We start from the raw sequence: 54,720 nt of genomic DNA on the forward strand, positions 1-54,720 counted from the left end.
TCGAGCGTCGTGGACTGCTCGGTCGGCGCGAGGAGCCACTGTACGACCGCACAGACCGCCTCGACGAGCGGGTGCTCGAACAGCGAACGGCTGGTGTCCCGTACCGAGAGCCCGGCGTCGGCGAAGGCCTCGACGTAAGCACCCATGTGGGTCCGCTGGTGGAACAGCACCGTCACGCCCGGATCGTCGCCGAAGCGACCGTCCTCCAGTCCGGCCGCGATGCAGTCGGCCATCGCGGCGGCTTCGCCGATCCCCTCCTCCGGGTCGACCCACGTCGGCGAGCCGGGGTGACCGTGCTCCGGGAACGCGGCGACGTGGAGGCTCGGCCCGGGCGAGGGATCACGAACCGCCGAGAGCCGGTCGTAGCCGTCGATCCCCCGCCCCGCCGTGGCGTCGTCGACGGCACCGCGGGTCGGGTCCGTGAACACCGAGTCGAAGACGGTGTCGATGGCGGCGGCGACCGACGGCCGCGAGCGGTACGTCCGGGTCGCAGTTCGGCGTTCGTGGGTCTCCCAGTCGATCCCGAAGTAGCGACCCTCGGTCGCGGCCGTGTCGAACAGTCGCGGCTGGGCGTTGCGCCACGCGTAGATACACTGTTCGGGGTCACCCACCAGCAGCACCCGCGTCTCGGCATCGACTAGGGGTGCCAGCGCGTCGTGCTGGGCCCGCGAAACGTCCTGGGCCTCGTCGACGACGACCGTCGAGAGCCGGCCGGTCCAGCGCTCCCGGAGTCGGTCGCGGAACGGGCTCTCGTAGGCTGGCTCCGCGAAGAACGTCGCGATCCAGTGGGCCACGTCGACGTGCGCGACGACGCCGGCCCGCCGACAGGCCTCGTCGTAGGCGTCGAGGTAGGCCGGCAGCACCGTACAGAGCGCGTCAACGGCAGCCGCCCAGCCGGCCCGGCAGGCGCCGTCGGCGTCGACGACCGATTCGGGAGCGCCGTCCGGGTCGGCGTCCAAGCCCCGTTCGACCGCCTCGCGCTCCCCGGCGCCGAAGAACCGCTCCGTGTCTCGAAGCACGTCCCCGAAGGAGTCGGGCGCCCCCTCCGGGTAGCTCCCGGCGACGACAGTCTCCAGTCGCTCCCGGAGGTCGGGGACCGAGAGTCGGCGTTCCCGACAGGCTGTTCGGGCGCCGGCGAGCAGCGCGGCCGCGTCGTCGTCGTACCGCCCGCCGGGGTAGGCGTCGTCGAGCGCCGCCAGCGGCTCGGCCAACGACGGTTCGTTCCGCACAGCCGCCAGCGCGTCGCCGTGCACCTGTGCGAGGGCGGCGCCGTCGCCGGCGTCGGGGACGCCGTCGAAGCCCACCTCCTCGGCGACGGCCTCGAACACCGCGCCGAGCACGCTGTCTATCGTTCCCACGCGGTCACTGCCCCTGAGCGACCCACCCAGTTCGTCGGCGGCGTCGGGAGCCAGATCGACCGGCGCCTCCGGGTCGGCCGCGAACCCGCGCAGCGCCGCCTCGACGCCGGGGAGGATACTCGCCGCGTCGTCCCGGGAGAAGGAGGTGAGACAGAGCGTCTCCGTCGGGCTCTCGACGCCGTCGTGGACTTTGCGGGCGAGGTCCTCGGCGGCGACGGTGTCGGCGGTGACCGACTTGCCGGCGCCGGGGCCACAGTCCAGCACGAACAGTCCCGAGTCGGCCTCGAAGAAGGCGTCGCGGATCTCGGCCTGTGCACCCTCCAGTCGGCGGTAGCCGTTCGGGCTGTCGTCGCCGTCCGTCTCTGCCGTTGTGTCCTCGCCGCCCGACAGTTCTTCACTCATCGCGAACCACCCCCGCCGGCGGCGAGGGCGTCCGGGAGCGTCCCCCTCGTCAGGAGCGACTGCGTCGCCGACTCGTCGACGGAGTCGGCCGATACCCGGGAAAGCAACGGCGAACGCTCCATCGCCGTTCCCTCGCGGTCACGGCGGTATCGAGTGACGGCGAGGCTCTCGGTCGCGGCACCGAGCCCCGACGCGAGATGGTCGACCTCGCGGGCGGCGGTCCACCGGCCGGGGACCGCTAGCCGTCGAGCGGCGGCGCTGTCACCCTTGACGACCGCGCTCCGGAACGCCTCGGGGAACACGCTCTCGACCCGGCGCGGCCAGACGCCGTCGACCAGTCCCACGGCGACGACGTGGGGCACCTCGCGCAGCCACGCGTCGGTCGCGTCGATGGCGTCGACGGCGGCGGCGTTGGCGTGTTCGCGGCGGCCGGGGCGGGTGGTGACGACGCGCTCGGCGAGGTCGGCGACGGCCAGCCACGACCGCGGCACGTCGCCCGCAGCGAGCCACTCGTCGTACTTCGCGCGGGTGTCGGTCAGTAGCTCCTCGACCCGGGAGAGGGCCCGCGCGTAGCGCGAGGTCCGGCTGAGGTCGTCGCTGTCGGCCGCGAAGACGGCCGGCAGCGCGGTCTCACGCCCGGATTCGACCAGCGGCTCGAACGTCCGGTGGATATCGGGCGGCTCCGGGGCCGTGGGCTGCTCCCGAACCCAATCGAGGAACGTCCGGAGGGCCGCGGCGTCGGCGCCGGGGACCTGCCCGCTGTCGACGGCGTCGTCCAGTCGGTCTGCCCACCCGTCGACCGAGCGCTCGGTCGGATCGGGCGACTCGTCGGCGAGTCCGGCGCGAAGGGCGCCGACCCGGGCGGCGGAGAGTGGCCACGCTGTCGAGCCCTCTTCAGCGTCGCCCTGCGGTGGAACCCACTCGAAGGAAAGCGGTTCGAGGAGCCCCTCGACGTCGACCCCGTCGTTCCCGAGCAGTTCACAGACCGCCGCGAACTGGCGGTACGGCACCGTTCGCTCGGCGGGAAGCTGTGCCCAGACGGCGAGTGTCGCGCCGTGGCGACCCAGCGCCCGGCGCAGCGACCGCTCGTACTCGCCGGCGTCCCGGGCGACGATCAGCACGTCACTCGGTGAGACCCCGTTCCGGAGGTGGCCGGCGACGACGGCCGCGGCGACACGGGCCTCGCCTTCGGGCGTGTCGGCGACGAACTCCGCGGCGTCGAGGCCGGGCGCGACCGCGGTTTCGGTATCGTTCCGAGCCCCGGGGGTCCCGACTCCCCTTCCGGGTTCCACATCGAGTCGGTCGCTCAGCCGCTCGGCGATATCGGGGCCGGTCCCCGGTCGGAGCGAGACCGTCACCGTGACGCCCGCCGCTGCCGCGGCGTCGAGCAGGCCGAGCAACGGCGCGTCGACGGCACTCACGCCGGCGACCGAGAGCCGTTCGGCCGCGGGGAACGTCTCGCGCCAGCGCCCCGGGTCCTCCCGGAGCGCGTCGGCGGCCGCCGGGAGCAGCGTTTCGCGGGAGTGGATCGGGGCGACACGTTCGACGAGTCGGTCTTCGAGTGCTCGGACGCCGGCGACGACGTCCGCCGTGTCGCGTGCATCGACCCCCGGGAGACCGTCGGCGACCGTCGAGAGGTCGTCGAGTCGGTCGTCGGCCCAGCCGGTCAGTTCGCCGACGCGGCTGTGGGCGGCGGCGATCGTTTCGACGCGAGCCGGGAGGTCCCCGCCGAACGCCGCGCGGAGCCGCCTGTTCGACTCGGTCTTGCGCTGCAGGAGCGTTTCGAAGTGGTTGAGTCGGTCGATCCGGTCGATCGTGTCGACCGGCTCCCCGACGCCGTCGAGCAGGTCGTCGGCGATGGTCGTCGCGTCGGTCAGCCGGAGGCTGCTGCGCGGGGTGGCGTGCTCGGCCAGCCGGCGCTTGAGGTTGCGTCGGTGGAGGCGCTCGGGCGTCACGACCAGCTCCGTCGGCTGTGGGGCACGGCTGGCACGACCGAGGAGCGCGTCGGCGTCGCTCCCGTGAACGCCGCCGACGACCGCCCGGATCGAGCCGCCTTCGGTAGTGTCGGGCATGCGGGGTAGGTGACTCGACGGTGGGCCCGGATCGGTAAGAAGCCGAGGGACGGCGCGGACCCCGCCCTGGGTCGCGGCAACACCGTCCGGGATCGACCGGCGTATCGCCCACCCGTCCGGCGGTCCACCATGCACGTCACGGTTCTGAGCACGGGCGGGACGATAGCGAGCACCGGTGGGGAGAGCAAGACGCCGACGAAGGCCGGCGAGGAACTGATCGATGCGGTGCCGGGCCTCTCGGAGTTGGCGTCGTTCGCCGTCGAGCGCGTCGCCAGCGTCTCCGGCTTCGACGTGACGTGGGAGCGGGCCGCGGCGCTCCGAGAGGCGGCCGAGCGGGCGGCCGAGGACGCCGACGGGATCGTCGTCACCCACGGCACGGACACGATGGCCGAGTCGGCGTACCTCCTCGATCTGACGACGGCCCTCGACGTTCCCGTCGCGTTCACCGGCGCCCAGCGGCCGTTCGATCAGGTGGGAACCGACGGCCCGCCGAACCTCCTCTCGGCGGTCCGAACCGTCACCCACGAGCGCGTCGACGCGGGGACGTACCTCGTCTTCGACGACGAGGTCCACGCGGCCCGGGACGTTGTCAAGCGCCACACCAGCGCCCTCTCGACGTTCGACTCGCCCGAGCGCGGCCCCGTGGGGGAGTTCACCCCGCTCGGGCTTCGGCTGTTCCGCGAGCCGCGGAGCTACTCGGGGTCGGCCCCCGAAGTGGGCTCCGTCGAGGCCGAAATCCCGGTGGTGACCACGGGACTCGGCGCCAGCGGCGACACGCTGCGGCGGGTCGTCGGCGACGTCGCAGACCCCGCCGTCGATGGCGTCGTCGTCGCCGGGACCGGTCTCGGGAACACCACCGGTTCGCTCTGTGCGGCGATCGAGGAACTGCTGGCGGCCGGGGTTCCTGTCGTCGTCGCCTCGCGGTGCCACGAGGGCGCGACCGCGCCGCTGTACGGCGGCGACGGCGGCGGCACCACCCTCGACGAACTGGGCGTCCTCTGGGGCGGCGACCTCCCGGCGTGGAAGGCCCGGATCAAACTCGCGGTGGCGCTCGAACGCGGCGCGGGTGGAACGGGCGGTGACGACGCCGTCGACGCGGAGTTCTTCGAGGCGGGGCTGCGCGAACCGTCGGCGTGAGCGTCGCCGATTTGGCCCTGGAGCGCTAACTCGCCCCCGTGACTGACGACGAAGCGACGCGCGTGGTGCTCTCCTACACGCCCGCCGAGTCGCGGGTCGGCGACGAACTCCGGACGGAACGGTTCCGGGGCTATCTCCGGCGCGCCCACGCCGGCGCAGTCGCCGTCGGCGACCAGTGGGCGGAGTTCGTGAGCCGCGGCTGTGGCTCGACGCGGGACGTGACACTCCGCGTGGAGTCGGTGGAGGGCGGCGACGAAGTGGGCGAGCGGACGGGGTTCGCCTTCGAGATGCGGAGTTAGGCCTCGGGTGGCGCGTCGACGGTCGGTACCTCGACGCTGTCGAGGACGTCCTGAACCACCGTGGCCTTCCCGATCCCGTCGATCTGTGCCTCTGGGGTGAGAACCAGTCGGTGAGCCAGCGCGGGGCCGGCGACGGCTTTCACGTCGTCGGGGGTGAGGAACTCCCGGGAGCGAAGCGTCGCGTGGGCGCGGGCGATCTCGAAGAGCCGTTGGGTCCCCCGCGGGGAGACGCCGACCTCGACTCGCCGGTCCTCGCGAGTCGCCCGGGCCACGTCGGCGATGTAGTCGAGCAGGTCCGGGTTCGCGTGGACGGACTCGGGCACCTGCTGGAGCGCCTCGACCATGCCGTCGTCGAGCACGCGCTCGACGGTGGGGACCTGTTCGGTGCGGCCCGCACGCCGTCGGAGCAGTTCGATCTCCCCGTCGCGCTCGGGATACCCCATCGAGTCCTTCACTGCGAAGCGGTCGATCTGGGCCTCCGGCAGCGGGAACGTCCCCTCGCTCTCGACGGGGTTCTGGGTGGCGATGACGATGAACGGCTCCGGGAGGTCGCGGGTCTCGCCCTCGACGGTCACCTGTCCCTCGGCCATCGCCTCCAGCAGCGCGGCCTGCGTTTTGGGGGGTGCGCGGTTGATCTCGTCGGCCAGCACGACGTTGGCGAACACGGGACCGGGCTGGAACTCGAAGTCGCCCTCGTTCTCGTGGAACACGTTCGTCCCGGTGATGTCGGCGGGCAACAGGTCGGGCGTGAACTGGATACGGGAGAAGGAGAGCCCGAGCGCCGTCGAGACGCTCTGGGCGGTCAGGGTCTTGCCGGTCCCGGGGACGTCCTCGAGCAGGACGTGGCCGCGGGCGAGCACGCCGACGAGGACGGTCTCGAGGAACTCACGGCGGACGATCACGGCGCCTTCGATAGCGTCGAGCACTGCCTCGAGGTGGTCGCCGGCGTCGTGGGCGGAGGGTGTGTCGCTCATTCGTTCGTGGGTTCCCTCGCGGGGGTGAAAGTCCTTGCCTCGCGTTACCGCGCGTCGGCGTCGGCCGGCGGCGGCGACGGATCGTCGGCACCGGCGGCCCGTACGTCCCCGTCGTCGCCGACCAGGTCGAAACGCTCCAGCCCCGCACCGGCGACGGCGCCGAGGAGCGTGACCACGACGACACTCAGGGGCATCGAGAGCGCGACGACCAGGAACGGGGCGCTGACGACCGCGACGACGACGGCGGCGAGCGCTGTCAGGCCGAGGAGTGCGACGCCGACGGCGCCGGCGGCTCGGAGGCCGTCCCGGAGTTCGTCGTCGTCGACGGCCTGTCGGGCGATCCAGTAGCCCAGGGCGACCCCGGCCGCGGTCGGCGCGAGCGCTTCGACGGCCGAAGTGACGTAGAGGAGTGCCGACACCGTCTGCCCGACCGTGCCGAAAATCGGGAGGATGCCTGCCTCGGGGGCACCGGTCACCCACTGATCGACGAGGTAGCCCGGAACGATACGGAGGAGGAACGCGAGGACCAGCGCGGCGAGGGTCGTCGCAGCGACACGCTTTCGGTCCATCGCGTTCGTGTCGGTGCGCTGTCTCCTTAACGGTACGGGAGAAAACGGCCCCCTGCGGGCTTACGCTCCGGGTTCGGCGCCGCACTCGGGGCAGACGGTGCCCATCTCGCCGCCCTCGAAGGTGATCGCGAGCGACTCCTGGCCACATTCGGGACACGGGCCGGGAACGCGCACGTCGGTGCTGTCGGCCGGCGCGCCGAGCGCCAGCGCCTCGACGTCCTCGTCGCCCTCGTTGGAACCGGTCTGGTACTCGCCGGGGGCGAACCGGACGACTTCGCCGGCCCCGACCTCGACGGTCTCGGGTTCGCCGGTCGGCTCCTGGGTGACCTCGAAGGTGGCGGTTCCCGAGATGACGTAGAACGCCTCCTCCTGGTCGAGGTGGGTGTGCCGGCCGCCGGAGAACCCCTCGCCGGGTTCGAGGTGGTAGTGGTTGATGGCGAAGTCGCTCGTCCCGAGCGGCTCCGAGAGCCCGCGACGGTTCAGTTCGCCCTGCGTGTCGACGTCGTCGACGGTTACGTGTTCCATCGTTCCGTCAGTGTGTCGCTCCAGCGAAGAAAGTTGGGCTCCCGGTAGGCCCCACCGTCGGGGACCGGCAAACGGTCCGGACCGCACGGACACGCTACAAATTGTGAACTTTCTCAGCGGTTCGAAGTTCTCGGAAACTCCAGAACGCGGCCGCGGTCCACTCACGTCCCCTCAGTGAAGCGCTGTGTGAGGATGGTCTCGGCCACGTCCGTCAGGTGGACCTGCCCGAACACGGCGACGAGCAGCGCGCCGAGGGCGTTGAACATCGTGTCCCGAACCGTGTCGTCGAGGCCGTGCTGGGCTAGCGGCATCGTCACCCCCGTCGACGCCGACAGCGCGTCGAGGCCGAACTCGAACAGCTCCCAGACGACGCCGAAGGAGAGCACCACCACGAACAGGTAGACGAAGAGGAACTCCCGGGGGATGTTGATCTCGTCGCTGTGGAGGTCGATGGTCCGGGCGGTCGTGTAGCCGACGGCGGCGATCAGGGAGGCGGACATCGCGTGGGTGAGGTGATCCCACCAGCCGACCGTGCTGTAGAGGCCGGCCGAGCCGGCGCTGTGGAGGAACACCGCACTCGTGACCCAGAGCCCGAGCCACGGGTCGAGGGACACCTCGTAGTTGCGCTCGAACGTCGCCGGCAGCAACGTCACCAGCAGGCCGGCGCCGCCGTTCGTGACCGCTTTGGGTTCCCCCGCGAGCAGGCCGTAGGCGACGACCGAGAGCAGCAGGACCTGGAGGGTCCGCGTGATACGCCGTTGGTTCCGTGCCGACGGCCGCGGAAGCCTCATCGGCGAACCACCCGGCGGATCGCCCGCCACAGGATCCGGTCGCGGCGCCGGAAGTAGCCCTCGAACAGGACTCCGGCGACGAGCCCCGCGACGGTCACCGTGAGCCACTCCGCCATCAGCGCCTCGTTAGTCGTGAGGTAGTTCGTCCCGAACAGGCGGTCGGCGTTCCACCGGAACACCGTCCACGCGCCCACCGACGCCAGCGTCGTCAACACGACCAGCACCACCGCGAACCACTGGGTGACCTGCAGCGCGGTGAACGTGTGCAGTTCGACGATGACGATCAGCGCGAGCGCCGCCAGCGCCAGCGCGGTCACGAACGTCCCGACGCCGCGGCCGCCGACGGCCCGAGCGAGGATCGGCAACAGCGCGAGCACCAGCAGCTCCCAGGGGAGCATCACCCGCCACTCGCGGTACGCGGCCGGCGGCAGCAGGACGATGCCCCCGGCGACGGCCACGAGCAGCACCCACTGGTAGTCACGGTCGAGCGCGCTCTCGCCGAGGGTCAGCGCGAGCACGCCCACCAGCGCCCACGACAGCAGGGCGTTGGTCCGTCCGTCCCGGAACAGGCGTTCGAGGGCATCCCCGATTTCGGTCCCGCGGCCCGGGTCACTCATCACCGGCGTATACGTGGGCCAGCGCATTAATCCGGCGACGCGCTTATCCCGTTGTCCCACGTCGTCAGAAACAATGATGCTGCCAACACACGCGATCGCCGGCTTGGCGGTCGCCGCGCCGCTGCTCGTGCTGGCGCCCGAACAGGCGCCGGCGGCGCTCACCGGCGCGCTGATCGGCGGCGTACTCCCGGACCTCGACCTGTACGCGGGGCACCGGCGATCCCTGCACTACCCGACGGGCTACGCGCTGGCAGCGGTGCCGGCGGTCGGCGGGGCGTGGCTGCTCGGGACGCCCATCGCCGTCGGGCTGGCGTTCCTGCTCGTCGCGGCGGCGCTGCACTGTCGGATGGACCGCTACGGTGGCGGCCTCGAACTCCGACCGTGGATGGGGACCTCGGAGCGGGCGGTGTACGACCACGTACGCGGCCGCTGGCGCCGCCCGAAACGGTGGGTCCGCTACGACGGCGCCCCCGAGGACGTGCTGTTGCTGGGGACGCTCGCGGTGCCGCTGGCGGCGGTGCTCCCCAAGCCGTTCCACTGGGTCGCGGCCGCGGCGCTCCTGATCGGCGGGACCTACAGCCTGCTCCGACGCCGGCTGGCGTCGTTGGCGCCGACGGTGTTCGAGAACGTCCCCGAACCGGCAGCGGCGTACGTCCCTGACCGGTATCAACAGTAGTTCTCGGAACTGGGCGTCGCCGACGCCTCGCTCAGGCCCGCGGCCCGAGGTAGCCCCACGCCTGTAGCTTGTCGCCCTCGCCCTCCATCCAGCGCTCGCCGATGTCGTCGCGGTAGTACCGGTTCGGGATGGCGATGTCGCCGATACGCCCGTAACACTGCTCGCGAGCAGCGGCCATCGTTTCGCCCTTCCCGGTGACGACGAGCGGCATGCCGCTCTCGCCGGCGACCCGCCACTGGCCGTCGACACGTTTGGTGTCCTCCAGGTGGATCCCCGACCGGTCGGGTGTCTCGAACACGACCGCGGCGTTGCGGGAGTTCTCGTCGTAGGTCTCCTCGTCGTCGAACGGGAACGGCGGCAGGACGACCCGGACGGCGACTTGGAAGCCCCGGTGGACCTCGGGTTCGGGGTCGTTTCCGTGGGCGAGGTCGTGGAAGAACGCGGCCGTCGAGGACTCGATGGACTCCTCTTGGAGCGCGATCGTCGGGTACCCGAACCGGGGGGTGAACTCCAAGGGGTAGATCCCGGTGTCGTTGACGATGCAGTTGAGGTCGATGCTGCCGACGTACCCCTCCTCGGCGAGCCACCCCTCCAGTTTGCCAAGCGTCTCCTCGAACAGTTCGTTCCGGCCGGCCCAGAACATCGAGGTCCCCATCTCGCCGGTCGAGGGGCCGATGTTGCCCGGGAAGAGCTTCTTGTGCTCGAAGTTGAAGTTCACCCGGTCGACGAACCCGTCGCCGTCGAAGAAGCCACAGACGGCGACCTCGACGCCCTCGACCTTCCGCTGGAGTTGGAACCCCTTCATCCGGTGACCCCACGCCTTCTCGTAGGCTTTGAGCACGTCGGCCACGTCGCTGCCGTCGTCCTCGTCGCCGACGTAGAGCAGGCGCTTGACGTTCTGGACCTCCCCCAACGGCTTGATGACGTAGGGGGCGGGGTTCTCCTCGACGAACCGGATCCCCTCCTCGAAGCTCCGGAACTCCCGGTGGTCGATGGTGCTCACGCCGTTCTCCTCCAGCACTTCCATCGCGTAGCCGCGGTCCTCCTCCAGCCGGTCGGTGTTCCGCGTGCCGCCGACGACGGCGTGGCCCTCGGCGCGGAGTTCCTCTGCCCGCGCGCCGGTGCCGATGTCGTCACCCATCCAGATGTCGTCGAAGACGATCACGTCCGCCCAGTCGACCTCGGCCTCCCAGTCGTCGGTCTTCGGGACGAAGCCGTCGCCGATCTCCCGGTCGCTCTCGGCCTCGATGTAGTACTTCACGTCGTGGCCCTCCTCGTGGACCTGCCACGCGAGGTCCGTGATCAGCGCGGCGTCGGCGGAGACGAAGAGGAACCGTTTGGTGTCCATGCCGGTCGCTCGGTTGGCCCCGTCTTGGCTCTTTGGCCGGGAGGGATGGGATAAAGTGCGTGTGGTGGCACCAGTCCTCATGGAGTTCGCCGTCAACGTCCCGATCTGTGCGGGGAGTTCGGAGTACAGCACGCTCGCGTTCTGCGACGAGATATCGTGGGCCGACCAGCGCGACTACGCCGTCGATATCGAGGCCCTCGGCTTCGACGGGCTGGCGATCCCGGACCACATCATGGCCGGCGCCGGGCCGACGACGGAGGGGCTGTCGACGCTCGCCGGGCTCGCGGGCGCGACGGAAGACGTCTACCTCTACCCGAAGACGTTCAACGACCAACTGCGCCACGGCCCGCTGCTGGCGAAGGCGCTGGCGCAGTTGGACCACATCTCCGAGGGCCGGCTGAAGGTCGGCATGGGCGCCGGCTGGAAGCAGGACGAGGCCGAGGCGTTCGGCTACGAGTGGCCGAGCGCCCCCGAGCGCCTCCGCCGGATGGAGGAGACCGTCGAGGTCTGTAAGGAACTCTGGACCGGCGACGACGTTGACTACGACGGCGACTACTACGAACTCGACGGCGCCGACGGCCGGCCACACCCGATACAGGACCCCTACCCACCGATCATGATCGGCGGCGGCGGCGAGCAGTTCACGCTCCGCATCACCGCCAAACACGCCGACACGTGGAACTACTGGGGCGATCTGGAGATGCTCGAGGGCAAACTCGACGTGCTCCGCGAGCACTGCGAGACCTACGGCACCGACTACGACGCCATCGAGAAGTCGTGGTTCGCACGCTGCATCATCCGCGAGACGGAGGCGGAAGTCGAGGAGCTACTGGACGCCGTCCCCCGGTTCCGCCCGGAGAACCTCGACGACGACGAGTTCCACCTCGTCGGCACGCCCGAGCAGGTCGCCGCCGATATCGAACGCTACCGGGAGGCCGGCTTCGAGGAGTTCGTCGTCGAGTTCGTCGACTTCCCCGACACGACCGGGCCGGAGCTGTTCGCGGACGAAGTGATGGGACAGTTCTGAAAAACGGGGGCCGTGGGCCGATCAGCTTACGCCCGCTCCTCGATGTCGAGGACCTTCCCGGCCGCGATGGTCTGGCCCATGTCGCGGACGGCGAAGCTCCCCAGTTCGGGGATGTCGCTCGAACGCTCGATCGAGAGCGGCTTCTGCGGTCTGAACGTCACCACGGCGGCGTCGCCGGACTTGATGAAGTCGGGGTTCTCCTCGGCGACTTCGCCGGTCGAGGGGTCGATCTTCTGGTCGATGGACTCGATGGTTCCGGCGACCTGTGCAGTGTGGGCGTGGAGGACGGGCGTGTAGCCCGCCGTGATCACCGATGGGTGCTGCATGACGACCAACTGGGCTTGGAACGTCTCGGCGACCGTCGGCGGGTCGCTCGCCGGCCCGGCAACGTCGCCGCGACGGATGTCGTCTTTGCCGACGCCGCGGACGTTGAAGCCGACGTTATCGCCGGGCTGGGCGTTGGGCACCTCCTCGTGGTGCATCTCGATGGTTTTGACCTCGCCGCTCACGTCGCTGGGCTGGAACGAGACCATGTCGCCCACGTCGAGGGTCCCGGTCTCGATCCGGCCGACCGGGACGGTCCCGATGCCGGAGATGGTGTAGACGTCCTGAATCGGCAGTCGAAGCGGCGCGTCCGTCGGCGGCTGTGGCTCGGGGAGGTTGTTGAGCGCCTCCAGCAGGCTCGGGCCGTCGTACCACGACGTGTTCCCGGAGTGTTCCGAGATGTTGTCGCCCTCGAACGCCGACAGCGGGATGAACGACGCGTCCTCGGTGGAGAAGCGGACCTGCCCGAGCAGCTCCTTCACCTCGTCGACGACGCCGCGGTAGGTGTCCTCGCTGTAGTCGACGAGGTCCATCTTGTTCACCGCGACGATCAGTTCGTCGATGCCCAGCGTGCGGGCGAGGAACACGTGCTCGCGGGTCTGGGGCGCGACGCCGTCGTCGGCGGCGACGACGAGGACGGCGTGGTCGGCCTGCGAGGCGCCCGTGATCATGTTCTTGACGAAGTCACGGTGCCCCGGCGTGTCGACGATGGTGAAGTCGTACGTGTCCGTGTCGAACTCCTGGTGGGCGATGTCGATGGTCACCCCGCGCTCGCGCTCCTCGGCGAGGTTGTCCATCACGTAGGCGAACTCGAAGCCGCCCTTCCCCTTCTCCTCGGCCTCCTCACGGTGCTGCTCGATGACGTGCTCGGGCACGCTGCCGGTCTCGTACAGCAGTCGGCCGACGAGCGTGCTCTTGCCGTGGTCGACGTGACCGATGATGGCTAGGTTCTGGTGCGGTTTCTCACTCATGACGGCACTACTAGGTGATTCGGCGGCAAAAGCTGCCGACTCTCGGCGTGGTAGCCGCTTCCACGGTGGAAGCCGTGGCCTTCGACGGTCAAGGGCTGCGGAACCCACAATACTCCCGAACCCGTAGTGACTGACATGAGTGACCCGAACGGCCCGCCGACGGCAGTCGAGTACGAGTCCGTCGCCGAGCCCGAACTGTTCTCGCTGCTCGGGAAGGCACACACCATGGCCATCCTCCACGAGGTCCTCATCGAGGCCGACGGCCCGGTCCGCTTCGGCGAGCTACAGGCGGCCCTCGACGTGTCCCCGAACACGCTCTCCCGGCGCCTCGGGGAACTCGACGACCTGGGCTTGCTCGACCGCACCCAGTACGACGAGATCCCGCCCCGCGTCGAGTACGAGCCGACGGCGCCGCTCGCCGACCTCGAACCGACGTTCCGGGAACTCGACCGGTGGATGCGGCAGTACGGCGACGGCGGGACCGACTGGACGGCCTGAGCCTCGCCCCCGGGCGAACACGTAAGTCCCCTGCAGCCAACCCCCGGGTATGACCGACGCAGCAATCGTGACTGGCGCGGCCAGCGGGATCGGACGCGCCACCGTTGACCTGTTCCGGGAGCGCTACGACCTCGTCGCCGGCATCGACGTCGACGAGACGATCACCGAGGTCGCCGCCGAGTTCGACGACGTCGAGGGGTACGTGGCCGACGTGCGCGACGGCGACCGGATCGCCGAGATCGTCGCCGAGATCGAGGCCGACGCCGACGTGGTCGCGGTAGTCAACAACGCCGCCATCTCGCGGTCCGTCTGGATCGGCGACCTCGACCCCGAGGAGTGGCACGAGGTCCTCGACATCAACCTCACCGGCCAGTACAACCTCGTTCGCGCTGCCGGCCCGCACATGTTCGAGCGCGGACACGGCGCCATCGTCAACGTCTCCTCGGGCGCGGGCAAGCAGGGCTCGGCCAGCGGCGGCGTCCACTACTCCGCCTCGAAAGCTGGCGTGTTCGGACTCACGAAGGGCCTGGCCAAACAGCTCAGCCCGCACGTCCGGGTGAACTGCGTCGTCCCCGGGCTGATGGACACGCCGCTGACGACCGACTCCGGGCTGTGGACCGAGGAGGGGATCGAGCAGTTCACCGATCAACTGCCGATCGACCGACTCGGCAAGCCCGAGGAGGCCGCCGACCTGATCGACTTCCTCTGCTCGGAGCGGGCCAGCTACATGACCGGCGCGGTCGTCGACGTCGACGGCGGCGCGTCGCTGGTCTGATCGCGAAAGAAGGGAGTTCGGCCGCGAGCGCGTTACTGTTCTTCGACGAACGCGTCGGCGGCCCGCTGTGCGTTCTGCAGTCGGTGCCGGAGGCGGTTGACCTCCCGTGCGAGCGTCGTTTCGGCGAACAGTTCGGTCCGATCGGTTCCTTCGACGGCCGCGGCGCGGCGGAGTTCCGGTAGCGGCTGGTGGGGAAGTGCGGGCTCCTGGTCGTAGTCCCGCCGAGTCATGTACAGCGCCGGCACCAGTTCGTTGCCCAGTTCGACCTGGAGGTCCTCGGCGGCGGCCGCGGCGTCGGTGCCGACGCCGTCGACGGCCTCGATAGCCTCGTAGGCCTCGTCGAGCGCGACCTCCAAGGCGTCGAGGTCCTCGTGGATGGCCGGGAAGCTGCTGTCGGTGTCAGACTCGATCCCGGCGACCTGCTCGCGCACGTCGGCGGCGGTCGCCCGGAAGTCGTGGGGGAGCGTCGGCGAGTCACAGATTCGGCTGGCCAGCGTGACCGCGATCTCGGTCTCCTCGGCCAGCACGTCGATGTCGACCTTGTCCCGGGTGTCGGCGGGGGTGTGCCACCACCAGCCCCCGCCGATGGGGCCGCCCTCGCCGCCGGGGTTCATCCGGGCGCCCGAGAGTAGCGAGGTGAGGCCGGCGCCCCAGAACGACTGGTCGGAGTTGCGGGCCGGCCGGTCGGAGCCGAGGAAGCCGGCGTCGGCCGTCTCGAGCATCGGCATGTCGCTGGCGGTGTCGAGGATGTCGAGGTGTTCCTCGTTGAGTTCGGCCATCTCCTGGTGCCAGAGGCCGTCGGCACCCTTCAGCCCGTTCAGGTCGAGGTGGTAGTAGGCGACGCCGTTCTCCCGGAGGTCGAGCCACTCCTGATCGGCCCACCACGTCGACCCGGCGTAGCGCCCGGTCGAGTGGGCCGGCCAGAAGCCGAACACCAACCCTCGCGCGGGCGGGTTCTCGGCGAAGACCCGGGCCAGTTCGAGCGTCGCCGCCATCGCCGTCGCGTTGTCGGTGATCCCCTCGTACCACGAGTCGACGTGGTTGCCGACGACCATGTAGCGATCACTCTCGGTCCCCTCGACCCGGCCGACAGGGCAGGGGAGCGTCGTGAGTTCGGTGGTGACCTGCGTGGTGACCGTGACGTCGACGGGGCCCTCCTCGTTGCGGTCGCGCAGCCAGTCGCCGGCGTCGTGTGTCACCTGTGCGACCGGCACGTCGGGGATCTCCTCCTCGTCGCCGAGCGTCGGCGTCCCCCAGACGGGGGTGACGATCATCTCGTGGAGGTGGTCGGGGTTCGAGGACTGGTAGAGCACCGCCTCGGCGCCGGCGTCCTCGAACAGTCCGATCGGTTCGGGCGTCGGCAGGCCGGTGGTGAACGCGACCTTCCCCTCCAGGTCAGCGGCGGCCACGTTCTCCTCGGTCACGTCCTCGATGCGGACGACCTCGCCGGAGACGCCGCTCGGGGGCGTGCTCGCGCCGAAGGAGGAGGTGATGGCCTCGTCGAACGTTTTCGCCGTCGGCGCCGTCACGTCCACCCGGGCGCTGCCCGGGACGCTGATGTACGCCTCGAACTCCAGTAGCTCGGCCTCACAGCCGTACTCCCGCAGGGTCTCGACGACGTACTCGCTGGCCTCCCACTCGTCGTCGGTGCCGGAGATCCGTTCGGTACCGTCGAAGGCGTCGACGTGCCGTTCCAGTTCGTCGGCGTCGACGAGGTCGCGTAGCTCCGTCTCGGTTTCTCTGTCGATCGGTTCGAGCATAGAGAGGGGGTGGAACGATGGAGCTATAGTTATTTGGGCACCAGCAGAATTCATGCAGTATGTTCACACGGATGGTGTGTACCGCCCGAAAAGTGGCCACGTCGACGGCCGCGTCGTCTGTATCGAGGACGGCGAAGTAGTCGACGTACGCGAGGAACCGCCGGCTGACGCCGAACCGCTCTACGAGGGAGAGGGCTACGCGCTGCCGGGCTTCGTCGACGCGCACACCCACGGGCCGATCCGACCGGGCGAGGGCGACCAGTTGAGTCAGATGCGCGCCGACCCCGCCGTGCAGGCGGTCAGGGCGGCGAACAACCTCGAAACCGACCTCCGGGCGGGCACGACGACCGTCCGCATGATGGGCTGTGAACACCGGCTGGACCTCCGGCTCCGGGAGTCCGAGCGCGCGGGCGAACTCGACGCGCCGCGGATCCTGCCCTGTGGCGGCCACCTCACGCCGACCAACGGGCACGGCGTCGCGCTGACGGCGACCGACGGGCCGGAGGCTTGCCGCCAGCGCGTGCGGGACATGCTCGCGGCCGGCGCCCACCACATCAAGTACTTCGCCACCGGCGGGGTCTCGTCGGGCTCGGGGAGCCTGGATCGGGCGCCGTACACCGACGAGGAGGTCGAAGCCATCATCGACGAGGCTCACCGACAGGGCGTCCACGTCGCCACCCACGCCCACGGCGGCGCCGGCGCGCGGCAAGCCATCGAGGCGGGCGTCGACACCGTCGAACACGCCGCCGCCTTCGGGCCGGCGCTGACGAACCTCCTCGCCGAGAGCGACGCCCACGCAGTCGGGACGTTCAGCATCCTCCACGACCCCGAGGGGATCGTCGGCGGCGACGCCGACGACCCGGACGTGATGGCTCGCGTCGAGGAGGCTCGCGCGAGCGAACGGGAGAGTTGGGAGCGCGTGCTCGCGGCCGACGTGCCCGTCGCCGTCGGCACCGACAGCATGCACGGCAACCTCGCCGACGAGGCCGCCCACCTCGTCGACTACGGCGCCAGTCCCGAGACGGCGATCAGAGCGATCACGAGCGAGGCCGCACGCGCGTCCCGGGCCGAGCGGGCCGGCACGCTGACACCGGGCGATCACGGCGACGTGGTCGTCGTCGCCGACCACCCGGCGGAGAACGTCGACACGCTCACCGAGCCGGTCGCGGTCGTGAAAAACGGCGAGCGCGTGGTCTGACGGGGCTGGACCGCGGCGGGTGCTGCTCCCGGCGGTCCGGACCCCTCAGTCGAACAGTTCGTCGGGGAGTTCGACGCCGATCCCGGGGCCGTCGGGTACGGCCATCTCGGGGCCGGTGTCGAGCGGTTCGGTCGCCGGGTCCTCGGTGACCATGTCCGGGATCAGCTCCGCACCGACCGAGAGCCGCGGGACCGTCGCACAGAGGTGCAGCGTGAGCGCGGCACCAAGCGAGGTGTCGAACGCGCTGATCGGCGTCACCGGCCGGCCGGCGTCGGCGGCCAGTTCGGCCATCGTGAGCCACTCCCGGATCGAGCCGGTCTTGGCCAGCTTCAGGCAGGCGCCGGACACCGCGGCCGGTTCGGCGGTGAGTTCGCGCACGTCCCCGAGGTCGTGGATCGACTCGTCGGCGAACACCGGGAGGCCGCTCTCCCGGCGGAGGTGGCGCAGGTCCGCCGTCGCGTCGGGCGCGACGGGCTGTTCGACGTACTCGACGTACTCGGCGTGCTCGACGGCGCCGAGGGCGCGCATGGCGCGCTCGGCGGTCTCCCACCCCGTGTTGGCGTCGATGCGGACCGAGAAGTCCTCGGGCCGACCCTCGGCGGCCAGCCGTTCGGTCACGGCGTTGATCCGGCGGGCGTCGGTGGTCGGGTCGCCGTTGGCCTTCAGCTTGAACCGCGTGTAGCCGCCGTCGAGCCCCGCTTCGACGCGGTCGACGGCGTCGTCGGGCGGGACGCCGCCGACCACGCTGACGGTCGGCACGGTTCGTCGGCGCGTCGGCCCCAGCAGGTCCCGGAGCGGGACGCCCCGTTTCCGGGCTTTGAGGTCGAGGACGGCGGACTCGACGGCGACGGCGGCGCCGGGATGCCCCGGCAGGTGGTCACGGGCCGCGGCGAGCGCGGCCAGCGCGGCGTCGGGTGGTTCGTCGACGACCGCGGGAGCGTAGTGCTCGCGGGCGGCGACGGCCATCGTGGCTGCGGTCTCGCCGGTGAACGTGCGGAGGGCCGCTCCCTCGCCGTAGCCGACGGTCTCGCCGTCGCTCACGCGGACGTAGCAGTGGTCGGTCGGCAGGTCGCCGTAGCTGGTCGGGAACGACTCGGCGAGCGGAACCTCGCGGGTCGTCACGTCGACGGTGGTGAGTGGCTGCATGGGTCTGTGGAAAAATCGGGGCCTCCCGGGTGGAGGTGGTTAGACGTCGAAGAACGGTGCGAGCGCTTCCTTCGTCGGTTTGGACGTGGCGTAGGAGCCGCCGACCATCCCGACTAGGCACATCAGCACGCCCGGCACGACCGGGTCGATCTGGGCGAGTGTCCCGGTGATGACGCCGCCGTCGACCGAGAAGTGCCAGATCAGGACCGTCACGAAGCCCAGCAACATCCCGATGAACGTCCCGGGGGTGTTGATGCGGTCCCAGTGCAAGCCCAGCAGCAGCGGCATCGAGAACGTCGCCCCGATGATCGCCGACTGCAACAGGACGATGAACTGCACCAGCCCGCCGAGCGCCTCGCCGTAGAGCGCGAGGAAGAACGGCACGATGCCGACGAAGATCACCGCGAGCCGGTTGGCCCAGAGCTTGCGGTTCTCGCTCGCTTCGGGGTTGATCAGTTCGGCGTAGATGTCGTGGGCGATGGCGCCCGCCGAGACGATCATGATCGAGTCGACCGTCGAGAGCATCGCCGACAGGATGGCGCCGATGACGAGCGCGCCGAGGATCGGCCCCAGCACGTCGATGCTCATGATCACGCTCGCCAGGTCGGGCGTGGTGAGCTGCGGGTAAAGGACGGCCATGCTCATCCCGATCAGCGCGACGCCCGTGGCGATCAGGATCTGGAAGATCAGCGTGGTGCTGATCGCGTAGCGGACCGTCTGCTCGTCGCGCATCGAGTAGATGCGGACGATCTCGTAGGGAGCGCCCAGCATCCCGAAGCCGAACGCCAGCGCGATGGTACCGACTTCGAGGGGCGTGAACGCCCAGCCGATCAGCGCGGGGTTGGTCGAGGTCAGCAGGAGTTCGAGTTCGCTGATTCCGCCGACGTTGCCGAGCAGGACCGGGATCGCGATGATCGCGCCGACGGTCATGATGATGATCTGCACGAAGTCCGAGAGTGCGCTCGCGCGCATCCCGCCGAAGGCCGTGTAGGCGATGATGATGGCGACCATGATCGCCATCCCCACCGTGTTCGAGACGCCGAAGATGGACTGGAAGATCAGCCCGGCACCGGTGTACTGGGCGCTGATGTACACCGTGTAGGCGACGACGATCAACAGCGCCGAGAACGCCCGCATGCGGTCCCCGCCCGCGCCGTCGTCGCCGTATCGAACCGCGATGAAGTCGGGGACGGTAATCTCGCCGAAGCGTCGCATCTGCGGCGCGACGAACACCAGCGAGGTCAGCCAGCCGAGCCAGAGCCCGATCCAGATGTAGATGAAGCTCACGCCCGTGAGGTAGTGGATCCCGATGGTGCCGACGAACGTCCCGGCACTCATCTGTGTCGCTGACAGCGTCGCCGCCCCGACGGCGGGACCGATCTCACGGTTGGCGACGAGGAAGTCGTCCTCGTCTTTGGTCGTGAGGTAGCCGTACACCCCGATCCCGAAGATGATCAGGAAGTAGACTACGAGGGTGAGGATGAACGCCCACCCGACGGTGCCGATAACCGCCATCAGGCACCACCTCCGCGTTCGAGGTCCTCACTGCCGATTTCCTGCTCCGATACCTCGCCGCCCTTGTGTCGCGCCCACAGCAACGCCGCCGTCACGAAGATGATCCCGATGATGACGAACGGTGCGAGCATTGTGATGAGTGATGCCATTGTCTTGTTTCACGCAGTCCTTCGGTCGATCGCCAGTCCACCGACGACGACGCCGGTGATCAACACGACTCCGAGTATCGAGTAGAGGAAGTCCTCACTCAGGAGACCCGGTCCGGAGGACCCGTACTCAGCCGCGACGAACCCCGGAACGTGCAGGAGTTCGTAGGTCGCCGTGTTCCCGTCGACCGTGGTCGGACTCGGGAACGCCCCGCCCGCAACCGTCTGGCCGTCAGGGAGCGTCAGCGTGATGCCCACGGCGTCGCCCTCGCCAGCCGTCGGGTACTCCGGCACCCAGAGGGCCGCACGCACGTCACCGGCGGGCCCGGCCACGTCGTACTCCATCGTGACCGTCACGGTGTCGCCGTCGGAGACGTCCTCGACGGGGACCGAGACCTCCCAGTGGCGGTCCTGTTCGGTGATGGAGGCCTCGACGCTCTCACCGTTGACCGTCGCGGTGATGTCGCCGATATCGCGGTTGGGAAGCTGCCAGATCGTGCCGCTGATCGCCGACAGTGCCTGGTCACCGCTGCCGGTCGATGCCACGTCGAACTCGTACTCGGCAGTTACTGTGCTCGTCTCCCCGCCGTCGACGGTGATCGACGTGTCGGCCAACGTCACCGATGGGGCGGCGGCCTGCGCGGCGACGGTGCTCGGGGCGAGCAGGAGGCCCGCTACGAGCAGCACCGCCGCGAGTTTCGCCGTTCGTGATGGTCTACTGGCGTATGGAATCATGTGTAGCGTGAGTAAGTCGTCATTATGGTATTCGGTACACTGTCGCATACTACTGACTTGGTAAATAGGTTTTGGTCACTCCCCATATGTGTCATCTAAACTAACTTACCCACAACCGCCGAGAACAGGTTACTCGGGGTCCCTACCCACAAAACCAACCGAGCGATTGTGAGGTACAACTAGTTCTCCGGAAACGATACGTTTCCGCAGCCGGCGAGTGTGTATGGTACTCGTCCTCGCGGGAACCGCCCGATTCAGGGCTGAATGACTACTTTCCCGATCACGTCCCGGTCCTCGATGGCGGCGTGACCCTCGGCGATCTCCTCGAGGGGGAGCACCCGGTCGATGCGCGGTTCGAGTTCGCCCGCGGCGACCAGCGAGAGCACGTCGCGGAAGTCCTGTCGGTTCCCCATCGGCGCCCCCCGGATCTGGCGGTGGTGCTGGTAGAGCGAGCGGATGTCGATGTCCGGGTCGGGGCCGGAGGTGGCGCCACAGACGACCATCCGACCGCCCATCGCCAGCGAGTCGATCGACTGCTGCCACGTCTGCTGGCCGACGTGCTCGGCGACGAGGTCGACGCCGCGGCCGTTGGTGAGGTCCATCACCGCCTCGTCGAAGGCGACTTCGGTGTAGTCGATCACCTCGTCGGCGTGCTCGGCGACGACCGCCGCCTTCTCGTCGCTGGAGGTCGTCGCGTAGACGGTCGCGCCGAGTCGCTCGGATATCTTCATCGCGGCGTTGCCGACGCCGCCGCTGGCGCCGAGGATCAGCGCCGACTCCGCGGGTCGGAGTTCGCCGGCGGTGACGATCATCCGCCACGCCGTCGTGAACGTCACCGGGACCGCCGCGGCCGTGACGAAATCGAGCGACTCGGGCTTGGGTTCGAGACACCACTCGGGGACGACCACGTACTCCGCGAGGCCGCCGGGGCGGTCCTCGCCGATGATCTCGTAGTCGTGGCACATCGTGTGCTCACCGGCCATACAGAACTCACACTCCCCACAGGAGACGCCGGGGTAGACGACGACCTCCTCGCCGACCCACGAGTCGTCGGCCGCCTCGCCGACGGTGTCGACGACGCCGGCGATGTCACAGCCCGAGCGTTTGGGGAAGTCACCTTCGTCGCCGGGGTGGCCAGTGCGCGCGAACACGTCCAGGTGGTTGAGCGACACCGCCTCGACGGCGACGCGGACCTCGTCCGGCCCGGGTTCGGGGTCCTCGACCTCGACCACGTCGAGGGCGTCTTCGGGCGCACCGTACTGTGTGATGTGGGCAGTTCGCATACCTCGCCGTAGGTGAGCGGCCTCAAAAACCCGTGGGTCGGGGCGAAGGAGGGAGTGACGGACCGCCGACGGCTTTTTGTCCCGTCGGGGAATACTGTTGGGTATGCGAGAACGGATTCAGAAGACGCTTCGACGTGCACAGTTCGCCGCCGCCGGCGCCGCCATCGGTGGCGGTCTCGGTGGGTTGGTCGGTCGGAACGCCGCGAGTACGGGCGCCGGCTTCGGCGCGCTGATCGGCGCGACGGTCGCCGAGAAGATGGGACCGGTCGACGCGATGAAGAAACGACTCGACCGCGGCGACGACGCCGAGATCGCCGCCGAGTAACGCGGTCGTCGCTTTTCCGGAGCTCTCAGTCGTCGGCCGGTGCCGCGCCGCCCGAGGAGACGCCCGTCCCCGGTCCGATCTCGATATCGAGTTCGGCGAGTTTCTCGTCGGGGACGACGCCGTCGACCCAGCCGCGGTGCTCGTAGTACTCCTCCTTCATGGCGTCGAGTTCACAGAGTTCGCCCTCGATCCCGCCGCCGGCCGGGACCGCGTCCTCGTCGCCCTTCACGAACCGCCCCGGCAGCGAGTCGTCGTCGCCGTCGAAGCCGGCGAGGTTGTTGTAGTAGCGTTCGAGGTTGTAGACGCGCTCGCCGGCCTGCATCAACTCCTCCTCGCCGACCGAGCGGCCGGTCATGCCGTTGTACTGGTCGATGTACTCCTCGACGCCTTCCGCGAACGCGTTGAACTTGCAGATGTCGAAGGAGTCAGAGATGGCGTGGAGGTCCTGGAACGTCGCCGTGAGTTCGCCCTTCCCTCGCCACTCGGTGGGGTCGACCTTCTCGGGGATCCCGAGAATCTCCGCGGCCGGGGTGTACCCGCGGAGGTGGCAGCCGCCGCGGTTGGAGGTGGCGTAGGCGATGCCCATCCCCTTCAGTCCGCGTGGGTCGTAGGCGGCGATGGACTGGCCCTTCACGTCGAGGCGGCAGTCGTGGGCGTCGAGGGTCTCGGCGGCCCGTTTCTGGCCCTCCGCGAGCACGTCCGCGAGGTCGGTCTCGCGGTGGGCGACCTTCCCGAGCATCTCGACCATCTCCTCGACGTCGCCCCACTCGAGGGTCTCGTCGAACTCCTCGAGGTAGCCCTTCTCGGCGGCCTCCATCGCGAACGCGAGCATGTTCCCGCCGTCGATGGTGTCGATGCCGTAGTCGTTACAGCGATCCATCATCATCGCGATCTTGTCCCGGTCGTCGTTCATCGAGTTCGGGCCGAGCGCCCACGCCGACTCGTACTCGTAGGACTCCATCCGGACGTTCAGGTCCTGGCCCTTGTGCTGGACGTCGACCTCGACTTCCTTCTTACAGGCGACCGGGCAGGAGTGACAGGTCGGGTCGTTGATCAGGATGTTCTGCTCGACGCTCTCGCCCGAGACCTTCTCGGAGTCGATGTTCGGCTCGCTCGGGTCGTTCTCGGCCTCGGTGCTCGTCGACGTGAAGCGGCCGTTCCGTGTGGGCAGGCCGTCCATCTCCTCGGCGAGGTTCATCAGGACGTTCGTCCCGTACACCGAGAGGCCGCCCTCGTTGGGAGCGGTCACGTCGGACTCCTGGATCGCCCGCATCGCGGCCTTGTGGCCCGTCATGAACGTCTCGCGGTCGGCGGGCTTGGGCATGTCCGTGCTCGCCTTGATCACGATTGCCTTGAGGTTCTTCGACCCCATCACTGCGCCCGTGCCGCCGCGGCCCGAGGCCCGGTCGTCCTCGTTGAGGATGCAGGCGTAGCGGACCTGGTTCTCGCCGCCGGGGCCGATGGCCATCGTCGAGAGGTTCTTCCCGTACTCGCCCTCCACCTCGCTGTCCAGTTCGTCCATCGTGTCGTGGACGCCGTAGCCCCAGATGTGGCTCGCGTCCCGGAGTTCGACCTCGCCGTCCTCGACGACGGCGTAGACGGGGTGTTCGGCCTTCCCCTCGAACAGCAGGCCGTCGAAGCCTGCCCACTTCAGCCGGGCGCCGCTCCAGCCGCCGTGGTGAGAGTCGGTCACCGTGTCGGTCAGCGGTGACTTCGTGACGACGGCGATGCGGCCGCTCATTGGTGTCTGGGTCCCGGTCAGCGGCCCGTTCATGAACGCGAGGAGGTTCTCCTCGCTCAGCGGCTCCACGTCCGGCCCGTTGTCGAACACGTACTTCACGCCGAGGCCGCGCGCGCCGATGTACTTGTGCGCGTCGTCGTCGTCGATGCTCTCGTAAGCGGTCTCGCCGGCGGTCAGGTCCACCCGCGCGACGCGGTCGTTGAATCCTCCGAGGTCAGTCATAGGTAATGCTCGTCCGTTACATAGGGCTCGTTTGCTGTTAGTTGTTCACATGGAGGGGTAACCACTAACGATTACCCCCGTGCCGACGACTCCCCGTAGAGTCGGCGAGAACCCCGTCGATGTCGGGCGGTTTCCGTCGCCGGGAGCTTTATGCGAGTCGGTGTGCCATATCCGACCATGGAGCCGGTCTCACTCGGCGTACCCGAACCGATCCTCGACTCGCTGCCCGGCGACGACGACGGCCGTGCCGACATGCGTGAGGCCGTCGCCGGCTGGGAGCGTCGGCTCAACGCCGCCATCGAGACCGCCGACGACGACGCCGAGGCGGCGGGTGCGGCCGCCGACGCCGTCGAGCGCTTCGAGTCGCGGATGGAGCGGTTCGACGAGTTCGTCCCCGAACTCCGGGCGTGGGGCCAGTCGCCGATCTACGCGATCGCGTGGCGGAACCTCTACGCCGAACTGATCGCCCAACTGTACGACCACGACGGCCTCGCCGAGGCGCTGGACCGCGAGCGCAACCAACGGCTCGTCGAGGACGGCATCCGGTTCGGGGGCCGATGAACGTCGAACTGCGCTTTTTCGCGACGTTCCGGAGCGCGGTCGGGCAGAAAGTCGTCGAGCGGGAGTACCCCGAGGGGACGACCATCGGCGACGTGCTTCGGGACCTGGAGGCCGAGTACGAGGGGCTCGCCGGCCAACTCATCGAGGGCGGCGACCTGCGCCCCCACATCAACGTCCTCAAGAGCGGTCGCGAGGCGCTGCACCTCGACGGGATGGCCACCGAACTGGAGGACGGCGACCGCCTCAGCGTCTTCCCGCCGGTGGCCGGCGGCTGATGCGCCGGCAGAAGGAGTTCCGCGGGATCTCGGTCCGCCTCGCGCGTAACTACCTCGAGAGCCTCGGCGGCGAGGCCGTCGGCGACGACGCCGTCGAGGGCGACGGCTGGCGGGCAAGCCTCTCGGCGGAGAAAGTCGGGATCGGTCCCACGCTCGAACTCACGGAGGTCACGGTGGTGTTCGAGGCCGACGACGCCTTCGGCAAGGAGCGCTTCGAGACGCTGATCGCGGACTTCTCGCGGAAAGCGATGCGGGCCGGGGGCTGAGGTCGGCTCACCCCGGGAGGCTGTCGAGCACCCGCCCGGAGAAGGCCGTCTCGCTCAACTCCCCCGCTTCCAGTGCTTCGAGCCAGTCGGCCTCGGCACGCCACGTGCCCAACTCCCGGCCGTCGAGGTCGGTGACCGTCGCCTCGATGTCCCGGACGGGCCAGTCGCGCTCGTCGTGCAGCGCGCGGAAGACGTTCACCACGTCGCCGACCTGTTGGTGGGGGATCTCACCGTGTTGCTCGGCGGCGGCGGACTCGTAGGCGAGTCGGTAGGCCCCGTCCACGACGGCGACCGAGCGGAGGTAGCAGCCGTGGTTCGTGAGCCGTGATTCGAGTGCGAACGCGCGGTCGTCGTCCATCGGAGGGTAGTGGACGCCGCGGGGCATAGGCGTTGTCCCGTCGTCACGGATTCCTGCCAAGATTTAACACGGCCCGCACGAACTCTGCGCGCATGTCCCCCGACGTTGCCGCCGTCCGCGACGACTACCCCGTCCTCGACAGATCGGTCAACGGACAGCCGCTGACGTACCTCGACAACGCCGCGACCACCCACACCCCACGGCAGGTGTACGAGACCTTCGAGTCCTTCTACGCCGGCTACAACGCGAACGTCCACCGCGGTATCCACGAACTCAGCCACGAGGCGTCGGTGGCCTACGAGGCCGCCCACGACCGCGTCGCCGAGTTCGTCGGCGCCGACGGCCGCGAGGAGATGGTGTTCACCCGGAACACCACCGAGAGCATCAACCTCGTCGCCCACGGGCTTGCCCTCCCCGAGTTCGGCCCCGGCGACGCCATCGTCACCACGGAGATGGAGCACCACGCCTCGCTGGTCACGTGGCAGCAGGTCGCGAAACGAACCGGCGCCGACCTGCGCTTCGTTCGGGTGACCGAGGACGGGAACCTCGACGTCGAGCACGCGAAGTCCCTCATCGACGCCGACACGGAACTGGTGTCGATTCCGCACGTCTCGAACGTGCTCGGGACGGTCAACCCCGTCCGGACGTTCGCGGACCTCGCTGACGACGCCGGCGCGGTGCTACTCGTCGACGGCGCCCAGTCGGCGCCGACGCGGCCGGTCGACGTGGACGCGATGGGCGCGGACTTCTTCGCGTTCTCGGGCCACAAGATGGCCGGGCCCACGGGTATCGGCGGGCTCTACGGTCGGACGGGGCTGCTGGAGGAGATGGAGCCGTTCCTCTACGGCGGCGAGATGATCCGCCACGTCACCTTCGACCGATCGACGTGGAACGGCCTGCCCTGGAAGTTCGAGGCGGGTACGCCGCCGATCGCGGAGGGGATCGCCCTCGGCGCCGCCGTCGACTATCTCGACGACCTCGGGATGGACTGGGTTCGCGACCACGAGAACCGCCTCGCCCAGTACGCACTTGAACGGCTCTCGGCCCGCGAGGACGTGACGACCTACGGCCCCGGCCTGGGCGAGGAGCGCACCGGTCTCGTCTCGTTCAACGTCGACGGCGTCCACGGCCACGACCTCTCCTCGATCCTGAACGACCGCGGGATCGCCGTCCGCGCGGGCGACCACTGCACGCAGCCACTCCACGACCGGCTGGAGATCCCCGGCTCGGTCCGGGCGTCGTTCTACGTCTACAACACCGAGGCGGAGATCGATCGGCTCCTCGACGCCATCGAGGACGCCCGGGCCAAACGCGAGGCCTACCTCGCCTCCGACCGCTACAGCGACCGGCTGTACGACCACCACCTCCACCCCCGGAACGGCGGCGGCCTCGAGGACCCCGCGCTGGTGAAGTCCTCCGAGGAGACCGCCTGCGGCGACGATGGGGAGTTCCACGTCGACATCGCCCCCGACGGCACCATCGAGCGCCTCGCCTTCGAGAGCCAGTCCTGTGCGGTCAGTCGGGCGGTGGCGAGCCTCATCACCGAGTACCTGGAGGGGCGGACCGTCGCCGAGGCCGCCGAGATGGAGGGCGAGGTGGCGTCGATGCTCGACGGCCAGTTTCCCGACCTGCGCCGGGACTGCGTGGTCGGGCCGGAGGACGTGATCAGGGAGGCGGCACAGGAGTACTTAGCGGGCGACGACGAGGCCGAGGGCTCGACATCGGCGGCCTGACCCGGCCTACTCGATACCTTCGATCGGCTCGGGCTCCCGACGGTAGCGACCGTAGAGGGACGACAGGAGCGCCCCAAGCCCGAGCAGCAGGACGATGAACTCCGCCAGCCCGCCGACGATCGGGATCAGCCCGATCACCAGGAAGCCCAACACCCCGGCGAACAGCGCGACCCAGCGGCTCTCGGACTCGGTCACCGAGAGCGCCCAGCGGCCGACCGCGTACTGTCCGTAGACGCTCCCGACCCAGAGCGAGAGGGCGAACAGGACGATCCCGACCAGCGCGAACGGGATGCCGACGATGGTGATGAGCGCGATCACGAGCAGGATCGGCACCCCGACGAGCGCCACGAGGCCGATGACTCCGGCACTCGCCGCGCCGTCGATAGTGCGGTCGGCGACGGTCTCCGAGAACCGCGGGAACGCCAACAGGAGGACGATCCCCAGCACCAGATCGGCGAAGAAGCTGTACACATCGTCGACCCACGACGGCACCGAGATGCTGACGAACCCGTCGGTGGCCCCGCCGAGGCTGGGGTCCCTCACGACGCCGCCGGCGACCGTCGCGCCGGGGCCCCGCTCGAACGTCTCGGCGTCGTACCGGAACTCGCCGCCCACGTCGGCGTTCGGCCCGATCCGTACGGAGGTCCCGGCCGCTTGCACGTCGCCCTCGACCGCGCCGTCGACGGTGACGGCGCCGGCGCCGACGTCGAGGTTCCCGACCACGGTGCCGGTGTCCGTCAGGTCGAACGAGCCGGCGCCGACCTGCACGTCGCCCTCGACGGTGCCGGCGACGATCACCGTGCCGGCGGCGGCCTGCACGTTCCCCTCGACGGTCCCGGTCTCGGTGATCCGGATCGTCCCCGCGGCGCCGGATACGTCGCCGGTGACGGTCCCGCGAACGACGATGGTGCCGGCGACGCCCTCGAGGCCGTCGACGGTCTCACCCTCCGCGACGACGATGGTGTCGCCGAACTGCCCGGTCTGGGCGGCGGCGACGCCGCTCACGAGCGAGAGCAGCACGACGAATACCGCAGCGATGGACGCGATACGACGCGTTCGGTGGCTTGCGCGGGGGAGCATCTTACCGAGAGGATATGCACCATGACATATTGGTACTTTGTGATTACGCGCCACCGGCGACCCAGCGGCGCCGCGGTCGGTAGGTCGTGTCGGTACGGTCTCCTGCGGTAGTAGGCCGCGTTTTCAGACGCCGTTGTTCGGTGGGGGTTCGACTTCGACGACCCCCAGGCCGTGTTCGAGGAACTGCGCGAGGTCTGTCCGATAATGCACGGGACGACCTACGACGCCCTCGGCCCGGATCGGCCCCGACGACGGTGGCGACGCCGCGGACGACTGCCCGATCGGGACCGGGCCTGGCTCCTTCCTCGGGCGGTCGCGCCGATGTCCGAGCCGACCGTGTCGACGATCACCTCGGGGTCGTACTCGTCGGTGTCTTTGTCGAACACCCGCTCGTCGTCGGCGCGGCACCCCATTGGAGAGTGAATCTCTGTCGGGAGGGGGACTCTGAGAACCGAAACTACGGAAAACGGGACTAAAGCGTCGCCACTCCAGTTCGGAGTACCCTTCGCATACCGCGAGAATACGGATGGACTCGCGGGGATTTGAACCCCGGGCCTTCCCCGTGCCAGGGGGATGATCTACCACTGATCTACGAGCCCGCGAACGCATCCTTCCGTACCGCCGTCCGGTTATTAAGGGCTTCGATGCGGCCGCGCCTCCGGGAAACGTTGTCACCGTCGCTGTCGCGGATGGAAAGCCATTAAGCCCCTCGCCGGCCACGCTCCGGTGGGAACAGCACGGCCGCAAATCTGACTCGCTCGGGCCGCCCGAGCTCTGAGATTGCGGAAGTGTACCGACGAGCAGTCGGTCTTTTCGCGGTCAGTGCCGTTCCAACTCAACCAATGGCACGAATGCACACCCGTCGCCGCGGGTCGTCCGGTTCGGACAGCCCCGTGGCAGAGGAGCCGCCGGAGTGGAGCGACGTCGACGCCGAGGACGTGGAGTCCCGCGTCGTCGAACTCGCAGAGCAGGGTCACGATCCGTCTCAGATCGGCCTGAAACTGCGCGACGAGGGCGTGAAGGGCACGCCCGTCCCGGACGTCAAGCTGGCGACCGGGAAGAAAGTCACCGAGATCCTCGAGGAGAACGACGCCGACGCCGACCTCCCCGAGGACCTCCGGAACCTGCTTTCGCGGGCCGTCCGCCTGCGCAAGCACATGGACCGTAACCCGCAGGACGCCCAGAACAAGCGCGCCCTGCAGAACACGGAGTCGAAGATCCGTCGCCTCGTCTCCTACTACCGTGGCGACGAGCTCGACGCCGACTTCGAGTACGACTACGAGACCGCAGAGGAACTGCTCGAGTAGATGTCGAGTGCGCGCACGGCCGAGGAGCCACTCGCCGACACCCTGTCGACGGCACCCTTCGTTCGGGTCGCCGCCGCCAGCGACGGTGACAGCCTCGCGGCTGCCGGTCTCCTCGCCCGCGCGTGCGCCGAACGCGCCACCCCGTTCCACCTCCGCCTCGACGACGAGGCGGCCGCCGACACCGAGGACGCCGTCACCGTCACCGTCGGACCGACCGGCGTCGACGGCGACGCGACCCTCGACAGACCGGCGAGTCCGACCGCGTTCGCGGTCGCTCGACGGCTCGGCGTCGATCCCGACCCGACCCTCGCCCTCGCCGGCACGGTCGCCGCGGGCGAGACGGTCCGGGCCGCCGACGCGGCACTCGACGCCGCACGCGAGGCAGGCCTGCTCGACCGGGAGCCCGGACTGTCGGTCCCGAGCGACGAGCTGGCGGCCGACCTCGCGGCGTCGACGCTGCTGCACGGCCCGGCTTCCGGGGACGGCGAGGCGGCGGCTGACGTGGTCGCCGAACTCGACCCGGCCGACGAGGAGTTCGGCCGCCGACTCGCCTCGCTGGTCACCCTCGACGCGGTGACCGCCGACGGGGCGACCGAGCGCGCCGCCGAGCGGATCGAACGCGCGCTCCGGCCGTACCGAACGCCAGATGCGCCCTTCGCCACGCTCGGCGGCTACGCCGACGTGCTGGACGCGACCGCCCGAACGGCTCCCGGCACCGGCATCGCGCTGGTGCTCGGCGAGCAGTCCGAAACGGGCGTCGACGCCGCGCTGGAGGCGTGGCGTGCGTACGGCGACTCAGTCCACCGAGCGCTGCGTACCGCCGAAACCGCCCGGCACCGCGGTGTCTGGGTCCTCAGCCTCGAGGACGCCGACCCGGCGGTCCTGCCGGCGGTCGCCCGCCTCGCGCGGGACTTCCGCTCGCCCGAACCGGTCGCGCTGACCCTGACTGGGGGCGCCGCGGCCGCCGCGGGCGAGTCGGGAACCGGCGACGCCGTCGTCGCCGCCGCCGAGGCGGTCGACGGCACGGGCCTCGGCACCGAGTTCACGGGACGAGCGCGTTTCGACACTGACACCGAACAGTTCACGACGACGTTCAGGGAGGCACTATGAGCGAGGCCTGCGAGGAGCAGCGCCACGAGGCGACGCTCTCGACGACCCACGACGATCCGGGGGTCGTCGCGGCCGCGCTCGCTCCCGACAACACCGATGCGATGACGACGGCCGTCGACGGCGACGCGGTCCGGACCACCATCGCCCGAGAGGGTGCCGGTGGGCTGGCCGCCTCCGTCGACGACTACCTCGTCAACCTCACCGTCGCCGACGCCGTCTCCGAGACGGCGCGCGACACCGACAACTCATGAGCGAGAAATCCACCACGATCGAAGGCAAGCGATGGTACACCGTGCTCGCGCCCGAGCAGTTCGACCGGGCCGAACTCGGTGAGACCGTTGCGGAGGAACCGAACCAGGTCGTCGGCCGCACCATCGAGACCACGCAGGGCGAGATGGAGGGCGACCAGGGACAGAACAACAACAAGCTCACGTTCAAGATCAACGACGTGGGTAGCGACGCCGCCTACACCGAGTTCATCAAGTACGAACTCACGCGGGACTACCTGCGCTCGCTGGTCCGCCGCGGCGCCTCGAAGGTCGCCGCCAACGTCACGCTGCTGACGACGGACGACTACCGCGTCCAGATGCAGCCCGTGGCGCTGACGACCCAGAAGGCAGACCGCTCCCAGGAGCAGGCGATCCGATCGGTGATGGTCGACATCGTCGAGAACGCCGCCGAGGAGCGTAGCTTCGAGCAGCTCGTCGACAGCGTCGTCGAAGGCCGAGTCTCCTCGGCCATCTACGGCGAAGCAAAGGAGATCTACCCGCTGCGACGCGTCGAGGTCCAGAAGCTCACCCTCGAGGCCCGACCCGCCGAGGTCGCCGCCGAGGAGGAGGCTTCCGTGGACGTCGACGAGAGCGCCGAATAGGCGCTCTCGTCTGCCCACGAGAGCTTCGCTCTCGTGAACGTCGACGAGGACGAAGTCGACCTCGAATAAGGCTCCGCAGCGATTCACGCGCTTTTCGTCTTTTTCAGCCAGCCAGCGACGGCGCCGGCGTTCGCTCGCAGGCTTCGACTACTCCTCGGGCGTCGGCGACGGCGTCGGCGTGCGGTCCTCGACGATCACTGTCCCCTGCATCCCGCCGGTCTCGTGGGGCACACAGAAGTACTCGTACTCCCCGGGGATCTCGAAGGTGTGCGTGAACGTCTCGCCGTTGCTGATCGCGCCGCCGGAACTGTTGGCCCACGCGTCCCGGGCGGCCTTCTCGTCGTCGTACCCCCCGGAGGCGAAGAAGGCGGCGCCGTCGGGCAGTGAGGCCTCGTAGGCGGTCACCGTGTGGTCACGGGTGCCCGTGTTCTCCCAGACGACCTCCTCCCCTTTCGCAACGGTGATCGTCCCCGGGTCGAACGAGTTCGGGGTCATCCCCACGTCGTAGCTGCGCTGCCCTTCCGAGAGCCCCAGACAGCCACTGAGACTCAGTGCAGCGCCCGTTCCGACGGCGACGAGGTAGCGTCGTCGATCCATGGTTCGGCGTTGGGTACGGAGCGATATAGGCAGCGTGATTCCGCCACGTTTCGGCCCCTCGACAGCCGGGCCACGACGCCGTCGGCGACCGGATGTAAACACGTAAACCGGGGCCGGACGACGGTCCGGCCATGCGCTCGCGGTTCCTCGGTCGCCTCGGCCCAGCGGACGCCGTCACCATCGGGAACGCCGGGCTGGGCTTCCTCGCGGTCGTCGCCGCCTCCATCGACATCGGTCTCGCCGCACGGGTGGTGTTGCTCGGCGCCATCGCGGACGGCCTCGACGGCGTGGTCGCCCGCAAGTATGGCGGGACGGAGGCCGGGCCGTACCTCGACTCGCTTGCCGACGTGGCCACCTTCGGCGTCGCCCCCGCGTTCCTCGTCGCCGTCGTCGCTCGGCGGGAGTGGGGGACCCCGGCCTCGCTGCTCTCGGGTATCTCCACCGACGGCCTGCTCGCGCTGGCCGGCGTGCTCGTGCCGGCGCTCTACGTCGCCGCCGCGGTCACCCGACTCGGTATCTACACCGCCTACCAGACCGACAGCGACGAGACCGTCGGCGTCCCGACGACGCTGGCGGCCACCATCTTCGGCGCGACCGTACTCACGGGCTACCGGAGCACGGAGACGGTCCTCGTCGGCTTCCACGACGCCGGCTTCCTGCTCGCCCTCGCGGCCGTCCTCACCCCGCTGATGGTCTGGGACATCACCTACCCCGACCTCCACGCACAGGACGCCCTCGTCATGGGCGTCGTACAGGCTGGTGCGGTGTTGCTCCCGGGGCTCTACGGCCGCGGGTTCGCGTTCGGCCTGCTCTACCTCGCGCTCGCGTACCTCATCCTCGGGCCGGTGCTCTACTGGCGCCGCTGAGTCCGACCCCGCCGGATAGGGAGCCGGCTCTCCGTTGAGTGTCGCCCCAGCCCGTGCGCGGACCCTCCACCACGCTCGGTTCCTCGCGAGCGCCGGCGCGAGCGTCGCCGTGTCGCTGGTCGAACTCTGTTGGCTCGGAACTGGTACTTCCTCCGACGGCGTGACTACTCGAACAGTACCGACTCACAGCGTGCCACGAACTGCGAGAGGTTCCGGGCGACGTCGGTTTCGAGCGTGGCGACGACGCCCGACTGTGGTCCCTCGTTGAAGTGGACCAGCACCGCCTCGGCGTGGAGCGATATCGAGGCACGCTGGGTGCCGAGTTCTGGGTAGTCAGGCTCCCGAACCAGCGGTTCGTGGCTACGTGCCCGATCGGCCAGCGCGGGCACGGCGGCTTGGAGGTCCTCGGTCGCCAGGTCGGGGCGCACGTAGAGCGCGGTCCAGTCGCGCTCGTCGTACTGGAAGGCCGCCCGGAAGTTACGGTCGACGTAGTCGCTGATGAGGCGAACGAGCCGTGCATAGCGGTCGTGCATACTCTGTGCTCGGCGGTGGGCGGTTTAACGGCGCCGACCGTCACCGACGGCTGCGCGGGAAAACGGGGGCGTCAGGTCAGGCTTCGACGGCCGCGGCGTCGAGGGCCTCGCGGGCTTTCTTCGCCTCGGCCTGTAGCGTGTAGGCTTTGGCGTCGTCGTACTCGGCGGCGGCTTCGAGCGCCTCGCGGGTGCCGATCTGGCGGAGCGCCCACGCGGCGGCGGTCCGGACGGTCCGGTCCTCGTCCTCGGCGATGGTGTCGGCGAGCGGATCGATCGCGCGGGTATCCCCGATCAGGCCGAGCGCGCGGGCGGCCAGCGGCCGGACGTTGTCGTCGTCCATCTCCAGTTTGTTCGCCAGCGGCTGGGTCGCCTCCTCGCTACCGATCTCACCCAGCGCGCGGAACGTCACCTTCTGGAGCTGCGGGTCGGAGTCGGTATCGACGTACTCGATCAGGGTGTCGACGGCCTCGGTGGCGTCTGGACCCATCTTCCCCAGCGCCTCGATGCCGGGCTTGTCACGCTTTTGGGCGCGGGCGTGCATCTCCTCGAACGCCTCGGCGTCGCCCATCCGGATCAGCGCCTCCATGCAGTGGCGCTCCATGAACTCCGAACCCAGCGCGTCGAGCGCGCGGAGGATCTGGTCGACGTTCCCCTGCTGTTCGTGCTCTTTGAGCGCGGCCCACTCGACGGGGTAGTCCTTGTAGTGGCCGAGCACGTCGTAGAACCCCTCGGCCATCAGCTGTTCGTTGGTCTGGAGGTCGTCCCACTCCTCGGCCTCGTCGAGGCCCGTTTCGAGCGCCTCGGTGGCCTCGACCAGCGAGGCGATGGTCTCGGCGTCGGCGTCTGCGTCGAGGTCCGCGGCCTCGACGGCGTCGGCGACGGCGTCGAGTTCGTGGGCGAGCGCTTCGGGGGACTCGTCGTCGGCGGACCCGAACTCCGTGTCGAGGGCGTCGCCGGCGGCGTCGAGGTAGTCGTCGACGGCTTCCTGCGTCTCGGGGGTCCCTGCGGCGGTCCAGCGGGTCTCGGTCAGGGTCGTCTGGAGTCCTTCGAGGTCGTCGACCACGTCCGCGGCGTAGGGGCCGCGCTGTTCCTCGATTTCCGCGCGGAGTTCGTCGACCCGGGACTCGACGGCCTCGGCGGGGGACTCCTCGTCGTCGTCCTCCGGTTCCCCGAACTCGGCGGCCTCGAGCGCCTCGGCGACGGCGTCGACGGTCGCTTCGACGTCGTCGAGGTCCGCCTCGGTCTCGGCGGCCTCGAGCGCCTCGCTCGCCTCGTCGAGGCGGGACTCCATCTCTTCGGCCGAGAGCTGGAGTGCGTCACCCGTCGGCTCCTCGTCGTCAGTCATACCTTTCACTGGGGCCGAAACTGATTAAGGCGTTTCCCTTCCGCGGCAGCGTTACCGGCCCGTTTCCAGCCCCGGATCGGTCACCGCGCCGTCGGCGGCCGAGCCGAACAGCGCGCCGTACTTCGCGAGCACGCCCCGGCCGTAGGCGGGCTCGGGCTGCTCGCGCTCGGCCAGCCGGCGGTCGAGTTCGTCGCCGTCGAGGTCGACTGCGAGCGTCCGGTCGGGGATGTCGATGGTGATGTGGTCGCCGTCCTCGACGGCCGCCAGCGGGCCGCCGACGAACGACTCGGGGGCGACGTGGCCGATCATCGGCCCGCGGGTCGCCCCGGAGAAGCGCCCGTCGGTGACCATCGCCACGTCGTCCTCGTGGCCCTGCCCGACGACGGCAGCGGTGACGCCGAGCATCTCGCGCATCCCCGGGCCGCCGCGGGGCCCTTCGTTGCGGATCACGATCACGTCACCAGACTGGAGGTCGCCCTCCTGCACGTATTGCATCGCGCCCTCCTCGCTCTCGAACACCCGGGCGGGACCCTCGTGGTGGAACTGGTCCTCGCCGGTGACTTTCAGCACGGCGCCGTCGGGTGCGAGGTTCCCCTGTAGGATCTTGATCGCGCCCTCCTCGTGGAACGGGTCCTCGACCGGCCGGAGGAAGTCGTGCTCGTCGAGTTCGTCGTCGTCGGGGAGGTCCAACTGCGACAGCTCCTCAGCGACCGTACGGCCCGTTATCGTCGCCGCGTCGCCGTCGAACAGGCCCGCCTCGACGAGACGGCGGATCACGACCGGAACGCCGCCGGCGTCGTGGAGGTCCTTCATCACCCGCGTGCCGCCGGGCTGGAGGTTGGCGATCTTGGGCGTCCGGCGGCTGATCTCGTCGAAGTCCTCGATCGAGAGGTCGACCCCGGCCTCCGCAGCCAGCGCGAGCAGGTGGAGCACGGCGTTCGTGGAGCCGCCCATCGCGACCTGCAGCGCGATGGCGTTCTCGAAGGAGGCCCGGCTGAGTACGTCGGAGGGTTTGCGGTCGTGTTCGACGGTGTCGAGGGCGAGTTCGCCCGCACGCTCGGCGACGGCGATCCGGCCCTCGCTCTCGGCGGGCGGCGACGCGCTGCCCAGCGGGGCGAGTCCGAGCGCCTCGCCGATTGAGGCCATGGTGTTGGCGGTGAACATCCCGCCACAGGAGCCCGCGCCCGGACAGGCGTTGCGCTCCAGTTCGTCCAACTCCTCGCGGCTCATCTCCCCCTGCGCGTAGGTGCCAACGCCCTCGAAGACGTTCTGGACGGTGACCTCGCGGCCCTCGTGCTGGCCCGGGAGGATCGAGCCGCCGTAGAGGAAGACGCTCGGAAGGTCCGTCCGGATGGCGGCCATCAGCATCCCCGGGAGGTTCTTGTCGCAGCCGGCGACGGTAACCAGCGCGTCGAGGCGTTCGCCGAACGCGACGAGTTCGACGGAGTCGGCGATCACCTCCCGCGAGATCAGCGACGCGCGCATCCCCTCGGTCCCCATCGAGATGGCGTCCGAGATGGTGATCGTCCCGAACTCGATGGGCATCCCGCCGGCCGCGTCCACGCCGTCGATGGCGCCGTCGGCGACGTCGTCGAGGTGGACGTTACACGGCGTCACGTCGGCCGCGGGGTTGGCGACCCCGACCATCGGCGACGCGAGGTCGTCGTCGTCGAACCCCATCGCACGAAACATCGCGCGGTGGGGTGCCCGCTCGGCTCCCTCGGTCACTTCCCGGCTCCGCAGGTCCGGGGACTTCCCCCCGTTCGGGGCGTCCGCCGCTCCCTCTGTGTCCTGTCGACTCATACCACTTCCCGCGTCCGGGAGCACTTAACTCCGTTCCGACCGCGGGGTGTGTGACCGTATCGTATCGTGACGTGGGTTATTAATCGTGATGGTCTGAGCCGACACGTTTAACACCTGCTACCCTGTACCGTGGTGTACAATGTCTCACGACAACGAGGGCACGTCGGTATCCCCGGCGGATCGAGTTCTCCCAGGGCACGCTGAAAACTGATTCCGAGTTCGCCACGGCTCGGATCTTCGACACCACCCTGCGAGACGGTGAACAGTCGCCCCGTACTTCGTTCTCCTACGACGACAAACGCGAGATAGCCGCGGCGCTCGATACGGCGGGCGTCGACGCCATCGAGGCTGGCTTCCCGGTGAACTCCGACGCGGAGTTCGCCGCGGTCCGGGACATCGCGTCGGCGGCCGACACGACGGTGTGTGGGCTCGCCCGCGTCGTCGAGAAGGACGTCGAGGCCGCAATCGACGCCGGCGTCGATCTGGTCCACGTGTTCGCGTCGACCAGCGACGTCCAGATCGAGGACTCGATGCACGCCAGCCGCGAGGCCGTGATCGAGCGCTCGGTCCGGAGCGTCGAGCGCGCCGCCGAGTCCGGGGCCGAGGTGATGTTTTCCCCGATGGACGCCACCCGAACCGACCCCGACTACCTCGCCGAGGTGGTCGAGGCGGTATCGGCGGTCGGCGTCGATTGGATCAACGTCCCCGACACCTGCGGGGTCGCCACACCCGGGCGGTTCGCGGACCTGATCCGCACCGTTCGGGAACACACCGACGCGCGGATCGACGTGCATACGCACGACGACTTCGGGCTGGCGAGCGCGAACGCGCTGGCCGGGTTCGAGGCCGGCGCCGACCGGGCGCAGGTCTCAGTCGGCGGCATCGGCGAGCGCGCCGGCAACGCCGCCTTCGAGCAGGTCGTCATGGCCGCCGAGAGCGTCTACGGCGCAGACACCGGGGTCGACACCACGAAGATCACCGAACTGGCACGGATCGTCGAGGCACGCAGCGGCGTGCCGACGGCGCCGAACGCGCCGGTCGTCGGCGACAACGCGTTCGCCCACGAGTCCGGCATCCACGCCGCCGGCGTCATCGAGAACTCGGCGACGTTCGAGCCGGGCGTCATGACCCCGGAGATGGTCGGGGCCGAGCGCGAACTGGTGTTGGGCAAACACACCGGCACCCACTCGGTCCGCGAACGCCTGCGGCAGGCGGGCTACGACCCGACCGACGAGGAGGTCCGCGCGGTCACCCGCGAGGTGAAAGACCGCGGTGCCGCCGGCGACGAGATCACCGAGGACACCCTCACGACCGTCGCCGAGGCCAACGACGTGGCCCGAGAACCCGAACGTATCACGGAGGAACCGGCCCGATGATCGCCGCCGAGGACGCCAGCCGCCAGCCACAGCGCTCCCGACCGTGTCACGCTGCAGCATGCCGTGAAAAGAGTTATCACGGGCGACGCCGTGGCTCAGTTCATGACGCGTCGACGCTACACCGGTTCGCCCGGCGTCAGCGTCTCGCTCGTGATTGTAGGGGCTGCCTGACCCCTACCACCCCCTCTCCTCACCCGACTGTCGCATCACCCGACAACCGAGCCTGCAGCAACAGTTCCACATGAGCGAGCGAGCACATCCGGCGCCACCTGAGGAGGGGACGGAGCCGGAACGCCACGACCGAACCGAACTGAGCGACGAACAGCCGACAGAGCCGGCGCCGCCGGCGACCGGTGCCGACGCCGCAATCGCCGCCCTCACGGCGGCCGGCGTCGAGCACGTCTTCGGCGTCCAGGGCGGAGCAATCATGCCCGTCTACGACGCGCTGGCGGAAGCCGACGACGGGCCGACGCATCTGACGATGGCCCACGAGCAAGCCGCGGCTCACGCCGCGGACGCCTACGGGCAGGTCACCGGCGAGCCGGGAGTCTGTATGGCCACCTCCGGCCCGGGCGCGACGAACCTCATCACCGGCATCGCCGACGCCGACATGGACTCGGACCCCGTCGTCGCGCTGACCGGACAGGTCCCGACCGAGTTCCTCGGCAACGACGCGTTCCAGGAGACCGACACCGTCGGCGTCACCCGACCGATCACGAAGGAGAACTACTTCGCGGGCGACGCCGACCGGATCGGCGCGACCGTCAGCGAGGCCGTCGAACTGGCCGGCGCCGGACGACCCGGGCCGACGCTGGTGGACCTGCCGAAGGACGCCAGCACGACCGAAACCGCGGCCGGCCCGGAACCGGGCCGGCTGCCGACGTACTACGACGTGCCAGACCGCGCCGACGAGTCGGCAATCGAGGCCGCCGCCGCGGCGTTCGAGGCGGCCGAGCGGCCGCTGGTACTGGCCGGCGGCGGCGTGGTGAAGGCGGAGGCAAGCGAGGAACTCCGGGCGTTCGTCAATGAAGCGGACGTGCCCGTGGTGACGACGATGCCGGGCATCGGCACCGTCCCCGAGGACGACGAGCGCTGCCTCTCGTGGGCGGGAATGCACGGCACCGGCGCCGCCAACATGGCGGTGTCCCACACCGACTGCCTGTTCGCGGTCGGCACGCGTTTCGACGACCGGCTGACCGGGGGCGTCGAGACGTTCGCGCCCGACGCGACGGTGATCCACGCCGACATCGACGCCGCGGAGATATCCAAGAACGTCGAGGCCGACCACGCGCTGGTCGGCGACGCCGCCGCCGTCATCGAGCAGATGCACGACGCGATGGCGACTGGGTCGAGCGACGGGAGCGAGACCGACACCGGCAGTGACCGCCACGCGGCGTGGCGCGAGCAGTGTCGCGAGTGGCAGGACGACTACCCGATGACGTACGCGGCGCCGGAGGACGAGCCGCTCAAACCGCAGTTCGTCGTCGAGGCCGCCGACGCGGCGACGCCGGACGACGCCGTCGTCACCGCCGGCGTCGGCCAGCACCAGATGTGGGCCGCCCAGTACTGGACGTTCCGCCACCCCCGGAGTTGGGTCGCCAGCCACGGGCTGGGAACGATGGGCTACGGCCTGCCGGCCGCCATCGGTGCCAAGCTCGCCGCGCCCGACCGGGAGGTGGTCTGTTTCGAGGGCGACGGCTCGTTCCTGATGACGCTGCAGGAGCTCTCTGTCGCGGCCCGCGAGAACCTCGACGTGACCGTGATCGTACTCAACAACGAGGCGATCGGGATGGTCCGGCAGTGGCAGGACGCCTTCTTCGAGGGGCGCCACACCGCCTCGGAGTACGGCTGGGTGCCCGAGTTCGCCGCCATCGCCGAGGCGTTCGGCGCGAAGGGGTTCACCCTGGAGACGTACGACGAGGTGGCGGACACCCTCGAAGCGGCGTTCGCCCACGACGGGCCGTCGGTCGTCGACGCCCGGATCGACCCTCGGGAGAACGTCTACCCGATGGTCGAGAGCGGCGGCGACAACAGCGGGTTCGCGCTGGCGGAGGACCAGCTATGAGCGACGACGCCGACGCCGGCTGGGACGACCGACCGACGCAGGCCGACCGGGGCGCGCAACGGGAGGGGCTGGCAGGGCCGGAACCGACCGACCGACCCCGGCCCAGCGGGCGCCGATCGAAACAGGGGGTCCGGATCGACCCCGAGGCGGAGGCCAGCCACCCGGCCCGCCGGACCACCATCTCCGCTCTCGTGAAACACGAGCCGGGGGTGCTGGCCGAGGTCGCGGGGCTGGTCAGCCGGCGGCAGTTCGACATCGACTCCCTGACCGTCGGGCCGACGACGAACCCAGAGACCGCCCGGATGACCCTGACCATCGAGGAGCCCGAGCCGGGGGTCCGGCAGGTCGAGAAGCAGTTGGAGAAGCTCGTGCCGGTGATCTCGGTCCGCGAACTGGGCCGGGACGCCGTCCGGCGGGAGCTGGCGGTGCTGAAGGTCCACGACGACCGGCCCGCCGCCGTCGAGTCCGTCGTCGAGATGTTCGACGGCGAAGTGCTCGACGCCCAGCCGGGGACGGTGACCGTCGAGGTCACCGGCAGTTCGAGCGAGGTCGACCGGGCCGTCGAGGCGTTCCAGCGCTTCGGTGTCCGGGAGCTCACCCGCACGGGCACGGGGGCGCTGGCCCGCGGGACCGAGTGGACGACCGACGCCGAGGCCGACCGCTACGAGCGACAGGCGAGTTCCACGACCGGGACGACGAACAGCGCGACTGACCGACGGACCACGACGACGGCGCCTGAAACGCCGACCGACGATGACTGAGAACACCATCTACCACGACGACGACGCGGCGCACAGCAACATCGAGGAGAAGACGGTCGCGGTGCTCGGCTACGGGAGCCAGGGCCACGCCCACGCCCAGAACCTCGCCGAGAGCGGCGTCGACGTGATCGTCGGCCTGCGCGAGGACTCGGCCTCCCGCCGGGCGGCCCGCGAGGACGGACTCACCGTCGGGACGCCCCGGGAGGCCGCGGCGGCCGCCGACATCGTCTCGGTGCTCGTGCCGGACAACGTCCAGCCGGCCGTGTACGAACAGATCGCGCCCGAACTCGACCCGGGCGACACGCTCCAGTTCGCCCACGGGTTCAACATCCACTACGACCAGATCGAGCCGCCAGAGGACGTGGACGTGACGATGGTCGCACCGAAGGGGCCGGGCCACATCGTCCGCCGGCAGTACGCCGCGGGCGAGGGGACGCCCGGCCTGCTCGCCGTGTACCGCGACGCGACCGGTGACGCCCACGACGAGGCGCTGGCCTACGCCGCCGCCATCGGCTGCACCCGGGCGGGCGTCATCGAGACGACGTTCCGCGAGGAGACCGAGACCGACCTGTTCGGCGAACAGGCGGTGCTCTGTGGCGGCGTCACCGAACTCGTGAAGGCGGGCTACGAGACCCTGACCGACGCGGGCTACAGCCGCGAGATGGCCTACTTCGAGTGTCTGAACGAACTCAAACTGATCGTCGACCTGCTCTACGAGGGCGGGATGGGCGAGATGTGGGACTCCGTCTCCGACACCGCCGAGTACGGCGGGCTGACCCGGGGCGAGGTAGTGGTCGATGACCACACCCGCGAGCGGATGGAGACCGTCCTCGAGGAGGTCCAGAACGGGGAGTTCGCCCGCGAGTGGATCACCGAGAACCAGGCCGGCCGGCCGTCCTACGGCCAGCGCCGCGCCGCCGAGAAGGCCCACGACATCGAGGACGTGGGGGAGGAACTCCGCGCGCTGTTCGCGTGGAGCGAGGGGAACCGAGAGCCAGCCAACGCGCCCGCTGACGACTGAACCAATGACCCGACACACCGACGCAGACGACCGATCGAACCGACGACGAACCGACCGAAGCGAGACCGAGGCCCGAACGATGGGCGAGGTTAGCCACACCAACCCCGAGACCGGCGAGACTTTCGGCGACTCCCAAGTGTACCAGCGCGGCCGCGTCGCCGTCGTCGACGGCGGTTCCGCGGGGTCGAAGGCCAAAGACGCCGAGGAGGACGCCGACGAGGAACCGATGGGCGAGGTCGACCACACGCCCCGCGAGGACGCCCCGAGCACGAACGAGGTGTACACGCGGGGCGACGAGGGGGCCGCCGAGGAAGAGGAGGAGGCAGGCGAGGACGCCGTATGAGCGAGGGGACGCTCTACGACGCGGTCTGGGACCGCCACCGCGTCCGTCGGCTCCCCAGCGGACAGGATCAGCTGTTCGTCGGCCTCCACCTCATCCACGAGGTCACGAGTCCGCAGGCGTTCGGGATGCTGGAGGAGCGCGGCCTCGACATCGCCTACCCCGAGCGCACGCACGCGACGGCGGACCATATCGTTCCAACTGCCGACCGCGAGCGTCCCTACGGCGACGACGCGGCGGAGGCGATGATGAGCGAACTGGAGGAGAACGTCGCCGAGGCCGGGCTGACGTTCGACCACCCCGACACCGGCCGGCAGGGGATCGTTCACGTCGTCGGCCCGGAGCAGGGGCTGACCCAGCCCGGAATGACCGTCGTCTGTGGGGACTCCCACACGGCGACCCACGGCGCCTTCGGCGCGCTGGCGTTCGGGATCGGGACCTCCCAGATCCGGGACGTGTTCGCCACCGGCACCGTCGCCATGGAGAAGCAGGCGGTGCGCCGGATCGAGGTGACGGGCGAACTCGGGGAGGGGGTCTCCGCGAAGGACCTGATCCTCACGATCATCGGCGAACTCGGCACCGACGGCGGCGTCGGCTACGTCTACGAGTACGGCGGCCCGGCGGTCGAGTCGCTCTCGATGGAGGGGCGGATGACCGTCTGCAACATGTCGATCGAGGGCGGCGCCCGCGCGGGCTACGTCGAACCCGACGAGACCACCTACGAGTGGCTCCGCGACACCGACGCGTTCGAGAGCGACCCCGAGACGTTCGCCGAACTGAAGGAGTACTGGGAGGCGATCCGATCGGGCGACGACGCGACCTACGACGACGTGGTGACCATCGACGCCTCGGCTATCGAGCCGACCGTGACGTGGGGAACGACGCCGGGCCAGACGGCGGGGATCTCCGAGCCGGTGCCCGAACCGGCCGACCTCCCTCCCGAGGACCGCGCCGTCGCCGAGCGCGCACAGGCCCACATGGGCGTCGACCCCGGCGAGCCGATGGCCGGCTTCCCGATCGACGTGGCGTTCCTCGGCTCGTGTACGAACGCGCGGCTCTCGGACCTGCGCGCGGCCGCCGATATCGTCGAGGGCCGCGAGGTCGCCGACGACGTCCGCGGGCTCGTCGTTCCGGGCAGCCAGCGCGTGAAAGCCGCCGCCGAAGCCGAGGGGCTGGACGACGTGTTCCGCGAGGCCGGCTTCGAGTGGCGCGGCGCGGGCTGTTCGATGTGTCTCGGGATGAACGACGACCAACTCGTCGGCGACGAGGTCTGTGCCTCCTCCTCGAACCGGAACTTCGTCGGTCGGCAGGGGAGCGCCGACGGTCGGACGGTGCTGATGAGCCCCGAGATGGTCGCCGCCGCGGCGGTGACGGGGGAACTGACCGACGTGCGCGAACTCGACGCCGCCCCGGAGGTGGCCCGATGAGCGGCATATCGGACGACGACGGCCACGACGGTGGCGGTGACGCCGTCGACGCCCCCGCGGTCGAGACGGTCCACGGGACGGGTGTCCCCGTCCGCGGCAACGACATCGACACCGACCAGATCATCCCCGCACGCTTCCTCAAGGTGCTCACTTTCGAGGGGCTGGGGGAGTTCGCCTTCTTCGACCAACGCTACGAGACCGCCGGCCCGGACGGCGAGGGCGGACAAGTCGCCGAGAACCCGACGGACCACCCGTTCAACGACGACCGGTTCCGGGACGCCTCGGTGCTCGTGGTGAACGCGAACTTCGGCTGTGGCTCCTCGCGGGAACACGCGCCCCAGGCGCTGATGCGCTGGGGTATCGACGCCGTCGTCGGCGAGTCGTTCGCGGAGATCTTCGCGGGCAACTGCCTCGCGCTGGGGATCCCGACGGTCACTGCCGACGCCGAGTCGATCGAGACGCTACAGGACCACGTTGAAGCCCACCCCGACGCCGAAATCACCGTCGACGTGGCCGAGGAGACGGTCGCGTACGACGACACCGAGATCGACGCCGACGTGGACCCGGCCCAGCGCCAGTCCCTCGTCGCCGGCCAGTGGGACACCACCGCGCTGCTGGGATCGAACCCCGAGGAGGTGGCCGCCACCGCCGAGTCCCTCCCCTACACCGATCCATGACCGACGAAATCGCGATTATTCCGGGCGACGGGATCGGACGGGAGGTCGTCCCCGCGGCCGTTCGTGTGCTCGAAGCGACCGAGCCGTCGTTCGCCTTCACCGAGGCCGAGGCCGGTGACGCCGTCGCCGAGCGGGAGGGAACGCCGCTCCCCGACTCGACCGTCGAAACCGTCGAAGCGGCCGACGCGACGCTGTTCGGCGCCGCCGGCGAGACGGCCGCCGACGTGATCCTCCCCCTACGGGAGGCCGTCGGCAGCTTCGCCAATGTCCGGCCGGCCCGGGCGTACCCCGGCGTCGACGCGCTCCGGCCCGAGACCGACCTCGTGTTCGTCCGGGAGAACACCGAGGGCGTCTACTCGGGCATCGAGAGCGACCTCGGCGAGGGCGTGACGACGCTTACCCGAGTCGTCACCGAGTCGGCCTCCCGGCGGATCGCGGAGTTCGGCTTCGCCTACGCCGACGAGCACGACGCCGACGTGACCGTCACCCACAAGGCGAACGTGATGCGGACCACCGACGGGCGCTTCCTCGACGCCGTCGACGCCGTCGCTGCCGAGCGCGGCGCCGACTACGACACCGAACTGATGGACGCGCTGGCGACGAAGCTGTTGCTCGATCCGACCCAGTACGACGTGGTCCTCTGTCCCAACCTCGCGGGCGACGTGCTCTCGGACCTCGCCGCGGGGCTGGTCGGCGGGCTGGGCCTGCTCCCCTCGGCGAACGTCGGCGCCGACAACGCGCTGTTCGAGCCGGTCCACGGCACTGCGCCGGACATCGCCGGTGAGGGCGTCGCCAACCCTGCCGCAGCGATCCTGAGCGCGGCGATGTTGCTCACACACCTGGGCTACGAGGACGAGGGCGCCCGCGTGCGCTCGGCAGTCGAACGAACGCTCGAGGAGGGACCGCGAACGCCGGATCTCGGCGGGACGGCGACGACCGACGAGGTCGCCGCCGCCGTGGTCTCCCGGCTCTAAGCCGTCGCGTCTTCCAGCTTCTTCACTCGCGTGGCCAGCGTCAGGAACGTCGCCGTGAGCGTCAGCACCACCGCGCCGACAGCCGCGAGACTGTGAATCCCTGTCGGGTGGGTGAGGAACCCGTCGGCACCGATCGTCTGTCCGGGGATCAGCGTGTGGTGGGGCGTCCCGATGACGGGGACGAAGTAGTCGACCACGTCGTTGACCCCGTACCAGAGCACGGCGACGGCCACCGCTCGCACCGGGAAGTCGGAAACCCGGTGGAGAACGAACGCCTGCACCACCATGGCGAGGTGGCTGAACAGGAGGAAGAGGTACATCGGCAGGGGGTTGACGGCGCGGAAGGCGTCCGAAAAGGTCAGCAGCACGTACGGCGTCCAGAGGCCGAGCTTCCAGCAGCCGAAGAAGGCCAGCGAGTTCAGGTACTCGCTGTTCCGGCCGAGCGCCCACACGCCGAACGCCAGCGCGATGAACAGCGTCGCGACGGGGCTGTCGGGGATCAACGGCCAGAGAAGCGCGGGTTCGGCGGCGAACTGCCCGGTGATCAAGGGGTCAGAGAGCGGCAGCGGGTGGAAGCCGTAGTACCAGAAGCCGAAGGCGGTGCCGACGAGGTTGGTGAGGACGACGATCCAGACCGCCCGCAGGCCGAAGTCCTCGACGGCCCGCGGGAGCGGTGCCAGCCAGCGCGGGAGCGCGTCGCGGTCGGGGAGGCGTGATCGGGGGAGTAGCCCCGGCAGGGTCATGGGTGTGGGAGTGGGCGGGTGCGCCATAGGGCTGCCGGTGCCGGGCGTGAGCTATCGGACCGGGGGCGCTACCCGTGATCGGAAAGCGACCCTCCATCGGCCCGTCGAACGGCCACCAAATAGCCCGCGACGAGGACCGCAGCGACGGCGACGGTGCCGAGGACGCTGGCGAGCGGAACGGACACCAGCGGGTCGAGTCCGCCCCCAACGGTGCCGACGACGCCGGCCGAGACGGAGAGCGCCAACACGGCAGCCCACATCCCGGCGATGGCGTACCCGAGTTCGTCGAGGTGGTGGGTTTCGACCGCGTGGACGAGCGACGCCCCACCAGCGAGAACTGGCACAGCGATCAGCGGGTGGGTCGGGGACGGGACGAGGAGGCTGCCGCCGAGGAGGACGGCGAGTCCGTAGACGACGGTAGCGAGGAAGCGTCGGAGGGTGGAAACCACACTCGGGGGATGCACTCGGACCCACTTGAACACCCCGCTGGGCGCTTCCGGCCGGACGGGCCGAAGCCACCTCTCTTAAGACCCGTCCGGCGCTAGTACGAGTATGGACGAAGTGGACGATATCGAGGACCTCAAGCGGGGCACCGACCTCGTGAAGCGCGGCTTCGCGAAGATGCAGAAAGGCGGCGTCATCATGGACGTGGTGAACCGCGAACAGGCCCGGATCGCCGAGGACGCCGGTGCCGTCGCGGTGATGCACCTCGAAGCCGTCCCGGCGGACATCCGCAAGCGCGGCGGCGTCGCCCGGATGGCCGATCCCGGCGAGATCGCCGAGATCACCGACGAGGTGTCGATCCCCGTCATGGGCAAGGTCCGGATCGGCCACCACACCGAAGCCGAGATCATGGAGGCCGCCGGCGCGGACATGGTCGACGAGAGCGAGGTGCTCAGCCCCGCCGAGGAGAAGTACCACATCGACAAGCGCGACTTCACCGCGCCCTTTGTCTGTGGCGCACGGAACCTCGGCGAGGCGCTCCGGCGCATCGACGAGGGCGCGGCGATGATCCGAACCAAGGGCGAGGCGGGCACGGGCGACGTGAACCAAGCCGTCCACCACCAGCGGAACATCAAGAGCGCGATCCGCAAGCTCTCGGGGATGAACTACGAGGAGCGGGAGATGTGGGCTCGCGAGAACGAGGCCCCCCGCGAACTCGTCCACGAGACCGCGGACCTCGGCCGGCTGCCGGTCGTGAACTTCGCGGCCGGCGGGATCGCGACGCCCGCCGACGCCGCGCTGATGATGTACCACGGCTGTGACGGCATCTTCGTCGGCTCCGGGATCTTCGGCGCGGAGAACCCCGAGAAGATGGGCGAGGCCATCGTGGAAGCGGTGAACAACTGGGACGACCCCGAGGCGCTTCTGGAGATCGCCTCCGACGTGGGCGGCGGCATGAAGGGCGACGAGAACGCCAGCCTGCCCGAGGAGGAGAAACTGCAGGGCCGCGGGAACTGAGCACCGGCGGACGGTTTTTCCACACGAGCGACGAACGGCCGGGCGATGCCCTCCAACGCCATCCGACTCGGCTTCCTCGCGGCCATCGCCGCCGGGACGCTCCTCGTCGCGTCCACACTCGCCGAGGTCCCACAGCTACGTCTCGCGGGTACGGCCATCCCTACACAGTTCGTCGTCGGCGTCGTCGCCGGGGGCGTGACTCTCGTTGTCGCCGTCTCGATGTACCGCGGTGGCGACCGGCGCTCGGCGCTCCAGTTCGGGCTGCTCGGTGTCGGGGTCCCACTCGCGCTGACTGACTGGCGAGGGCTCGCGACCATCGGCGCCCTGCTCACGCTGCTGAGCGTTCCGGTCGCGTGGCGGGTCGACAGTCGAGTCCGGGAACGGGTCGGCGACACACGCTGACCCCGCCGCCCCCGGACTATTTGTTCCTCTCCCGAGTTAGCCGGACATGGCTGACCTCGGGGCGTACATCATTCCCGTCGGACTCCTGTTGGAGATGGCGGGGGCGTTCATGATGGCGACCCCGGACGTGCTCGCGGGTCGGTTTTTCGTCACGCCGCCGAACCTCCCCGTTCTCAGACAGGGCGTTCGCGCGACCGAACTCGAGGAGGGGCGGCGCCAACTGCTCGACACCGGCCGGATCGACAGACAGGACTCACACTTCGAGCAGGTGATGAACGTCGTCGAGGAGCGCTGGGACGGCGAGTTCTCGGCGGTGCCACAGTCGTTCGTCTTCGACGACCACCCCGGCGAGCAGGACCCGATGCTGTGTGTCCTCTACGTCGCGGACCCGCCGGCGATGTACGCGGACGTGAGCCTCCGGACTCGCCTCGACGCCGACGCCTTCGACTGGATCGCTGACGAGTCGACGCTGTACGAGTGGCTCGGGGAGGAAGTCACCGCGGCGCGCCGGCAGACGGAGTTCTTCCGCGGCGCCGGCGCCGGCGTGCTCGCACTCGGGGCCAGTCTGCAGGCCTCGCCGTACGTGCTGGAGATCCTCCGGGGCCTTCACCTGCGGCTCTCGGACCTGTTGAGCGTGGTGCCGGGCTGAGCCCGGCTGAAACGGCCGGGCTACAGTTCGACGCCCGGCGGGATCAGGCTCTCCTCGCGGAGGAACTCCCCGTCCGCGTCGTAGACGAGGAACGTCCCCTTCTCGTAGCTGACCAGTTCCTCGCCGTCGACCGACAGCACGGCGCGGTAGCCGCCGTCCTCGTCGTTCTCGCCGAACTCGCGGGCGGCGTCGATGAACCGCAACACGTCGTCGGCGGTCTCGTTGAGTTCGAGGACGTACTCGCCGGTCACCCGGTTGGTCACGGAGACGACGCCGGGGGCGGGCCCCTCGCCCGCGAGGGGTTCTTGCAGCCGGAACGCCACGTCGACGTCCTCGCCGGCGAGCAGGTCGCCGTCGGCGTCGCTGAGGCGCTCCCGGAGCATCTCTTCCGGGCCGCTGAACTCGATCTCGACCAGCGGCTGGGCGGGGGCGCCTCCCGCCTCCGCCCAATCGACGTTCGTCACGTCAAGTTCGAAGTAGTCGCGCCTCATTCGATGGCCGATAGTTAGCGATGAGCACCTAAAACCGTGACGCCCGTGTGTGGTCTCGACCGCGCCGATGGCGAGCCGGCGGACCGGCCTCCCGGGACGCACGTTGCCCGCCGAAAATTCCCGCCCGGACTGGCGTTCGGCCGGGGCGCACACATTTAAGTCCGCCCCACCGGTAGCCCAGACAACTACGGCATGTCGGGGGAGCTTATCGACGGGTCCGACTTCGGAGACACGCTATCGGACCTCAGGCGCCGGATCTCCCGAACCGTGGAGATGCTTCGGGGCTCCGAACTCGAGACCCGGCCGTTCCGCCCCGGCGAGGACGGCCCCCTCGCCGTCTTCGAGGTACCCGAGGGCCACGAGGAGGTCGACCGCTACTGGGTCAACGCCCCCTACGCCTACGTCGTCATCACCCACGACCCCGACGCCAGCGAGCACATGTACCACGCCGTCGAACCGGACCTCGACGAGTTCGAGACGCTGTTGCTGCGCCGTGTCGTCGAGGACATCCGCGACCCGCTGCTCTACCGCGCCTCCCAGACCGACGCCGACGAGGAGACCCTCCGGGAGGAGCTCTCGGGGCTGCTCGAACAGTACGGCGTCGAGGCGGACATGGGGACGTTCCACTCCCTGCTCTACTACCTCGTCCGGGACTTCCGCGGGTTCGGGAAGGTCGACCCGCTGCTCAACGACAACCACATCGAGGACATCTCGTGTGACGGCTACGACCTCCCAATCTTCGTCTACCACGACGACTACACCGACATCGAGACGAACGTCGTCTTCGAGGCCGAGGCCCTCGACAACTACGTCATCCGGCTGGCCCAGCAGTCCGGCCGCCACATCTCCGTCGGCGACCCCATCGTGGAGACAACGCTCCCCGACGGCTCGCGTGCGGAACTCGCCCTCGGCGAGGAGGTCACCCCCCGCGGGTCGGCGTTCACCATCCGACAGTACGCCGAGGAGCCGTTCACACCCATCGACCTGATCAACTACGAGACGTTCACTATCGGCGAGATGGCGTACTTCTGGCTCTGCATCGAGCACAACAAGTCGCTCATCTTCGCCGGCGGGACGGCGTCGGGGAAGACCACCTCGATGAACGCCGTCTCCATGTTCATCCCGCCGCGGGCGAAGGTGCTCACCATCGAGGACACCCGCGAACTCTCGCTGTACCACGACAACTGGCTCTCCTCGGTCACCCGGGAACGACTCGACGAGGGGACCGACATCGACATGTACGACCTGCTGCGCTCGGCGCTGCGCCACCGGCCGGAGTACATCGTCGTCGGCGAGGTCCGCGGGGAGGAGGCCGTGACGCTGTTTCAGGCGATGAACACCGGCCACACGACGTTCTCGACGATGCACGCCGACTCCATCCAGACGGTCATCAACCGCTTGGAGAACGAGCCGATCAACGTCCCGCGGGCGATGGTCCAGAGCCTCGACATGATCTCCATTCAGGTGCTGACCCGGAAGGGCGAGGAGCGCGTCCGCCGCGCCAAGACCATCGGCGAGATCGGGGGCATCGACCAGCGTACCGGCGAACTCGACTACTCCGCGTCGTTCCGGTGGGAGGCCGACACCGACACCGTCCGTCGACAGGACTCGTCGCTACTCGACGAGATACAGGACGAGCGAGGGTGGAGTCGGTCGGAACTGCTCGAAGAGGTCCGCAACCGCGAGCGGTTCCTCGAGTTCCTCCAGAAGCGCGGTATCACCGACTACCGGGCGTTCACGGCGCTGATCAACGAGTACTACGCCCACCCCGAGCGGGTGATGGAGCGCGTCGAGGCCGCCGACGTCGACCTCTCGGCGGGTGACGACCTCGCCGACGCGGTGGAGTGATGCTCTGGGTTCTGCCGCTCCTACTCGCCGTCGCGGTCGTGCTCCCGTTGGCGCTCGAGCAGGTGAGTCGCCCGACCCGACTGCTCGTCTCCCGGGCCGCGCTCTCGCTGTTCGGGGAGTACGTCGCCAACGAGAGCCCGCGGAAACAGGACCAGCAGTCCCGACTGCGGGCGGCCCACGTCGAGACGACCCACCGTGTCTACGCCGCACGGACGCTGCTGTACAGCCTCCTGCTGGGAGTCAGCGGTAGCATCTTCGGCGTCTACGGCGCCGCCGCGCTCCTGTTCGTGCTCCAGGTCAGCGGCGAGGCGGTCCGAGCACAGCTACCGGCCGCGCTGGGGTTCCTCTCGGACCTCACTCAGGTGACCGAACTTGCGCTCACGGAGCTGTTCACGCTAGTGTTCGTCTTCAGCGCGACCGTCGGCACCGCGCTGGCGTTCGGCGTCTACTACTTCCGGTGGGCGATGCTGGACGAGCGCGCCGACACGCGAGCGACGGCGATCGAGGCCACCCTCCCCCGAACGATCGCCTTCGTCTACGCGCTCTCGCGGTCGGGGATGGCGTTCCCGGCGATCCTGGACACCCTGACACGGAACCGAGAGGTGTACGGGGAGGCCGCCGTCGAAATCGGCGTCGCGGTCCGGGACATGAACACGTTCGGCACCGACGTGCTGAGCGCGCTCGACCGCATGGCCAGTCGGACACCCAGCGAGAGCCTGGAGGAGTTCGGCGAGAACCTCGCGTCGGTTCTGGGGTCGGGCCAGTCGCTCTCGAACTTCCTCAAGGGCCAGTACGACCGCTATCAGGAGGAGGCGGAGGCCCAGCAGCGCCAGTACCTCGACTTGCTGTCGACGTTCGCCGAGGCGTACGTCACGGTGTTCGTCGCCGGCCCGCTGTTTTTCATCACCATCCTCGTCGTGATCGGGCTGGTGTTGCAGGACACGCTGGCGCTGTTGCGGGTCGTGGTCTACCTCGGCATCCCGCTGGCGAGCGTGGCCTTCATCGCCTACATCAACAGCACCACTAAGACGATCAGCGGCACACTGGGCGGCGAACGCGACGAGATCCCGTCGATCGAAATCAGCGGCGTCACCGACGTCGACGACCCGGTCACTGACGGCGGCGTCGAGGCGTCGACGGTCGACGACGGCTGGGGGGCCAGCCGCGAGCGCCTCGCCGCCTACGACCGCTTCGAGTCGGTGCTCGGCTGGCTCCGGAGCCCCGGCGAACTCGTCCTGCGGAACCCCGAGTACAGCTTCGTCCTCACCGTCCCGGTCGGCTTGGTTTGGGTCGGCCTCCGGAGTGGTTCGATCCCGATCGCCCCGCTCGCGGCGCTGCGAACAATCGACACGCCGCTCGTCGAGGCGACGCTGTTCGGAACCGGCGTGTTCGCGCTCCTGTACGAGATCCACAAACGACGGGTACGGGCGATCGAGAAGGTGATCCCGGACTTCATCGACCGGCTGGCGAGCATCAACGACGCCGGCGTCAGCATCGTCCAGAGCATGGAGCGACTCACCCGGTCCGACCTCGACGCCATGACCCCCGAACTCCAGCGTGCCTGGCAGGACGTCCGCTGGGGCGCCGACGTGCGGGCGGCGTTCCGCCGGATGGAGCGCCGGATCGACTCGCCGATGATGACCCGGGCGACGGTGCTGATCACGAACGCGATGGCCGCCAGCGGCGAGATCGCCCCCGTTCTGGAGATCGCCGCCGACGAGGCCCGGGCGAGCCGTCGGCTCCAACGCGAGCGACGACAGGAGATGCTGACGTACATGATGGTGATCTACATCTCCTTTTTCGTCTTCATCGGGATCGTGTTCGCGCTCTCCTCGTCGTTCATCCCGGCGATCGACAACGCGGAGCTCGGCGGCGTCGGGAGCGGCGGCGTCCCCGGCGGGGTCACGGGCGGCGTGTTCAGCGGCCTCGGGACCGTCGATACGGCCGCCTACACGCTGTTGTTCTTCCACGCCGCCGTGATGCAGGCGGTCTTCTCGGGGCTCGTCGCGGGCCAACTGGGCGAGGGATCGCTCTCCGACGGCGCCAAACACGTCGTCGTCCTGTTGACCCTGACCGTCATCGCGTTCGTCTTCCTGTAGCCACCCCTCGATCCAGCCATGACCCACGCCGGCCACACCTACGACCGCATCGCCGCGCACTTCTCGAAGACCCGCGAGTACGCCTGGCCCGAGATCGAGTCGTTCCTCGAGGGGCGCTCGGGTGACCTCGCACTCGACCTGGGCTGCGGGAACGGCCGTCACGCCGAGACCCTCGCGTCCCACGCCGACCGCGTCGTCGGCGTCGACGCAAGCACGGGGCTGCTCGCCGAAGCCGCGAGCCGCGCCGCCGAACGCGGGTTCGACCCGGACCTCGTCGCCGGCGACGCCGCGGCGATCCCGCTGCGGACCGACACCGTCGACCTCGCGGTCTACGTCGCCACGCTCCACCACCTGCGGCCCCGCGAGCGGCGACTGGCCAGCCTGAACGAACTGTCTCGCACCCTCGTGCCGGGCGGCCGTGCGCTCGTGAGCGCGTGGAGCACCGAACACTCGACGTTCGACGACGAGGATACCGACGGCTCGGGACTGGACACGGAGGTGGACTGGACCCTGCCCGGCGGCGAGACGGTGGGGCGGTTCTACCACGTCTACGACCCCGAGGAGTTCGAACGCGACCTGGAAGACAGCGATCTGGAGCTACTGGAGTGGGAGCTTTCGAGCGGGAACTGTTACGCGGTGGTCTCGGCCTGATCGGCGTCGACGGAGCGACGGGAGCCCACCGCCGCCGTCGGGCTTTTGGCCCGCTCGCGCCTACGCCCGGGTAATGGATGCCGCCATCGTGACCGTCGGCGACGAACTGCTCACCGGCGACACCGAGAACACCAACGCGACGTGGCTCTGTGGGACCCTCGACGACCGCGGCGTCGACGTGGAACGGGTCACCACCGTCCCGGACCGCGTGAGCGACATCGCCCGCGTCGTCAACGAGTACCACGCCGAGTACGACGCCGTGCTGGTCACCGGCGGCCTCGGCCCGACCCACGACGACGTCACGATGGACGCCGTCGCCGCCGCATTCGGCCGCGAGGTAGCGCCGAACGAGGAGGCTCTCGCGTGGCTGGAGGCGGAAGGCGGCTACGCGGCAGACGACCTGGCGACCGGCACAGCCGAACTCCCCGTCGACGCGCGGCCGCTCCACAACACCGAGGGTGTTGCGCCGGGCGCCGTCGTGGAGTCCTGTTACGTGTTCCCCGGCGTGCCCGACGAGATGCACGCGATGTTCGCCGGCGTCGCCGAGGAGTTCGAGGGCGAGCGCACCTACGTCGAGAGCGTCGAGACCAGCGAGC

At 69.5% G+C, this 54,720-nt stretch carries 57 protein-coding genes and 1 tRNA gene (2 of these 58 only partly in view); 32 read left to right on the forward strand and 26 right to left on the reverse strand.

The genetic code is table 11. The features are described 5' to 3' along the window. On the reverse strand, positions 1-1,760 hold the start of the coding sequence (locus tag NO998_RS06340; RefSeq protein WP_267646260.1) for a UvrD-helicase domain-containing protein. 1,789 nt of this gene lie to the left of the window's left edge; only the first 1,760 of its 3,549 coding nucleotides appear in the window; it begins with the start codon at positions 1,758-1,760; its stop codon lies beyond the left edge, outside the window. Beyond that, on the reverse strand, positions 1,757-3,832 hold the full coding sequence (locus NO998_RS06345) for a PD-(D/E)XK nuclease family protein (RefSeq protein WP_267646261.1): 2,076 nt from the start codon (positions 3,830-3,832) through the stop codon (positions 1,757-1,759). The genes NO998_RS06340 and NO998_RS06345 overlap by 4 nt, the downstream gene beginning before the upstream one ends. Before the next feature lie 129 nt (positions 3,833-3,961). On the opposite strand from NO998_RS06345, the gene NO998_RS06350 reads away from it, so the two are divergent. Both NO998_RS06350 and NO998_RS06355 read left to right on the forward strand, forming a co-directional pair. Continuing rightward, positions 3,962-4,969: an asparaginase gene (locus tag NO998_RS06350; RefSeq protein WP_267646262.1), complete on the forward strand. Its 1,008-nt coding sequence runs from the start codon at positions 3,962-3,964 to the stop codon at positions 4,967-4,969. Positions 4,970-5,007: 38 nt separating this feature from the next. Further along, the gene (locus tag NO998_RS06355) at positions 5,008-5,268 is read left to right on the forward strand and encodes a DUF7968 family protein (RefSeq protein WP_267646263.1); all 261 of its coding nucleotides are present in this window, start codon (positions 5,008-5,010) and stop codon (positions 5,266-5,268) included. Here NO998_RS06355 and NO998_RS06360 read toward each other — a convergent pair. From NO998_RS06360 to NO998_RS06380, 5 genes are all read right to left on the reverse strand, one after another. After that, complete coding sequence (locus NO998_RS06360; RefSeq protein ID WP_267646264.1) at positions 5,265-6,242, reverse strand: AAA family ATPase; 978 nt, start codon at positions 6,240-6,242, stop codon at positions 5,265-5,267. The two genes, NO998_RS06355 and NO998_RS06360, sit on opposite strands and share 4 nt — an antisense overlap. A 44-nt stretch (positions 6,243-6,286) precedes the next feature. Next, positions 6,287-6,811, reverse strand: coding sequence for a hypothetical protein (locus NO998_RS06365; RefSeq protein ID WP_267646266.1), 525 nt, complete (start codon positions 6,809-6,811; stop codon positions 6,287-6,289). A 60-nt stretch (positions 6,812-6,871) separates the two neighbouring features. After that, on the reverse strand, positions 6,872-7,336 hold the full coding sequence (locus NO998_RS06370) for a cupin domain-containing protein (RefSeq protein WP_267646268.1): 465 nt from the start codon (positions 7,334-7,336) through the stop codon (positions 6,872-6,874). Between the two features lie 161 nt (positions 7,337-7,497). Next, complete coding sequence (locus NO998_RS06375; protein WP_267646269.1) at positions 7,498-8,127, reverse strand: DUF2238 domain-containing protein; 630 nt, start codon at positions 8,125-8,127, stop codon at positions 7,498-7,500. After that, the gene (locus tag NO998_RS06380) at positions 8,124-8,744 is read right to left on the reverse strand and encodes a hypothetical protein (RefSeq protein ID WP_267646270.1); all 621 of its coding nucleotides are present in this window, start codon (positions 8,742-8,744) and stop codon (positions 8,124-8,126) included. Before NO998_RS06380 ends, NO998_RS06375 begins: the two co-directional genes overlap by 4 nt. Positions 8,745-8,817: 73 nt before the next feature. On the opposite strand from NO998_RS06380, the gene NO998_RS06385 reads away from it, so the two are divergent. Further along, the gene (locus tag NO998_RS06385) at positions 8,818-9,420 is read left to right on the forward strand and encodes a metal-dependent hydrolase (protein WP_267646271.1); all 603 of its coding nucleotides are present in this window, start codon (positions 8,818-8,820) and stop codon (positions 9,418-9,420) included. 31 nt (positions 9,421-9,451) lie between these two features. On the opposite strand, the gene NO998_RS06390 is transcribed toward NO998_RS06385, so the two are convergent. Next, complete coding sequence (locus NO998_RS06390; protein WP_267646272.1) at positions 9,452-10,768, reverse strand: phosphoribosylamine--glycine ligase; 1,317 nt, start codon at positions 10,766-10,768, stop codon at positions 9,452-9,454. Between the two features lie 79 nt (positions 10,769-10,847). Between NO998_RS06390 and NO998_RS06395 the strand changes: the two genes are divergently transcribed. Further along, on the forward strand, positions 10,848-11,795 hold the full coding sequence (locus tag NO998_RS06395) for an LLM class flavin-dependent oxidoreductase (protein WP_267646273.1): 948 nt from the start codon (positions 10,848-10,850) through the stop codon (positions 11,793-11,795). A 26-nt stretch (positions 11,796-11,821) separates the two neighbouring features. Here the strand turns inward: NO998_RS06395 and tuf are convergent, their stop codons facing one another. After that, positions 11,822-13,090 (reverse strand): translation elongation factor EF-1 subunit alpha, encoded by a 1,269-nt coding sequence (gene tuf / locus NO998_RS06400; RefSeq protein WP_267646274.1) that lies wholly within the window; start codon positions 13,088-13,090, stop codon positions 11,822-11,824. Positions 13,091-13,225: 135 nt separating this feature from the next. On the opposite strand from tuf, the gene NO998_RS06405 reads away from it, so the two are divergent. Next, positions 13,226-13,588 carry a winged helix-turn-helix transcriptional regulator gene (locus tag NO998_RS06405; protein WP_267646275.1) on the forward strand — a complete coding sequence of 121 codons (363 nt, stop codon included), beginning with the start codon at positions 13,226-13,228 and terminating at the stop codon, positions 13,586-13,588. Between the two features lie 49 nt (positions 13,589-13,637). Beyond that, positions 13,638-14,363 carry an SDR family NAD(P)-dependent oxidoreductase gene (locus NO998_RS06410; RefSeq protein ID WP_267646276.1) on the forward strand — a complete coding sequence of 242 codons (726 nt, stop codon included), beginning with the start codon at positions 13,638-13,640 and terminating at the stop codon, positions 14,361-14,363. A 32-nt stretch (positions 14,364-14,395) separates the two neighbouring features. Here NO998_RS06410 and NO998_RS06415 read toward each other — a convergent pair whose 3' ends face one another. Then, positions 14,396-16,123 carry a M28 family peptidase gene (locus NO998_RS06415; protein ID WP_267646277.1) on the reverse strand — a complete coding sequence of 576 codons (1,728 nt, stop codon included), beginning with the start codon at positions 16,121-16,123 and terminating at the stop codon, positions 14,396-14,398. A gap of 52 nt (positions 16,124-16,175) precedes the next feature. Here NO998_RS06415 and NO998_RS06420 point away from each other — a divergent pair, with 52 nt between their 5' ends. Continuing rightward, complete coding sequence (locus NO998_RS06420; RefSeq protein WP_267646278.1) at positions 16,176-17,321, forward strand: amidohydrolase family protein; 1,146 nt, start codon at positions 16,176-16,178, stop codon at positions 17,319-17,321. Positions 17,322-17,366: 45 nt separating this feature from the next. On the opposite strand, the gene NO998_RS06425 is transcribed toward NO998_RS06420, so the two are convergent. The 5 genes from NO998_RS06425 to NO998_RS06445 all read right to left on the reverse strand — a co-directional run bounded on the left by NO998_RS06425 (position 17,367) and on the right by NO998_RS06445 (position 22,146). Next, positions 17,367-18,467 carry a mandelate racemase/muconate lactonizing enzyme family protein gene (locus NO998_RS06425; protein WP_267646279.1) on the reverse strand — a complete coding sequence of 367 codons (1,101 nt, stop codon included), beginning with the start codon at positions 18,465-18,467 and terminating at the stop codon, positions 17,367-17,369. Positions 18,468-18,506: 39 nt separating this feature from the next. Further along, positions 18,507-19,982 (reverse strand): sodium:solute symporter family transporter, encoded by a 1,476-nt coding sequence (locus NO998_RS06430; RefSeq protein ID WP_267646280.1) that lies wholly within the window; start codon positions 19,980-19,982, stop codon positions 18,507-18,509. Then, the gene (locus NO998_RS06435; protein ID WP_267646281.1) at positions 19,982-20,131 is read right to left on the reverse strand and encodes a hypothetical protein; all 150 of its coding nucleotides are present in this window, start codon (positions 20,129-20,131) and stop codon (positions 19,982-19,984) included. The genes NO998_RS06430 and NO998_RS06435 overlap by 1 nt, the downstream gene beginning before the upstream one ends. 9 nt (positions 20,132-20,140) lie before the next feature. Further along, entirely contained in the window at positions 20,141-20,863 is a 723-nt protein-coding gene (locus NO998_RS06440) for a hypothetical protein (protein WP_267646282.1), read from the reverse strand. Between the two features lie 254 nt (positions 20,864-21,117). Next, positions 21,118-22,146 carry a zinc-binding dehydrogenase gene (locus NO998_RS06445; RefSeq protein ID WP_267646283.1) on the reverse strand — a complete coding sequence of 343 codons (1,029 nt, stop codon included), beginning with the start codon at positions 22,144-22,146 and terminating at the stop codon, positions 21,118-21,120. A gap of 103 nt (positions 22,147-22,249) precedes the next feature. Here NO998_RS06445 and NO998_RS06450 point away from each other — a divergent pair, with 103 nt between their 5' ends. After that, entirely contained in the window at positions 22,250-22,471 is a 222-nt protein-coding gene (locus tag NO998_RS06450) for a hypothetical protein (RefSeq protein ID WP_267646284.1), read from the forward strand. Between the two features lie 25 nt (positions 22,472-22,496). Here the strand turns inward: NO998_RS06450 and NO998_RS06455 are convergent, their stop codons facing one another. Beyond that, positions 22,497-24,434, reverse strand: a complete 1,938-nt coding sequence (locus NO998_RS06455) for an aldehyde ferredoxin oxidoreductase family protein (protein ID WP_267646285.1) — start codon at positions 24,432-24,434, stop codon at positions 22,497-22,499. 177 nt (positions 24,435-24,611) lie between these two features. Between NO998_RS06455 and NO998_RS06460 the strand changes: the two genes are divergently transcribed. Genes NO998_RS06460 through NO998_RS06470 form a run of 3 tightly spaced genes read left to right on the forward strand, consistent with a single transcriptional unit; the run spans position 24,612 to position 25,536 of the window. After that, positions 24,612-24,995, forward strand: a complete 384-nt coding sequence (locus NO998_RS06460; protein WP_267646286.1) for a DUF7971 family protein — start codon at positions 24,612-24,614, stop codon at positions 24,993-24,995. Further along, positions 24,992-25,270, forward strand: a complete 279-nt coding sequence (locus NO998_RS06465; protein WP_267646287.1) for a ubiquitin-like small modifier protein 1 — start codon at positions 24,992-24,994, stop codon at positions 25,268-25,270. Before NO998_RS06460 ends, NO998_RS06465 begins: the two co-directional genes overlap by 4 nt. Further along, positions 25,270-25,536, forward strand: a complete 267-nt coding sequence (locus NO998_RS06470) for a MoaD-like domain-containing protein (protein WP_267646288.1) — start codon at positions 25,270-25,272, stop codon at positions 25,534-25,536. Before NO998_RS06465 ends, NO998_RS06470 begins: the two co-directional genes overlap by 1 nt. A gap of 7 nt (positions 25,537-25,543) precedes the next feature. Here the strand turns inward: NO998_RS06470 and NO998_RS06475 are convergent, their stop codons facing one another. Then, positions 25,544-25,894, reverse strand: coding sequence for a DUF8159 domain-containing protein (locus NO998_RS06475; RefSeq protein WP_267646289.1), 351 nt, complete (start codon positions 25,892-25,894; stop codon positions 25,544-25,546). Positions 25,895-25,986: 92 nt separating this feature from the next. Here NO998_RS06475 and NO998_RS06480 point away from each other — a divergent pair, with 92 nt between their 5' ends. Next, positions 25,987-27,627: a SufS family cysteine desulfurase gene (locus NO998_RS06480; protein ID WP_267646290.1), complete on the forward strand. Its 1,641-nt coding sequence runs from the start codon at positions 25,987-25,989 to the stop codon at positions 27,625-27,627. Between the two features lie 6 nt (positions 27,628-27,633). Here NO998_RS06480 and NO998_RS06485 read toward each other — a convergent pair whose 3' ends face one another. Together NO998_RS06485 and NO998_RS06490 are read right to left on the reverse strand one after the other, a co-directional pair. Further along, positions 27,634-28,707, reverse strand: a complete 1,074-nt coding sequence (locus NO998_RS06485; RefSeq protein ID WP_267646291.1) for a bactofilin family protein — start codon at positions 28,705-28,707, stop codon at positions 27,634-27,636. Between the two features lie 527 nt (positions 28,708-29,234). Further along, positions 29,235-29,306 (reverse strand) — tRNA-Ala (locus tag NO998_RS06490). A gap of 243 nt (positions 29,307-29,549) precedes the next feature. Between NO998_RS06490 and NO998_RS06495 the strand changes: the two genes are divergently transcribed. From NO998_RS06495 to NO998_RS06510, 4 genes are read left to right on the forward strand one after another with little or no spacing between them, the layout of a single operon-like run. Further along, on the forward strand, positions 29,550-30,014 hold the full coding sequence (locus NO998_RS06495; protein WP_267646292.1) for a 30S ribosomal protein S15: 465 nt from the start codon (positions 29,550-29,552) through the stop codon (positions 30,012-30,014). Further along, entirely contained in the window at positions 30,015-31,124 is a 1,110-nt protein-coding gene (locus NO998_RS06500; RefSeq protein WP_267646293.1) for an exonuclease RecJ, read from the forward strand. Next, on the forward strand, positions 31,121-31,375 hold the full coding sequence (locus NO998_RS06505; protein WP_267646294.1) for a KEOPS complex subunit Pcc1: 255 nt from the start codon (positions 31,121-31,123) through the stop codon (positions 31,373-31,375). Before NO998_RS06500 ends, NO998_RS06505 begins: the two co-directional genes overlap by 4 nt. Continuing rightward, entirely contained in the window at positions 31,372-31,995 is a 624-nt protein-coding gene (locus NO998_RS06510) for a 30S ribosomal protein S3ae (protein ID WP_267646295.1), read from the forward strand. Before NO998_RS06505 ends, NO998_RS06510 begins: the two co-directional genes overlap by 4 nt. Before the next feature lie 147 nt (positions 31,996-32,142). On the opposite strand, the gene NO998_RS06515 is transcribed toward NO998_RS06510, so the two are convergent. Beyond that, a complete protein-coding gene (locus NO998_RS06515) occupies positions 32,143-32,592 on the reverse strand; it encodes a cupredoxin domain-containing protein (RefSeq protein ID WP_267646296.1) in 450 nt (149 codons plus the stop codon). 131 nt (positions 32,593-32,723) lie between these two features. Here NO998_RS06515 and NO998_RS06520 point away from each other — a divergent pair, with 131 nt between their 5' ends. After that, complete coding sequence (locus NO998_RS06520; RefSeq protein WP_267646297.1) at positions 32,724-33,458, forward strand: protein sorting system archaetidylserine synthase; 735 nt, start codon at positions 32,724-32,726, stop codon at positions 33,456-33,458. Between the two features lie 164 nt (positions 33,459-33,622). On the opposite strand, the gene NO998_RS06525 is transcribed toward NO998_RS06520, so the two are convergent. The 3 genes from NO998_RS06525 to ilvD form a co-directional block, all read right to left on the reverse strand. Beyond that, entirely contained in the window at positions 33,623-33,991 is a 369-nt protein-coding gene (locus tag NO998_RS06525; protein ID WP_267646298.1) for a DUF7522 family protein, read from the reverse strand. Between the two features lie 76 nt (positions 33,992-34,067). Then, the gene (locus NO998_RS06530; protein ID WP_267646299.1) at positions 34,068-35,336 is read right to left on the reverse strand and encodes a HEAT repeat domain-containing protein; all 1,269 of its coding nucleotides are present in this window, start codon (positions 35,334-35,336) and stop codon (positions 34,068-34,070) included. 51 nt (positions 35,337-35,387) lie between these two features. Beyond that, the gene (ilvD, locus tag NO998_RS06535) at positions 35,388-37,139 is read right to left on the reverse strand and encodes a dihydroxy-acid dehydratase (protein ID WP_267646300.1); all 1,752 of its coding nucleotides are present in this window, start codon (positions 37,137-37,139) and stop codon (positions 35,388-35,390) included. A gap of 122 nt (positions 37,140-37,261) precedes the next feature. Here ilvD and NO998_RS06540 point away from each other — a divergent pair, with 122 nt between their 5' ends. From NO998_RS06540 to NO998_RS06575, 8 genes are all read left to right on the forward strand, one after another. Continuing rightward, positions 37,262-38,515 (forward strand): LeuA family protein, encoded by a 1,254-nt coding sequence (locus NO998_RS06540; RefSeq protein ID WP_267647192.1) that lies wholly within the window; start codon positions 37,262-37,264, stop codon positions 38,513-38,515. A 241-nt stretch (positions 38,516-38,756) separates the two neighbouring features. Further along, positions 38,757-40,580, forward strand: coding sequence for a biosynthetic-type acetolactate synthase large subunit (ilvB, locus tag NO998_RS06545; protein WP_267646301.1), 1,824 nt, complete (start codon positions 38,757-38,759; stop codon positions 40,578-40,580). Then, positions 40,577-41,341, forward strand: coding sequence for an acetolactate synthase small subunit (gene ilvN / locus NO998_RS06550; protein WP_267646302.1), 765 nt, complete (start codon positions 40,577-40,579; stop codon positions 41,339-41,341). The genes ilvB and ilvN overlap by 4 nt, the downstream gene beginning before the upstream one ends. Next, complete coding sequence (gene ilvC / locus NO998_RS06555; RefSeq protein WP_267646303.1) at positions 41,334-42,362, forward strand: ketol-acid reductoisomerase; 1,029 nt, start codon at positions 41,334-41,336, stop codon at positions 42,360-42,362. The genes ilvN and ilvC overlap by 8 nt, the downstream gene beginning before the upstream one ends. A 4-nt stretch (positions 42,363-42,366) precedes the next feature. Next, entirely contained in the window at positions 42,367-42,705 is a 339-nt protein-coding gene (locus tag NO998_RS06560) for a DUF7989 family protein (RefSeq protein WP_267646304.1), read from the forward strand. Then, a complete protein-coding gene (gene leuC, locus NO998_RS06565) occupies positions 42,702-44,129 on the forward strand; it encodes a 3-isopropylmalate dehydratase large subunit (protein ID WP_267646305.1) in 1,428 nt (475 codons plus the stop codon). The genes NO998_RS06560 and leuC overlap by 4 nt, the downstream gene beginning before the upstream one ends. 5 nt (positions 44,130-44,134) lie before the next feature. Continuing rightward, positions 44,135-44,806, forward strand: a complete 672-nt coding sequence (gene leuD / locus NO998_RS06570) for a 3-isopropylmalate dehydratase small subunit (RefSeq protein WP_379821825.1) — start codon at positions 44,135-44,137, stop codon at positions 44,804-44,806. Continuing rightward, positions 44,803-45,780 (forward strand): isocitrate/isopropylmalate dehydrogenase family protein, encoded by a 978-nt coding sequence (locus tag NO998_RS06575; protein WP_267646307.1) that lies wholly within the window; start codon positions 44,803-44,805, stop codon positions 45,778-45,780. Before leuD ends, NO998_RS06575 begins: the two co-directional genes overlap by 4 nt. On the opposite strand, the gene NO998_RS06580 is transcribed toward NO998_RS06575, so the two are convergent. Continuing rightward, positions 45,777-46,523, reverse strand: coding sequence for a DUF1405 domain-containing protein (locus NO998_RS06580; protein ID WP_267646308.1), 747 nt, complete (start codon positions 46,521-46,523; stop codon positions 45,777-45,779). The genes NO998_RS06575 and NO998_RS06580 overlap by 4 nt on opposite strands. 68 nt (positions 46,524-46,591) lie before the next feature. Continuing rightward, positions 46,592-46,972 carry a hypothetical protein gene (locus tag NO998_RS06585; RefSeq protein ID WP_267646309.1) on the reverse strand — a complete coding sequence of 127 codons (381 nt, stop codon included), beginning with the start codon at positions 46,970-46,972 and terminating at the stop codon, positions 46,592-46,594. A 103-nt stretch (positions 46,973-47,075) separates the two neighbouring features. On the opposite strand from NO998_RS06585, the gene pdxS reads away from it, so the two are divergent. Genes pdxS through NO998_RS06600 form a run of 3 tightly spaced genes read left to right on the forward strand, consistent with a single transcriptional unit; the run spans position 47,076 to position 49,035 of the window. Beyond that, positions 47,076-47,984 (forward strand): pyridoxal 5'-phosphate synthase lyase subunit PdxS, encoded by a 909-nt coding sequence (gene pdxS / locus NO998_RS06590; RefSeq protein ID WP_267646310.1) that lies wholly within the window; start codon positions 47,076-47,078, stop codon positions 47,982-47,984. A gap of 45 nt (positions 47,985-48,029) precedes the next feature. Next, complete coding sequence (locus tag NO998_RS06595; protein ID WP_267646311.1) at positions 48,030-48,386, forward strand: hypothetical protein; 357 nt, start codon at positions 48,030-48,032, stop codon at positions 48,384-48,386. A gap of 46 nt (positions 48,387-48,432) precedes the next feature. Continuing rightward, positions 48,433-49,035 (forward strand): hypothetical protein, encoded by a 603-nt coding sequence (locus NO998_RS06600; RefSeq protein ID WP_267646312.1) that lies wholly within the window; start codon positions 48,433-48,435, stop codon positions 49,033-49,035. 20 nt (positions 49,036-49,055) lie between these two features. On the opposite strand, the gene NO998_RS06605 is transcribed toward NO998_RS06600, so the two are convergent. Continuing rightward, the gene (locus NO998_RS06605; RefSeq protein ID WP_267646313.1) at positions 49,056-49,526 is read right to left on the reverse strand and encodes a DUF5793 family protein; all 471 of its coding nucleotides are present in this window, start codon (positions 49,524-49,526) and stop codon (positions 49,056-49,058) included. A 192-nt stretch (positions 49,527-49,718) separates the two neighbouring features. Between NO998_RS06605 and NO998_RS06610 the strand changes: the two genes are divergently transcribed. The 4 genes from NO998_RS06610 to NO998_RS06625 form a co-directional block, all read left to right on the forward strand. Beyond that, positions 49,719-51,374: a type II/IV secretion system ATPase subunit gene (locus tag NO998_RS06610; RefSeq protein ID WP_267646314.1), complete on the forward strand. Its 1,656-nt coding sequence runs from the start codon at positions 49,719-49,721 to the stop codon at positions 51,372-51,374. Further along, positions 51,374-53,473 (forward strand): type II secretion system F family protein, encoded by a 2,100-nt coding sequence (locus NO998_RS06615; RefSeq protein ID WP_267646315.1) that lies wholly within the window; start codon positions 51,374-51,376, stop codon positions 53,471-53,473. The genes NO998_RS06610 and NO998_RS06615 overlap by 1 nt, the downstream gene beginning before the upstream one ends. Before the next feature lie 18 nt (positions 53,474-53,491). After that, on the forward strand, positions 53,492-54,124 hold the full coding sequence (locus NO998_RS06620; protein WP_267646316.1) for a class I SAM-dependent methyltransferase: 633 nt from the start codon (positions 53,492-53,494) through the stop codon (positions 54,122-54,124). Positions 54,125-54,197: 73 nt separating this feature from the next. Continuing rightward, positions 54,198-54,720, forward strand: the 5' portion of a protein-coding gene (locus NO998_RS06625) for a competence/damage-inducible protein A (RefSeq protein WP_267646317.1). Its footprint extends 161 nt past the window's final position; 523 of the gene's 684 nt are visible here — the first part of the coding sequence; its start codon is at positions 54,198-54,200; its stop codon lies beyond the right edge, outside the window.

Source organism: Halolamina litorea (assembly GCF_026616205.1).
GTDB lineage: Archaea > Halobacteriota > Halobacteria > Halobacteriales > Haloferacaceae > Halolamina > Halolamina litorea.

Bases quoted from the DNA above. Each gene is read 5' to 3' on its own strand.
- NO998_RS06610 (WP_267646314.1), top strand. From the start codon at position 49,719: ATGTCGGGGGAGCTTATCGACGGGTCCGACTTCGGAGACACGCTATCG.
- NO998_RS06445 (WP_267646283.1), bottom strand. From the start codon at position 22,146: ATGCGAACTGCCCACATCACACAGTACGGTGCGCCCGAAGACGCCCTC.
- NO998_RS06435 (WP_267646281.1), bottom strand. From the start codon at position 20,131: ATGGCATCACTCATCACAATGCTCGCACCGTTCGTCATCATCGGGATC.
- NO998_RS06385 (WP_267646271.1), top strand. From the start codon at position 8,818: ATGATGCTGCCAACACACGCGATCGCCGGCTTGGCGGTCGCCGCGCCG.
- NO998_RS06450 (WP_267646284.1), top strand. From the start codon at position 22,250: ATGCGAGAACGGATTCAGAAGACGCTTCGACGTGCACAGTTCGCCGCC.
- ilvD (WP_267646300.1), bottom strand. From the start codon at position 37,139: ATGAGTCGACAGGACACAGAGGGAGCGGCGGACGCCCCGAACGGGGGG.
- NO998_RS06405 (WP_267646275.1), top strand. From the start codon at position 13,226: ATGAGTGACCCGAACGGCCCGCCGACGGCAGTCGAGTACGAGTCCGTC.
- NO998_RS06410 (WP_267646276.1), top strand. From the start codon at position 13,638: ATGACCGACGCAGCAATCGTGACTGGCGCGGCCAGCGGGATCGGACGC.
- NO998_RS06425 (WP_267646279.1), bottom strand. From the start codon at position 18,467: ATGCAGCCACTCACCACCGTCGACGTGACGACCCGCGAGGTTCCGCTC.
- NO998_RS06600 (WP_267646312.1), top strand. From the start codon at position 48,433: ATGGCTGACCTCGGGGCGTACATCATTCCCGTCGGACTCCTGTTGGAG.
- tuf (WP_267646274.1), bottom strand. From the start codon at position 13,090: ATGAGTGAGAAACCGCACCAGAACCTAGCCATCATCGGTCACGTCGAC.
- NO998_RS06475 (WP_267646289.1), bottom strand. From the start codon at position 25,894: ATGGACGACGACCGCGCGTTCGCACTCGAATCACGGCTCACGAACCAC.
- NO998_RS06530 (WP_267646299.1), bottom strand. From the start codon at position 35,336: ATGACTGACGACGAGGAGCCGACGGGTGACGCACTCCAGCTCTCGGCC.
- NO998_RS06500 (WP_267646293.1), top strand. From the start codon at position 30,015: ATGTCGAGTGCGCGCACGGCCGAGGAGCCACTCGCCGACACCCTGTCG.
- NO998_RS06395 (WP_267646273.1), top strand. From the start codon at position 10,848: ATGGAGTTCGCCGTCAACGTCCCGATCTGTGCGGGGAGTTCGGAGTAC.
- NO998_RS06560 (WP_267646304.1), top strand. From the start codon at position 42,367: ATGACCCGACACACCGACGCAGACGACCGATCGAACCGACGACGAACC.
- NO998_RS06470 (WP_267646288.1), top strand. From the start codon at position 25,270: ATGCGCCGGCAGAAGGAGTTCCGCGGGATCTCGGTCCGCCTCGCGCGT.
- NO998_RS06360 (WP_267646264.1), bottom strand. From the start codon at position 6,242: ATGAGCGACACACCCTCCGCCCACGACGCCGGCGACCACCTCGAGGCA.
- NO998_RS06520 (WP_267646297.1), top strand. From the start codon at position 32,724: ATGCGCTCGCGGTTCCTCGGTCGCCTCGGCCCAGCGGACGCCGTCACC.
- NO998_RS06605 (WP_267646313.1), bottom strand. From the start codon at position 49,526: ATGAGGCGCGACTACTTCGAACTTGACGTGACGAACGTCGATTGGGCG.
- NO998_RS06595 (WP_267646311.1), top strand. From the start codon at position 48,030: ATGCCCTCCAACGCCATCCGACTCGGCTTCCTCGCGGCCATCGCCGCC.
- ilvB (WP_267646301.1), top strand. From the start codon at position 38,757: ATGAGCGAGCGAGCACATCCGGCGCCACCTGAGGAGGGGACGGAGCCG.
- NO998_RS06620 (WP_267646316.1), top strand. From the start codon at position 53,492: ATGACCCACGCCGGCCACACCTACGACCGCATCGCCGCGCACTTCTCG.
- NO998_RS06375 (WP_267646269.1), bottom strand. From the start codon at position 8,127: ATGAGGCTTCCGCGGCCGTCGGCACGGAACCAACGGCGTATCACGCGG.
- NO998_RS06455 (WP_267646285.1), bottom strand. From the start codon at position 24,434: ATGACTGACCTCGGAGGATTCAACGACCGCGTCGCGCGGGTGGACCTG.
- NO998_RS06510 (WP_267646295.1), top strand. From the start codon at position 31,372: ATGAGCGAGAAATCCACCACGATCGAAGGCAAGCGATGGTACACCGTG.
- NO998_RS06370 (WP_267646268.1), bottom strand. From the start codon at position 7,336: ATGGAACACGTAACCGTCGACGACGTCGACACGCAGGGCGAACTGAAC.
- ilvN (WP_267646302.1), top strand. From the start codon at position 40,577: ATGAGCGACGACGCCGACGCCGGCTGGGACGACCGACCGACGCAGGCC.
- NO998_RS06420 (WP_267646278.1), top strand. From the start codon at position 16,176: ATGCAGTATGTTCACACGGATGGTGTGTACCGCCCGAAAAGTGGCCAC.
- pdxS (WP_267646310.1), top strand. From the start codon at position 47,076: ATGGACGAAGTGGACGATATCGAGGACCTCAAGCGGGGCACCGACCTC.
- NO998_RS06485 (WP_267646291.1), bottom strand. From the start codon at position 28,707: ATGCTCCCCCGCGCAAGCCACCGAACGCGTCGTATCGCGTCCATCGCT.
- NO998_RS06345 (WP_267646261.1), bottom strand. From the start codon at position 3,832: ATGCCCGACACTACCGAAGGCGGCTCGATCCGGGCGGTCGTCGGCGGC.
- NO998_RS06440 (WP_267646282.1), bottom strand. From the start codon at position 20,863: ATGATTCCATACGCCAGTAGACCATCACGAACGGCGAAACTCGCGGCG.
- NO998_RS06460 (WP_267646286.1), top strand. From the start codon at position 24,612: ATGGAGCCGGTCTCACTCGGCGTACCCGAACCGATCCTCGACTCGCTG.
- NO998_RS06505 (WP_267646294.1), top strand. From the start codon at position 31,121: ATGAGCGAGGCCTGCGAGGAGCAGCGCCACGAGGCGACGCTCTCGACG.
- NO998_RS06495 (WP_267646292.1), top strand. From the start codon at position 29,550: ATGGCACGAATGCACACCCGTCGCCGCGGGTCGTCCGGTTCGGACAGC.
- NO998_RS06615 (WP_267646315.1), top strand. From the start codon at position 51,374: ATGCTCTGGGTTCTGCCGCTCCTACTCGCCGTCGCGGTCGTGCTCCCG.
- NO998_RS06430 (WP_267646280.1), bottom strand. From the start codon at position 19,982: ATGGCGGTTATCGGCACCGTCGGGTGGGCGTTCATCCTCACCCTCGTA.
- ilvC (WP_267646303.1), top strand. From the start codon at position 41,334: ATGACTGAGAACACCATCTACCACGACGACGACGCGGCGCACAGCAAC.
- NO998_RS06525 (WP_267646298.1), bottom strand. From the start codon at position 33,991: ATGCACGACCGCTATGCACGGCTCGTTCGCCTCATCAGCGACTACGTC.
- NO998_RS06350 (WP_267646262.1), top strand. From the start codon at position 3,962: ATGCACGTCACGGTTCTGAGCACGGGCGGGACGATAGCGAGCACCGGT.
- NO998_RS06480 (WP_267646290.1), top strand. From the start codon at position 25,987: ATGTCCCCCGACGTTGCCGCCGTCCGCGACGACTACCCCGTCCTCGAC.
- NO998_RS06365 (WP_267646266.1), bottom strand. From the start codon at position 6,811: ATGGACCGAAAGCGTGTCGCTGCGACGACCCTCGCCGCGCTGGTCCTC.
- NO998_RS06580 (WP_267646308.1), bottom strand. From the start codon at position 46,523: ATGACCCTGCCGGGGCTACTCCCCCGATCACGCCTCCCCGACCGCGAC.
- NO998_RS06515 (WP_267646296.1), bottom strand. From the start codon at position 32,592: ATGGATCGACGACGCTACCTCGTCGCCGTCGGAACGGGCGCTGCACTG.
- NO998_RS06465 (WP_267646287.1), top strand. From the start codon at position 24,992: ATGAACGTCGAACTGCGCTTTTTCGCGACGTTCCGGAGCGCGGTCGGG.
- NO998_RS06380 (WP_267646270.1), bottom strand. From the start codon at position 8,744: ATGAGTGACCCGGGCCGCGGGACCGAAATCGGGGATGCCCTCGAACGC.
- leuC (WP_267646305.1), top strand. From the start codon at position 42,702: ATGAGCGAGGGGACGCTCTACGACGCGGTCTGGGACCGCCACCGCGTC.
- NO998_RS06415 (WP_267646277.1), bottom strand. From the start codon at position 16,123: ATGCTCGAACCGATCGACAGAGAAACCGAGACGGAGCTACGCGACCTC.
- NO998_RS06575 (WP_267646307.1), top strand. From the start codon at position 44,803: ATGACCGACGAAATCGCGATTATTCCGGGCGACGGGATCGGACGGGAG.
- NO998_RS06390 (WP_267646272.1), bottom strand. From the start codon at position 10,768: ATGGACACCAAACGGTTCCTCTTCGTCTCCGCCGACGCCGCGCTGATC.